Origin of the sequence: Komagataeibacter diospyri, from assembly GCF_043995075.1 — a bacterium.
Lineage (GTDB): Bacteria > Pseudomonadota > Alphaproteobacteria > Acetobacterales > Acetobacteraceae > Komagataeibacter > Komagataeibacter diospyri.
This window is the reverse complement of sequence record NZ_CP171836.1, coordinates 2,614,753-2,672,423: the sequence shown is the minus strand read 5'-3', so window position 1 is coordinate 2,672,423 and position 57,671 is coordinate 2,614,753. Positions and strand designations below refer to the sequence as shown.

54 protein-coding genes (2 of these 54 only partly in view) are annotated in these 57,671 nt (G+C 62.4%); 24 read left to right on the top strand and 30 right to left on the bottom strand.

Going from position 1 to position 57,671, the window contains the following annotated elements; genetic code table 11:
• The 3 genes in view from cbiE to cobM are tightly spaced (each overlapping or abutting the next) and all read left to right on the top strand, a layout consistent with a single transcriptional unit that may run on beyond the window.
• Positions 1-899 carry the 3' portion of a precorrin-6y C5,15-methyltransferase (decarboxylating) subunit CbiE gene (gene cbiE / locus ACE2AA_RS12515; RefSeq protein ID WP_395369988.1) on the top strand. The gene continues 349 nt to the left of window position 1, outside the view, so only the last 899 of its 1,248 coding nucleotides appear in the window; its start codon lies off the left edge, out of view; it ends in the stop codon at positions 897-899.
• Positions 896-1,270: a cobalamin biosynthesis protein gene (locus ACE2AA_RS12510; protein ID WP_141261734.1), complete on the top strand. Its 375-nt coding sequence runs from the start codon at positions 896-898 to the stop codon at positions 1,268-1,270. Before cbiE ends, ACE2AA_RS12510 begins: the two co-directional genes overlap by 4 nt.
• A complete protein-coding gene (gene cobM, locus ACE2AA_RS12505; RefSeq protein ID WP_395369986.1) occupies positions 1,267-2,019 on the top strand; it encodes a precorrin-4 C(11)-methyltransferase in 753 nt (250 codons plus the stop codon). The genes ACE2AA_RS12510 and cobM overlap by 4 nt, the downstream gene beginning before the upstream one ends.
• Positions 2,020-2,230: 211 nt before the next feature.
• On the opposite strand, the gene ACE2AA_RS12500 is transcribed toward cobM, so the two are convergent.
• Entirely contained in the window at positions 2,231-3,316 is a 1,086-nt protein-coding gene (locus ACE2AA_RS12500; RefSeq protein ID WP_141301798.1) for a cobalt-precorrin-5B (C(1))-methyltransferase, read from the bottom strand.
• A 71-nt stretch (positions 3,317-3,387) separates the two neighbouring features.
• Between ACE2AA_RS12500 and ACE2AA_RS12495 the strand changes: the two genes are divergently transcribed.
• The 6 genes from ACE2AA_RS12495 to ACE2AA_RS12470 all read left to right on the top strand — a co-directional run bounded on the left by ACE2AA_RS12495 (position 3,388) and on the right by ACE2AA_RS12470 (position 11,513).
• On the top strand, positions 3,388-4,776 hold the full coding sequence (locus ACE2AA_RS12495; protein ID WP_395369984.1) for a cobyrinate a,c-diamide synthase: 1,389 nt from the start codon (positions 3,388-3,390) through the stop codon (positions 4,774-4,776).
• Between the two features lie 69 nt (positions 4,777-4,845).
• Complete coding sequence (locus ACE2AA_RS12490; protein ID WP_141261731.1) at positions 4,846-5,094, top strand: FeoA family protein; 249 nt, start codon at positions 4,846-4,848, stop codon at positions 5,092-5,094.
• A complete protein-coding gene (gene feoB, locus ACE2AA_RS12485; protein WP_395369981.1) occupies positions 5,091-6,926 on the top strand; it encodes a ferrous iron transport protein B in 1,836 nt (611 codons plus the stop codon). Before ACE2AA_RS12490 ends, feoB begins: the two co-directional genes overlap by 4 nt.
• A complete protein-coding gene (locus ACE2AA_RS12480; protein ID WP_141261729.1) occupies positions 6,926-7,186 on the top strand; it encodes a DUF6587 family protein in 261 nt (86 codons plus the stop codon). The genes feoB and ACE2AA_RS12480 overlap by 1 nt, the downstream gene beginning before the upstream one ends.
• 320 nt (positions 7,187-7,506) lie before the next feature.
• Positions 7,507-9,723 carry an EAL domain-containing protein gene (locus ACE2AA_RS12475; RefSeq protein ID WP_141261728.1) on the top strand — a complete coding sequence of 739 codons (2,217 nt, stop codon included), beginning with the start codon at positions 7,507-7,509 and terminating at the stop codon, positions 9,721-9,723.
• A 56-nt stretch (positions 9,724-9,779) separates the two neighbouring features.
• Positions 9,780-11,513 carry a putative bifunctional diguanylate cyclase/phosphodiesterase gene (locus tag ACE2AA_RS12470; RefSeq protein WP_395369980.1) on the top strand — a complete coding sequence of 578 codons (1,734 nt, stop codon included), beginning with the start codon at positions 9,780-9,782 and terminating at the stop codon, positions 11,511-11,513.
• A 329-nt stretch (positions 11,514-11,842) separates the two neighbouring features.
• On the opposite strand, the gene lpdA is transcribed toward ACE2AA_RS12470, so the two are convergent.
• From lpdA to zapE, 4 genes are all read right to left on the bottom strand, one after another.
• Positions 11,843-13,573, bottom strand: coding sequence for a dihydrolipoyl dehydrogenase (lpdA, locus tag ACE2AA_RS12465; RefSeq protein ID WP_395369979.1), 1,731 nt, complete (start codon positions 13,571-13,573; stop codon positions 11,843-11,845).
• 67 nt (positions 13,574-13,640) lie between these two features.
• Complete coding sequence (gene odhB / locus ACE2AA_RS12460) at positions 13,641-14,900, bottom strand: 2-oxoglutarate dehydrogenase complex dihydrolipoyllysine-residue succinyltransferase (protein ID WP_141261725.1); 1,260 nt, start codon at positions 14,898-14,900, stop codon at positions 13,641-13,643.
• A gap of 124 nt (positions 14,901-15,024) precedes the next feature.
• The gene (locus ACE2AA_RS12455; RefSeq protein ID WP_141301794.1) at positions 15,025-17,898 is read right to left on the bottom strand and encodes a 2-oxoglutarate dehydrogenase E1 component; all 2,874 of its coding nucleotides are present in this window, start codon (positions 17,896-17,898) and stop codon (positions 15,025-15,027) included.
• Between the two features lie 346 nt (positions 17,899-18,244).
• Positions 18,245-19,447 carry a cell division protein ZapE gene (zapE, locus tag ACE2AA_RS12450; protein WP_141261723.1) on the bottom strand — a complete coding sequence of 401 codons (1,203 nt, stop codon included), beginning with the start codon at positions 19,445-19,447 and terminating at the stop codon, positions 18,245-18,247.
• A 120-nt stretch (positions 19,448-19,567) separates the two neighbouring features.
• On the opposite strand from zapE, the gene ACE2AA_RS12445 reads away from it, so the two are divergent.
• From ACE2AA_RS12445 to ACE2AA_RS12430, 4 genes are all read left to right on the top strand, one after another.
• Positions 19,568-19,906 (top strand): carboxymuconolactone decarboxylase family protein, encoded by a 339-nt coding sequence (locus ACE2AA_RS12445; protein WP_395369977.1) that lies wholly within the window; start codon positions 19,568-19,570, stop codon positions 19,904-19,906.
• Positions 19,907-19,985: 79 nt separating this feature from the next.
• On the top strand, positions 19,986-20,630 hold the full coding sequence (locus ACE2AA_RS12440; protein ID WP_141261721.1) for a 2OG-Fe(II) oxygenase: 645 nt from the start codon (positions 19,986-19,988) through the stop codon (positions 20,628-20,630).
• A gap of 87 nt (positions 20,631-20,717) precedes the next feature.
• Complete coding sequence (locus tag ACE2AA_RS12435) at positions 20,718-21,068, top strand: hypothetical protein (protein WP_141261720.1); 351 nt, start codon at positions 20,718-20,720, stop codon at positions 21,066-21,068.
• 61 nt (positions 21,069-21,129) lie between these two features.
• The gene (locus tag ACE2AA_RS12430; RefSeq protein ID WP_141301792.1) at positions 21,130-21,663 is read left to right on the top strand and encodes a Spy/CpxP family protein refolding chaperone; all 534 of its coding nucleotides are present in this window, start codon (positions 21,130-21,132) and stop codon (positions 21,661-21,663) included.
• 123 nt (positions 21,664-21,786) lie between these two features.
• On the opposite strand, the gene zwf is transcribed toward ACE2AA_RS12430, so the two are convergent.
• Positions 21,787-23,310, bottom strand: a complete 1,524-nt coding sequence (gene zwf, locus ACE2AA_RS12425) for a glucose-6-phosphate dehydrogenase (RefSeq protein WP_141301790.1) — start codon at positions 23,308-23,310, stop codon at positions 21,787-21,789.
• 285 nt (positions 23,311-23,595) lie between these two features.
• Between zwf and ACE2AA_RS12420 the strand changes: the two genes are divergently transcribed.
• The 6 genes from ACE2AA_RS12420 to ACE2AA_RS12395 all read left to right on the top strand — a co-directional run bounded on the left by ACE2AA_RS12420 (position 23,596) and on the right by ACE2AA_RS12395 (position 29,171).
• The gene (locus ACE2AA_RS12420) at positions 23,596-24,615 is read left to right on the top strand and encodes an aspartate-semialdehyde dehydrogenase (RefSeq protein WP_395369975.1); all 1,020 of its coding nucleotides are present in this window, start codon (positions 23,596-23,598) and stop codon (positions 24,613-24,615) included.
• 253 nt (positions 24,616-24,868) lie between these two features.
• Positions 24,869-25,261 (top strand): succinate dehydrogenase, cytochrome b556 subunit, encoded by a 393-nt coding sequence (sdhC, locus tag ACE2AA_RS12415; RefSeq protein WP_010514767.1) that lies wholly within the window; start codon positions 24,869-24,871, stop codon positions 25,259-25,261.
• 2 nt (positions 25,262-25,263) lie between these two features.
• Positions 25,264-25,695, top strand: a complete 432-nt coding sequence (sdhD, locus tag ACE2AA_RS12410; protein WP_141261716.1) for a succinate dehydrogenase, hydrophobic membrane anchor protein — start codon at positions 25,264-25,266, stop codon at positions 25,693-25,695.
• Between the two features lie 97 nt (positions 25,696-25,792).
• A complete protein-coding gene (sdhA, locus tag ACE2AA_RS12405; RefSeq protein ID WP_395369972.1) occupies positions 25,793-27,604 on the top strand; it encodes a succinate dehydrogenase flavoprotein subunit in 1,812 nt (603 codons plus the stop codon).
• A 26-nt stretch (positions 27,605-27,630) separates the two neighbouring features.
• A complete protein-coding gene (locus tag ACE2AA_RS12400; protein WP_010509197.1) occupies positions 27,631-28,413 on the top strand; it encodes a succinate dehydrogenase iron-sulfur subunit in 783 nt (260 codons plus the stop codon).
• 95 nt (positions 28,414-28,508) lie between these two features.
• On the top strand, positions 28,509-29,171 hold the full coding sequence (locus ACE2AA_RS12395; protein WP_141261714.1) for a fused DSP-PTPase phosphatase/NAD kinase-like protein: 663 nt from the start codon (positions 28,509-28,511) through the stop codon (positions 29,169-29,171).
• A gap of 8 nt (positions 29,172-29,179) precedes the next feature.
• Here the strand turns inward: ACE2AA_RS12395 and ACE2AA_RS12390 are convergent, their stop codons facing one another.
• The 5 genes from ACE2AA_RS12390 to ACE2AA_RS12370 all read right to left on the bottom strand — a co-directional run bounded on the left by ACE2AA_RS12390 (position 29,180) and on the right by ACE2AA_RS12370 (position 33,278).
• Positions 29,180-29,629, bottom strand: coding sequence for a helix-turn-helix domain-containing protein (locus ACE2AA_RS12390; protein ID WP_141301788.1), 450 nt, complete (start codon positions 29,627-29,629; stop codon positions 29,180-29,182).
• A 271-nt stretch (positions 29,630-29,900) separates the two neighbouring features.
• A complete protein-coding gene (gene lnt, locus ACE2AA_RS12385; protein ID WP_395369970.1) occupies positions 29,901-31,445 on the bottom strand; it encodes an apolipoprotein N-acyltransferase in 1,545 nt (514 codons plus the stop codon).
• Between the two features lie 36 nt (positions 31,446-31,481).
• Entirely contained in the window at positions 31,482-32,327 is an 846-nt protein-coding gene (locus ACE2AA_RS12380; protein ID WP_141261711.1) for a GNAT family N-acetyltransferase, read from the bottom strand.
• Positions 32,324-32,815 (bottom strand): Fur family transcriptional regulator, encoded by a 492-nt coding sequence (locus tag ACE2AA_RS12375; protein ID WP_019090652.1) that lies wholly within the window; start codon positions 32,813-32,815, stop codon positions 32,324-32,326. Before ACE2AA_RS12375 ends, ACE2AA_RS12380 begins: the two co-directional genes overlap by 4 nt.
• Positions 32,816-32,873: 58 nt before the next feature.
• Positions 32,874-33,278 carry a MucR family transcriptional regulator gene (locus ACE2AA_RS12370; protein ID WP_395369968.1) on the bottom strand — a complete coding sequence of 135 codons (405 nt, stop codon included), beginning with the start codon at positions 33,276-33,278 and terminating at the stop codon, positions 32,874-32,876.
• A gap of 93 nt (positions 33,279-33,371) precedes the next feature.
• On the opposite strand from ACE2AA_RS12370, the gene ACE2AA_RS12365 reads away from it, so the two are divergent.
• Positions 33,372-33,620, top strand: a complete 249-nt coding sequence (locus ACE2AA_RS12365) for a sulfurtransferase TusA family protein (protein WP_141261710.1) — start codon at positions 33,372-33,374, stop codon at positions 33,618-33,620.
• Here the strand turns inward: ACE2AA_RS12365 and rimI are convergent.
• The 13 genes from rimI to hrcA all read right to left on the bottom strand — a co-directional run bounded on the left by rimI (position 33,601) and on the right by hrcA (position 47,224).
• Positions 33,601-34,035, bottom strand: a complete 435-nt coding sequence (rimI, locus tag ACE2AA_RS12360; RefSeq protein ID WP_141261709.1) for a ribosomal protein S18-alanine N-acetyltransferase — start codon at positions 34,033-34,035, stop codon at positions 33,601-33,603. The two genes, ACE2AA_RS12365 and rimI, sit on opposite strands and share 20 nt — an antisense overlap.
• Positions 34,032-34,745, bottom strand: a complete 714-nt coding sequence (gene tsaB / locus ACE2AA_RS12355) for a tRNA (adenosine(37)-N6)-threonylcarbamoyltransferase complex dimerization subunit type 1 TsaB (RefSeq protein WP_141301784.1) — start codon at positions 34,743-34,745, stop codon at positions 34,032-34,034. Before tsaB ends, rimI begins: the two co-directional genes overlap by 4 nt.
• A 3-nt stretch (positions 34,746-34,748) precedes the next feature.
• Complete coding sequence (locus ACE2AA_RS12350; RefSeq protein ID WP_395369965.1) at positions 34,749-35,333, bottom strand: malonic semialdehyde reductase; 585 nt, start codon at positions 35,331-35,333, stop codon at positions 34,749-34,751.
• A 33-nt stretch (positions 35,334-35,366) separates the two neighbouring features.
• Complete coding sequence (locus ACE2AA_RS12345) at positions 35,367-35,930, bottom strand: NifU family protein (RefSeq protein WP_141261706.1); 564 nt, start codon at positions 35,928-35,930, stop codon at positions 35,367-35,369.
• 116 nt (positions 35,931-36,046) lie between these two features.
• Positions 36,047-37,336 carry an ATP-binding protein gene (locus tag ACE2AA_RS12340; protein ID WP_227001078.1) on the bottom strand — a complete coding sequence of 430 codons (1,290 nt, stop codon included), beginning with the start codon at positions 37,334-37,336 and terminating at the stop codon, positions 36,047-36,049.
• Between the two features lie 106 nt (positions 37,337-37,442).
• Positions 37,443-38,216 carry a response regulator gene (locus ACE2AA_RS12335; RefSeq protein WP_395369963.1) on the bottom strand — a complete coding sequence of 258 codons (774 nt, stop codon included), beginning with the start codon at positions 38,214-38,216 and terminating at the stop codon, positions 37,443-37,445.
• 193 nt (positions 38,217-38,409) lie between these two features.
• Entirely contained in the window at positions 38,410-39,807 is a 1,398-nt protein-coding gene (locus ACE2AA_RS12330; RefSeq protein ID WP_141261703.1) for a tetratricopeptide repeat protein, read from the bottom strand.
• A gap of 33 nt (positions 39,808-39,840) precedes the next feature.
• Complete coding sequence (locus ACE2AA_RS12325; protein ID WP_141261702.1) at positions 39,841-40,611, bottom strand: MotA/TolQ/ExbB proton channel family protein; 771 nt, start codon at positions 40,609-40,611, stop codon at positions 39,841-39,843.
• An 88-nt stretch (positions 40,612-40,699) separates the two neighbouring features.
• A complete protein-coding gene (locus ACE2AA_RS12320; protein WP_227001065.1) occupies positions 40,700-41,104 on the bottom strand; it encodes a hypothetical protein in 405 nt (134 codons plus the stop codon).
• Positions 41,105-41,268: 164 nt separating this feature from the next.
• A protein-coding gene (prfB, locus tag ACE2AA_RS12315; protein ID WP_141261701.1) for a peptide chain release factor 2 occupies positions 41,269-42,400 on the bottom strand; the annotation gives its coding sequence in 2 pieces (ribosomal slippage) (positions 41,269-42,330 and positions 42,332-42,400; 1,131 coding nt in all).
• Positions 42,401-42,465: 65 nt separating this feature from the next.
• Complete coding sequence (locus ACE2AA_RS12310; RefSeq protein WP_395369961.1) at positions 42,466-45,030, bottom strand: penicillin-binding protein 1A; 2,565 nt, start codon at positions 45,028-45,030, stop codon at positions 42,466-42,468.
• Positions 45,031-45,140: 110 nt separating this feature from the next.
• Entirely contained in the window at positions 45,141-46,028 is an 888-nt protein-coding gene (locus ACE2AA_RS12305; protein WP_141301776.1) for an aldo/keto reductase, read from the bottom strand.
• A 116-nt stretch (positions 46,029-46,144) separates the two neighbouring features.
• Entirely contained in the window at positions 46,145-47,224 is a 1,080-nt protein-coding gene (gene hrcA, locus ACE2AA_RS12300) for a heat-inducible transcriptional repressor HrcA (RefSeq protein ID WP_141261698.1), read from the bottom strand.
• A gap of 145 nt (positions 47,225-47,369) precedes the next feature.
• Here hrcA and rph point away from each other — a divergent pair, with 145 nt between their 5' ends.
• Positions 47,370-48,098, top strand: coding sequence for a ribonuclease PH (gene rph / locus ACE2AA_RS12295; RefSeq protein WP_141261697.1), 729 nt, complete (start codon positions 47,370-47,372; stop codon positions 48,096-48,098).
• Positions 48,095-48,712: an RdgB/HAM1 family non-canonical purine NTP pyrophosphatase gene (rdgB, locus tag ACE2AA_RS12290; RefSeq protein WP_141301773.1), complete on the top strand. Its 618-nt coding sequence runs from the start codon at positions 48,095-48,097 to the stop codon at positions 48,710-48,712. The genes rph and rdgB overlap by 4 nt, the downstream gene beginning before the upstream one ends.
• 156 nt (positions 48,713-48,868) lie before the next feature.
• On the opposite strand, the gene ACE2AA_RS12285 is transcribed toward rdgB, so the two are convergent.
• From ACE2AA_RS12285 to truB, 4 genes are all read right to left on the bottom strand, one after another.
• Entirely contained in the window at positions 48,869-50,287 is a 1,419-nt protein-coding gene (locus ACE2AA_RS12285; protein WP_141261695.1) for a nitronate monooxygenase family protein, read from the bottom strand.
• Positions 50,288-50,381: 94 nt separating this feature from the next.
• On the bottom strand, positions 50,382-52,517 hold the full coding sequence (gene pnp / locus ACE2AA_RS12280; RefSeq protein WP_141261694.1) for a polyribonucleotide nucleotidyltransferase: 2,136 nt from the start codon (positions 52,515-52,517) through the stop codon (positions 50,382-50,384).
• Between the two features lie 307 nt (positions 52,518-52,824).
• Positions 52,825-53,094: a 30S ribosomal protein S15 gene (rpsO, locus tag ACE2AA_RS12275; RefSeq protein WP_014105875.1), complete on the bottom strand. Its 270-nt coding sequence runs from the start codon at positions 53,092-53,094 to the stop codon at positions 52,825-52,827.
• A 24-nt stretch (positions 53,095-53,118) separates the two neighbouring features.
• The gene (gene truB / locus ACE2AA_RS12270) at positions 53,119-54,039 is read right to left on the bottom strand and encodes a tRNA pseudouridine(55) synthase TruB (RefSeq protein ID WP_141261693.1); all 921 of its coding nucleotides are present in this window, start codon (positions 54,037-54,039) and stop codon (positions 53,119-53,121) included.
• 256 nt (positions 54,040-54,295) lie between these two features.
• On the opposite strand from truB, the gene ACE2AA_RS12265 reads away from it, so the two are divergent.
• Together ACE2AA_RS12265 and ACE2AA_RS12260 are read left to right on the top strand one after the other, a co-directional pair.
• On the top strand, positions 54,296-55,267 hold the full coding sequence (locus tag ACE2AA_RS12265; protein WP_141301767.1) for an MlaD family protein: 972 nt from the start codon (positions 54,296-54,298) through the stop codon (positions 55,265-55,267).
• Between the two features lie 187 nt (positions 55,268-55,454).
• A protein-coding gene (locus ACE2AA_RS12260; protein ID WP_395372138.1) for an IS5 family transposase occupies positions 55,455-56,206 on the top strand; the annotation gives its coding sequence in 2 pieces (ribosomal slippage) (positions 55,455-55,785 and positions 55,785-56,206; 753 coding nt in all).
• A 79-nt stretch (positions 56,207-56,285) separates the two neighbouring features.
• On the opposite strand, the gene rbfA is transcribed toward ACE2AA_RS12260, so the two are convergent.
• Positions 56,286-56,699 (bottom strand): 30S ribosome-binding factor RbfA, encoded by a 414-nt coding sequence (rbfA, locus tag ACE2AA_RS12255; protein WP_010509158.1) that lies wholly within the window; start codon positions 56,697-56,699, stop codon positions 56,286-56,288.
• 23 nt (positions 56,700-56,722) lie between these two features.
• Positions 56,723-57,671, bottom strand: the end of a protein-coding gene (infB, locus tag ACE2AA_RS12250; protein ID WP_141261691.1) for a translation initiation factor IF-2. It continues 1,757 nt past the right edge of the window; only the last 949 of its 2,706 coding nucleotides appear in the window; its start codon lies off the right edge, out of view; its stop codon occupies positions 56,723-56,725.

Here is a 57,671-nt window from a genome sequence, read left to right as displayed (position 1 = left end):
GGGCGGAACAGGACATAAACGTGCTGTCCCTATGCGGTCGCCCGATGGAAACCGTGGCCCCTGCCCTGCAGCCGGGCGCACGGCTGGTGGTGCTGTCAGCGGATGAAGACAGCCCGGTCCGGTTTGCACGCTGGCTGCATGAACGTGGCTTCGGGCCATCCACCCTGCACGTGCTGGGCGCACTTGGCGGGACAGGCCAGACACACCACACCGCAACAGCAGCCGAGATGGCAACAGATGCGCCCCGGTTGCCCCGGCTGAACCTGATGGCGCTGGACATCGTGGCCACGCGTGATGCGCTGGTCATTCCGCTGTCCTGCGGGCTGCCTGATGAACTGTTTTCCCATGACGGGCAGATCACCAAGCGCGAGATCCGTGCCGCGACCCTGTCCGCCCTTGCTCCACGACGGGGCGAGGTCCTGTGGGACATTGGCGGGGGATCGGGGTCCATCAGCATTGAATGGATGCTGCGCCACCCCGCCAACCGGGCCGTCGCCATTGAAAAAGCAGCCGATCGCCGGGCACGTATCGCCCATAACGCCCTGAACCTTGGCGTACCTGCGCTGCATGTCGTGGCGGGGGAAGCGCCTGCTGTCCTGCCCACGCTTGCAACCGGTGGCCTGCCGCCCCCCGATGCCATCTTCATTGGCGGCGGCATAAGCAATCCCGGCATGCTTGATGCCGCATGGCATGCCCTGCGCCCCGGTGGGCGACTGGTCGCCAACGCCGTGACGCTGGAAAGCGAGGCAACCGTCATCGCTGCCCATGCCCGCTGGGGTGGTACGCTGACGCGCATGCAGGTGGAACGGCTGGAGACCATCGGGCGCTTCCACAGCTTCCGTCCCGGCATGACCGTAACCAGCTATGCCGTCACCCGCACGCGGGATACGCCTGCATGATTGTCGCGGGACTTGGCCTGCGCAGCGGATGTGCGGCGGATGTGATCCTTGGGCTGCTGCGCGAAGCCCATGAACGCTGCGGCATGCGGCCCGACCTTGTGGCCGTGCCCGCCTTCCGCTACCGCGAAGCCGGGTTGCGGACAGCACTCGCCCGACTGGGCCTGATGCTGCGCGCGGTGGCACCCGATGAACTGGCCGCTGCCCAGCCGCGCTGCGTCACCCGATCCGCCCGCGCGCTGGCGACGCTGGGGGCCGCTTCAGTGGCGGAAGGCTGCGCGCTGGCGGCGGCGGGGCCACACTCACGACTGATCGTGCCGCGCCTGACCGGCACCCACGCAACATGTGCCATGGCACAGGGAGAGGATGCATGACCGTACACTTCATTGGCGCAGGCCCGGGGGCTGCCGACCTGCTGACCCTGCGCGGGCGCGACCTGCTGGCGAAATGCCCGGTCTGCCTGTACGCAGGCTCCATCGTACCGGTTGAAATGCTGGAACACTGCCCGTCAGATGCACGGCTGGTGGATACGGCCCCCCTGACGCTGGACCTGATCGAAGCGGAATACGTCAGGGCGCATGCGGCAGGACAGGATATTGCCCGCCTGCATTCGGGCGACCTGTCGGTCTACAGCGCCGTGGCCGAGCAGATCCGCCGCCTGGACCGCCACAACATTCCATGGACCATGACGCCAGGCGTGCCCGCTTTTGCCGCCGCCGCCTCAGTGCTGGAGCGTGAACTGACAGTGCCCGAAGTGGCGCAGAGCGTGGTGCTGACCCGCGTCAGCGGTCGGGCATCGGCCATGCCGGAGCGTGAAAAGCTGGCGGCTTTCGGCGCGACAGGGGCGACGCTTGCCATCCATCTGGCCATTCATGTGCTGGACCGGATCGTGGAGCAGTTGACGCCGTTTTATGGCGCGGACTGTCCCGTCGCCATCGTGGCGCGGGCGACATGGCCCGACCAATTGGTACTGCGCGGCACGCTGGGCGATATCTGCCACAAACTGGCGGAAAACCCGATCGAACGCACGGCGCTGGTGCTGGTTGGCCGGGCGCTGGGCACGCATGATTTCCGTGAAAGCGCGCTGTATAACGCCGATTACCACCGCCGTTTCCGGTCCTGAATCGTGCAGGGACTGTCTGCACAATAATAAAAATCCGGTTTGTGACCACGACGAAAGGTGGACGGAAAGACCGGAAGAGTGCGCAGGGAAAAATAAAAACCTGAAAGCGACAAAAGTGTCCGGTGAAGCTTTTTCCAAAAAGCTTCGAAGAACGCCGCCTTTTTGAAAAGGACGGTACCCAAAAACTTTTAATTTTTATCAAGGCATTATTCTAAACCCGACAGGGGCCATGCCGTGCCACAAACTGGCCTGCGCGGTCAAACAGCAGCACATCCAGCATACAGTCGCTGCCTGCCAGAACACCCTGCGCACGTGCCCATGCCTCACGCGCCACCGCCGGACCAAGAGGAAACCCCGCCTGCTGTGCCTGCGCGAAGGCGGCGGCGACGGAATGGGCCTGTGCAATGGCCGCCACCAGCGCGTCGGGGGCGTCCATGTCCCGCGCCAGATCGGCCAGACGGGCCATATCGGCCTGTCCCCGGCGGGAATGCAGGTCCAGAAAGCCCTGCGCCAGCTTGGTCATTTTCGCAACACCACCGCCAATGGTCACACGACCCACGGGATGGCGGCGCAGGTATTTCAGCAGGCCACCGGCAAAGTCCCCCATTTCCAGCATGGCTTCCTCCGGCAGACCGTACAGCGCCCGCGTGGCCCGTTCCGACACGTCACCCGTGCAGCCCGCCACATGGGGCAGGCGCAGCGCGCGCGCCACGTCCACGCCGCGATGGATGCTGTCGATCCATGCGGCACAGGAAAACGGCACGACAATGCCCGTCGTACCCAGAATGGACAGCCCCCCCACGATCCCGAGACGGCCATTGAGCGTATGCCGCGCCATATCCCGCCCCCCGGCAATGGACACCGTGACCACCACATCCGGCTCCCGCCCCGCCGCGTCACGCAGGGCGGTGCGGATCATGCGACGGGGCACGGGATTGATCGCAGGCTCACCCGGCGGGATGGGCAGGCCGGGCAGGGTCACGGTCCCCACGCCATCGCCTGCCTGAAATACTACGCCGCTGCCCGGTGGCCCACGGCGCACATCCACGCGCACATGCGCACCGTGGGTTACGTCCGGGTCGTCGCCCGCGTCCTTCACCACCGCCGCCCATGCGCCATCCCCTTCATGCCCATGGGCGGCCAGCGCGAACGCCACATGCTGCCCACCGGGCAGTGTTATGATCACCGGATCGGGAAATTCGCCCCCACAAAGCCCGTTCCACGCGGCACGGGCGGCGGCGGTGGCGCAACTGCCTGTGGTCCATCCCCGGCGCAGGCTGGTATGGGTACGCTCCATCTGGGTGATCTTCTTTCCCTACGGGGGTAAAAGGTGGCTCCGTTCACCACGGTCTAGCAGGAACGCACACGATGACACGAGGGCTGATGATAGCCGCACCCCGATCAGGCGGCGGCAAGACCACGCTGACGCTGGCCCTGCTGGCCGCCCTGCGCCGCAGGGGCGTTGCGGTACGCGGGGCCAAGACCGGGCCGGACTATATCGACCCCGCCTTTCATGAAGCACTGACCGGACTGTCCAGCCTCAATCTGGATAGCTGGGCCATGCCACCCGAATTGCTGGATGATGTCATGGCACAGGCCTGCTCGGACTGCGAAATACTGGTGACCGAGGCCTCCATGGGGCTGTTTGACGGGCTTATGGCGCCACAGGGCGCACGAGGCGCGCCTGCGGACATCGCCGCGCGTTCTGGACTGCCGGTCGTGCTGGTGCTGGATATTTCGGGACAGGGCCAGTCAGCGGCAGCAACCGCGCTGGGTTTTGCCACGCTGGACCCCACGGTCCGGATCGCAGGTGTCATCCTGAACCGTGTTGGCTCCCCCCGCCATGCCGCGATGGCGACGCAGGCTATTACCGCCACGGGCATACCGGTGCTGGGCGCATTCGGCCGCGATACGCAGCTACAGATGCCCGAGCGCCATCTGGGGCTGGTGCAGGCGCGTGAGCATGGCGGGTTGGACGAACTGGCGGCCCGGCTGGCAACACAGGCGGAACGCGACCTTGACCTGGACGCCATACTGGCCTGCGCCCGGGCGCCGCGCATCGATCCCGTGGCATCCACCGCCATCGCCCTGCCTCCACCGGGGCAGCGGATCGCGGTGGCGAATGATGCGGCCTTTTCCTTCCTGTACGCACATGTGGTGGCGGGCTGGCGCCGGGCGGGGGCCGAAATCCGGTCCTTTTCCCCCCTCCATGACGAAGGCCCGTCTGAAGGCTGCGATGCCTGCTGGCTGCCCGGTGGCTATCCCGAACTGCATGCGGGACGGCTGGCGGCGGCAGGGCATTTCCGCCATGCGCTGGCGCGCTTCGCGCAGACCCGACCGGTGCATGGGGAATGCGGCGGCTTCATGGTGCTGGGGGAAAGCCTGACGGACAAGGCGGGTGTGACGCACCGCATGACCGGCCTGCTGGGGCATGCCACTTCCTTTGCCAGACGCCGCATGAACCTTGGCTACCGCAGCGCCACCCTGCGCCATGACTGCGCCATCGGCCAGGCGGGGACGGTCCTGCGCGGGCATGAATTCCATTACGCCACCGTGACCAGCCCGGGTCATGATACGCCGCTGGCGGACATGCATGACGGATATGGCGAACCACGCGGCACGGCTGGCGGGCAGCGCGGATTGGTATCGGGCACGTTTTTCCATGTGCTGTCCACGCTGCCCGCAATGCAGGCGGGCACTATATGCGCCACAGACATACCCGTACCCGGCACGGCGCAGGTATCGGAACAAACATGATGGACAACATTACCACCAGTATTTAATAATAATTATCACTTACTTCTATTGTCCGGATAATATCGCCTTATGCGACTGAGTGACCTGCCACGCGGAACCGACGCCGTGATTGACAGCGTTGATGACCACGGCAGCATCGACCCCGTAGCCCAGAGACTGCGTGAACTTGGCTTCGTGCCGGGTGAGGCGGTGCGCGTTGTCGCGACCGCCCCCATGGGTGGCGACCCGCTGGCGGTGCGCATCGGCTTCACGCGCTTTGCCCTGCGCCGCACGGAAGCGGACCGCGTGAACGTCCATCCGGCAGGGGCACAGGCATGACCCCCCTCAACATTGCACTGGTCGGCAACCCGAACTGCGGCAAGACGGCGCTGTTCAACCTGCTGACCGGCAGCAGGCAGAAAGTAGCCAACTATGCCGGCGCCACGGTGGAGCGCAAGGAAGGCTGGTTCACCACGCCCGCGGGTCATACCGTGCGGCTGCTGGACCTGCCCGGTGCGTACAGCCTGAACGCCACCAGCCCCGATGAGGCCGTGACCCGCGACGTCTGCGCCGGAACCTACCGGGGGGAGGCCGCACCTGACCTGCTGGTCTGCGTGGCGGATGCGACCAACCTGCGGCTGCACCTGCGTTTCGTGCTGGAAATGCGCAACCTTGGCCGCCCGGTGGTACTGGCGCTGAACATGATTGATGCAGCCCAGCGCGGTGGCATGGAAATCGACCTGCCACGCCTGCAGGCGGAAATCGGTATGCCGGTCGTGCCCACGGTGGGCATCAAACGCGACGGGGCACGCAGCCTGCTGGCGCAGCTTGATGACACGCTGCCGCCAGTGCCCGTCCCCCTGCCCGCGGGCACGGACCTGCATGCGATTGTGCGGCAGATCCTGTCGGACTGCGTTACCCAGTCCACCCCCCTGTCCGACCGGGTGGAAGAACGGCTGGACCGCTGGGTGCTGCACCCGGTGTGGGGGCCGGTCATCCTGATCGTTCTGCTGTTTTTCATGTTCCAGGCGGTGTTTGCGTGGGCGCAGCCATTGATGGACGGTATAGACGCGGGCATGGGCTGGCTGGGACAGCAGGTCGGGCGGTTGCTGCCCGATGGCGTGCTGCGCAGCCTGATCGTGGATGGCGTGATTGCAGGTGCGGGCAGCGTGGTGACATTCCTGCCGCAGATCCTGATCCTGTTCGCATGGATACTGGCGCTGGAGGAATCGGGCTATCTGCCACGCGCGGCGTTCCTGCTGGACCGGCTCATGTCATTCGCGGGCCTGAGCGGGCGTTCCTTCATCCCGCTGCTGTCCAGCTTCGCCTGCGCCGTGCCCGGTGTCATGGCCACACGCACGATCCAGAACCCGCGCGACCGGCTGGTGACCATCCTGATCGCACCGCTCATGACCTGCTCCGCCCGGCTGCCGGTCTATACGCTGCTGATCGGGGCGTTCATTCCCCATCGCAACATCGCCGGGTTCCTGAACCTGCAGGGACTTGTCCTGTTCGGGCTGTACGCGCTGGGCATCATTTCCGCCGTGGTGGTGGCGCGCGTGCTGCGCTGGCGCGACCCCGACCGGCAGGAAGCCACCCTGCTTATGGAACTGCCCGCCTACCGGCTGCCCAACCCGCGTGACCTTGCGCTGGGGCTGTGGGAACGTGCGCGCATATTCCTCATGCGCGTGGGCACGACCATTGTCTCGCTCACGGTGCTGCTATGGGGACTGTCCAGCTTTCCCGCCCCACCGCCGGGCGCACCGGGACCGGCCATTGACTGGAGCCTTGCGGGACGGATCGGCCACCTGATGATGCCGGTCTTCGCGCCGCTGGGCTTCAACTGGCAGATCTGCGTGGCCCTGATCCCCGGCCTTGCCGCGCGTGAAGTCGCGGTGGGCGCGCTGGCCACGGTCTATTCCCTTGGTTCCGGCACGGATACCGATCAGGCCGCAGCCCAGCTTGGGCAGATGCTGCCCACGCACTGGAGCATGGCCACCGCGCTGTCGCTGCTGGCATGGTATGTCTATGCGCCGCAATGCGTCGCGACCCTTGCGGTCATCCGGCGCGAAACCGCGTCTTGGCGGGTGGTGGCGCTGGCGGCGGGATACCTGTTCGCCCTGGCCTATGCAGCGGCGTTCCTGACCTGCCATATCGCACGAATGTTCTGATGCACCCTGCAACACTGCTCCAGACGCTGCTGGCCTGCGGGCTGGTGCTGGCCTGTGCGCTGTACTGGGCGGGACGGCTGTTTCCCGCGCTGGCGCAAAAGGGCTGGCGGCAGGCAGCTACCGTATTGCGGCAGGTCCATGCCCCGACCGCCCTGATCCGTTATGCCACACGGCATGCAACCCCACGCACCGGCCGGGGCTGCGGCGGATGTTCGGGCTGCAGTGGTGATCGCAGCACGCCCGATAAACCGTTCAGGTAAAGACACATATTTTAAATAAATGACGTGATGGATCAGCGCGGCGGGATGCTGTATATAGACCGTCCTGTTTTTGTCATAATTATGTCTAATGGTTCCATTTTATATAAATTCAGAATAAATATTATTCCATATAATATGAAATATATGCTTTTCGGTCATAGGATATCCCGTTGACCGCTGCTACCACCGCCCTGCCTGCCTTGATATGTATGACGGCATGTACGGCAAGCAGCGTGATCAGACTGTTCCATATTGCATGACCCCCGGTCCGCACGGCTTGTAGCGGCGGGCCGTCCTTGTCCTTTTTGCGAGGTAATTCAATGTCCAAGCCCAACCTGAGCGCTGAAGTCCTGATTTCGGCACTGGAACAGGCCATAGACGCAACCGTTATTATTGATGACAAGAACCATGTCATCTTTTTCAATAGCGCTGCGGAAAACCTGTGGGGCCTGGACAAGAAGGACGTGCTTGGCCAGAACGTGAACGTGCTGGTGCCCCTGCTGCACCGCAGTGGTCATGACGCATTTGTGGACCGCAGCCGTACCAGCAGCCAGAACCGTATTGTCGGCACATCGCGTGAGGTGGAGTTCACCCGCAGCGATGGGGAATACATCTGCGGTGAACTGTCGCTGTCGAAGGTCGTGACTGATGACGGGCGCGTCTTCTTCATGGGGGTGATGAAGAACGTCACCAATGAAAGCCAGCAGCGCAAGATCCTGATCCTGCAGAACGACGTGCTGCAGGCGCTGGCCAGCGACATGCTGATACAGGACGTGGCCGACCTGCTGTGCCGCCGGGTGGAAAGCTTCGTGCCCGGTACGGTTGCGGTGCTCATGCTCATCGCGCCTGACGGGCAGTTGCGCGTATTGTCCAGCCCCACCCTGCCGAAGCGGTACCGGGCGTCACTGGAAAGCCTGTACATTTCATCTTCCGAACTGGAAAAGCTGCGGCTGGATTCCAACTACGCCACGCGGCTGGTATGGGACAGCTACCGTTCGCTTGGTATCTCGCTGGGGCTGCAGCAGTGCTTCTGCACACCGGTCTGCACGCGTTCGGGTCAGGTAAAGGGCATCTTCGCCCTGTATGCGCGTGAGAACCAGGGCCGCAACACATGGCCGCAGCGCATTGTCGATTCCTGCATCCCCTTCTGCGCGCTGGCGTTCGAGCAGAATGCGACACAGGAACATATTTCCCACCTTGCCAATTTCGACAGCCTGACCGGGCTGCTCAACCGCTCCTCGGTCCACAAGGTGATCGAAGGCATGATCAACAAGCAGGATGGCAACCGCCAGTTCGCCATCTTCATGCTTGATATCGACCGTTTCCGCGATATCAACGACGCGCTGGGTCATGTCTATGCCGACCAGTTCCTGGTCGAGATCGCGGCCCGCATCCGCTCCATCGCGCTGGACGGGTATGTCGTCAGCCGCTCCGGCGGAGATGAATTCGTGGTGGTGGTACCCAACTGCCCCAGCAAGGACGCCACGGAGTTTGCCGAACGCCTGCTGGCCACCATCGCCAGGCCCATGCAGATCGGGCAGAACACGCTGACGATTTCCTGCTCGATCGGCATCAGTTCCTATCCCGATAACGGGCCGGATAGTGAATCGCTACTCAGCACGGCGGATGTAGCGCTGCGACAGGCCAAGGAAAACGGGCGAGGCACCTTCCGCTTCGCCAACCTGGAAAAGAACCAGGTGGCGCAGGACCGGCTGGTGCTGGGCTCCGCGCTGCGTGATTCGCTGGCCAAGGGCATGCTGAACCTGCACTACCAGCCGCAGGTGCGCACGCATACGCTGGAACTCAGCGGTGTGGAGGCCCTGTCGCGGTGGCACCATCCGACACTGGGCAACATCTATCCCTCCCGCTTCATTGCCGTGGCGGAAGAAACCGGACAGATCGAGGCCATTGGCCGGTGGTCACTGCTGGAAGCCTGCCGCCAGATCGTGAAATGGGACCGCGACGGCATCCATGTCCCCACCGTTGCGGTCAACCTGTCGGCGGTGCATTTCCGTAACCGCGCGCTGCCTGAACACATCGCAACCCTGCTGAAAAACCATGACCTGAAGCCTGCGCGCCTGACGGTGGAAATCACCGAAAGCGTGATGATGGACAACAGCCGCGATACCGAGGAAGTGCTGCAGTCCATCCGCAACCTTGGCTGTGGCCTGTCGATGGATGATTTCGGCACGGGGTATTCGTCCCTGTCGCGGCTGACGCGCCTGCCGCTGACGGAAATCAAGATCGACCGCAGCTTCATCAATGATTTCGAGCATGATACCAATGCCCAGGCCGTAACCATGGCCGTGATCGGCATCGGTTCGCGCCTGGGCATGACCGTGGTGACCGAAGGGGTCGAGACCGAACAGCAGTGGCGCCTGCTGGAAGAACTGAACTGTGACGTGATGCAGGGTTACCTGTTCGCCAAGCCACTGGCCCCCGATGACCTGGAAAAATGGGTCAGGCAGCACAAGACGATCCGTGAGATCATGCCGGCCACGCCTGCCGCCAAAAATGTTTCCGACAAAAAGAAATAACCCTAGACTGCTTACAGGTAATTCCCCGTTTCCTGCTCCGTATCCGAGGTACCAGAATGTCCGCACCCCATGATAACAGGCTTCGTGCCCTAACACATGAAGATGCCGACTTCTGGGCGGACGTGGTTGATAATGTCCTTATTGTCGCCGTGACCGACCGCAAGGGGATCATTACCTATGTCAACGACAAATTCTGCCAGATCAGCCAGTACTCCCGCGAAGAGCTGATGGGCCATACCCATCGCATCCTGAACTCGGGGGAACATAACAAGGCGTTTTTCCGGGACATGTACCGGACCCTGTATTCGGGACAGACATGGTATGGTAACCTGTGCAACCGTGCCAAGGATGGCAGCCATTACTGGGTGGCGACCACCATCATCCCCCACAAGAACGCAAACGGGGAAATAAGCGGGTTTGTCGCGACCCGTTTCGAAATTACCGAGCTTATGAACACCAAGGTGCGGCTGAAAAAGCAGGCCGCGACCGACATGATGACCGGGCTGCTGAACCGTGGGGGGTTCAACGCCAGCCTTGTCACCGCCGTGGAAGCGAGCAGACGCCGCAACGCCGACCCGCAGGTGCTGGTGATGTTCGACCTTGACGGGTTCAAGCCCGTCAATGACATCCACGGCCACCATGCGGGTGATGAGGTACTCAAGACCATTGCGACGCGCCTGATCGAACTGATCGGGTCGCAGGATGCCATCAGCCGCCTGGGCGGAGACGAGTTCGCGGTGATCCTGCATCACAGCCTGAAAATCATGCCGCTGCAGACCATCCTGAACAAGATCCAGAACCTGCTGGAAGAACCGATCATGCTGGACAGCGCCACCGTGCGTATTTCCGGCAGCATCGGCGCAACCCCCATCACTGGCGAGGAATCGCTGGAAGCCCTGCAGAAGAACGCCGATGTCGCGGTCTATGCCGCCAAGCAGGCGGGCGGCAAGCAGGCGCGCATGTTCACGCCCAGCCTGCACAAGACCACGATGGAACGTGCCAAGATCCTGTCCGAAGCCAGGCAGGGTGTCGCGGAAAGACAGTTCGAGGTTTACTACCAGCCCATCCTGAACGCCCGTACCGGCCGGATCGAACAGGCGGAAGCCCTGATGCGCTGGCACCATCCCGAACGCGGGCTGCTTTCCGCCGGTGCGTTCACCGATGTGTTCGCGGATTCGGCGCTGGCCCAGATCATGGAAACGCATCTGGTGCAGTCCTTCCATGACGACATCCAGAAGTGGAAGGAAGCGGGCCTGCCCAGCCTGCGTCTGGCGGTCAACCTGTCACATCTGGACCTGCTGAACCTTGAACAGCAGATTGACCTGTTCAGTGAAATCCGGCAGCTCAACCTCGACCCCAGCACCTTCATGCTGGAAGTTACCGAACAGATGCTGCAGGGACGGCGCGCGGAAAAAAGCCGCCTGCGCCTGCGTGGACTGGCGGAAGACGGGTTCGGGCTGGCCATGGACAATTTCGGGTATGGCACGGTGCGCCTGTCCACGCTGCGGGAACTGCCGCTGCAGTCGCTGAAGCTGGACCGCTGCCTTGTGCGTGACATTGCAACCGATACCAAGGCCCGCAGCCTGCTGGCCTCCCTCATCAAGCTTGGGCATGGCTACAATCTGGCCGTAACGGTAGAAGGCGTGGAAACACAGGAAGAATTCGACACCGTGCGCACGTTGGGCGTGGACTATGTGCAGGGCTTCTTCATCTCGCGCGCGGTTTCCGCCACGGAACTGATCCGCATCACGCGTGAGGATGCGTGGAATCCCGCTTCCACGACAGCCTGAGCCCACATTATACCAGACCGTTCAGGTTATGGCGCATAACGGACCAGTATTCAGACCATTAAACCATTTTTTGTGAAGATTTTTCAAAAATATTCAGGAAAATCTGCCCTTTAAAAAAGAAATAGATCATAAATTTTATTACTTATTCCATATAGATCGACATATCACTCCTGAATATATAAATATAAATCAGTTAATTATATTGGCAGCGCGCTTATCAAAATCAATATCAGCATCATATATTAATTTTCATATGATTATTTTACTTTAAATAAAAACCCCGACCGACAGAAAACCTGTCGGGCGGGGTTTTTATCTAGTACGCTGGTTCAGATATGAATGGCGCGCTTGTCCACATCCAGCGCCGCTTCCTTTACCGCCTCGCTCAGCGTGGGGTGGGCGTGGCAGGTGCGTGCAATGTCTTCCGACGATGCGCCGAATTCGATCGCCATGGTGCATTCGGCAATCAGTTCGCCCGCCATCGGGCCGATGATATGCACACCCAGCACCTGATCGGTGGTGGAATCCGCCAGCACCTTCACAAATCCGTCCGTCATGCCGATGGCGCGTGCGCGGCCATTGGCAGTGAAGGGGAATTTGCCAACCTTGTAGGAAACCCCTTCTTCTTTCAGGTTTTCTTCGGTCTTGCCAACGGTCGCGACCTCCGGCCACGTGTACACTACGGCGGGGATGGCGCCGTAATTGACATGGCCTGCCTGACCGGCCAGCAGTTCAGCCACGGCCACGCCTTCTTCCTCGGCCTTGTGCGCCAGCATCGGGCCTGCAATCACGTCGCCAATGGCATAGATACCTGGCACGCTGGTGGCGTAATGCGCATCGGTCACGATCCGGCCACGCCTGTCCAGTTCAATGCCGGCTTCCTCCAGCCCGAAGCCCTTGCTGGCCGCCGTGCGGCCAATGGCCAGCAGCACCACGTCGGCTTCCAGCGTTTCCGCCGCTCCGCCCTGCGCGGGTTCCACGGTCAGGGTCACGCCCTTGGCAGATTTTTCCGCCCTGGTCACTTTGTGGCCCAGCTTCATCTTCAGGCCCTGTTTGGTCAGGATGCGCTGGAATGTCTTGGCCACTTCGTTATCGGTGCCAGGAACCAGGCGGTCGAGGTATTCGATCACCGTCACATCCGCGCCAAGACGATGCCAGACGCTGCCCAGCTCAAGCCCGATCACGCCGCCACCGATCACCACCATCTTCTTGGGAACAGCGGAAAGTTCGAGCGCGCCGGTGGAGGTGACGATCTGCTTTTCATCAACATCCACACCCGGCAGGCCGGCGCTGTCGCTGCCGCTGGCAATCACGATGTGCCTGGCCGTAACCGGCTTGCCATCAACCGTGATGCGGCCCGTACCCTCAACCTTGCCGGTGCCCTTGAGCCAGGTGATCTTGTTCTTCTTGAACAGGAACTCCACGCCCTTCACGTTGGCTTCGACCACGGACTGCTTGCGCGCCATCATCTTCGCCAGATCCAGCTTTACGCTGTCGATGATAATGCCCATATCGGCATATTCATCCTTGGCGGCATGGAAGTTCTCGGACTGCTGCAGCAGCGCCTTGGACGGGATACAGCCAACATTGAGGCAGGTGCCCCCCAGCGTCGCGCGCTTTTCCACACACGCCACCTTGAAACCAAGCTGGGCCGCGCGGATGGCGCACACGTAACCACCGGGGCCGGCACCGATCACGATCACGTCGTAATCCGTCTCGGCCGGGGCTTCGGCGGCAGGCGCGGGGGCGGCGGCAGGTGCTGCGGCGGCCGGGGCGGACTGGGCCGGTTTGGCAGCTGCCGGGGCCGCCTTCTGGCCACCGGCGCCGGGGGCCAGGGTGGTCAGTACGGTCCCGACCTCAACCTCGTCACCTTCCTTCACCGCATGCGCGCCAAGCACACCTGCCTGCGGGGCGGGGACTTCCACGCTGACCTTGTCGGTTTCCAGTTCAGCGATCGGTTCATCCGCGTTCACGGCGTCACCGGGCTGCTTCAGCCATTTGCTGACCGTAGCCGTGGTCACACTTTCGCCCAGCGTGGGCACCTTGATGTCGATTGTCATGTCTATTCAGTCCTGCTTGCTATGCGGTTGCGCGTAGGGGCCGCGCATGGCACGGCCCCGGCAGGCATCAGACCTGCAGCAGCAGACGGCGCGGGTCTTCCACGTTCTGCTTGACCCGCACAAGGAAGCTGACCGCTTCCTTGCCATCCACGATCCGGTGATCGTAGGTCAGGGCGATATACATCATCGGGCGGATCACCACCTGCCCGTCCACGGCAACCGGGCGATCCTGAATGGCATGCATGCCAAGGATGGCCGACTGCGGCGCGTTGATGATGGGCGTGGACATGAGCGAACCATAGATGCCGCCATTGGTGATCGAGAACGTGCCACCCGACAGTTCATCGATCTTCAGCGTGCCTTCGCGTGCCTTCTTGCCAAAGCCTGCGATTGTCCCTTCGATCTGGGCAAAGCTCATCTTGTCCGCATCACGGATCACCGGCACAACCAGCCCGTTGGGGCCACCCACGGCAATGCCGAGGTTCACGAATTCCCGGTAGATCACGTCATCGCCGTCGATTTCGGCGTTGATGGCCGGGAATTCCTGCAGGGCCGCGATCACCGCACGGCTGAAGATGGACATGAAGCCCAGCTTCACGCCGTTATGCTTCTTGATGAACAGGTCCTTGTATTCGGCACGCATCTGCATCACCGCCGACATGTCCACCTCATTGAAGGTGGTCAGCAGGGCGGCAGTGTTCTGCGCGTCCTTCAGACGACGGGCGATGGTGCGGCGCAGACGCGTCATCTTCACGCGTTCCTCACGCGGGTCGTCCTGACGCGGCGGGCGGGCGGCAGCCGCAGGCTGGGCTGCCCGCGGCTGCGACAGGAACGACTGCACGTCACCCTTTGTTATACGGCCATCCTTGCCGGTACCCGTGCCGACCTGGGCTGCGGACACGCCCTGTTCGGTCATCATCTTGCGCGCGCTCGGGAAAGCCACGGCAGCCGCCCCCTGTGCAGCGACATCAGACGGCGGCGTTGCCGGACGGGCGACGGGGCCCGGGGTCGCAGGCTGGGCCTGCACGCCTGCGGGGGCTGCTTCCTTCTTGGGGGCGGGAGCGGCCGCAGCCTTGGGGGCTGCACCTTTTCCGGCCTCGATGGTGGACAGCACGGTGCCGACCTCGACTTCCTCGCCCTCGGGAACCAGCAGCGGGCCAAGCACGCCAGCCTGCGGAGCGGGAACTTCCACACTGACCTTGTCGGTTTCCAGTTCCACCAACGGATCATCTTCGTTCACGGCATCGCCCGGATGCTTCAGCCATTTTGCAACGGTTGCAGTGGTAACACTTTCGCCCAGTGTCGGTACCTTGATATCGGCAGACATCTTTTGATTCCCAATCCCTTGGCCACCCTGGCACCCCAATCGCGCGCCCGGGCGGCCTTATCGTTATTCAGGGGAACGGCCGGAACGCCGTTCCCGTATCCTTTATGTGTAAAGCCCGTGGCCCTCAGGCGCTGACACCCAGCGCCCTGTTCACCAGCGCCGTCTGCTCGGCGACATGAACCTTCGCAAGACCCGTGGCGGGACTGGCCGCTGCCACGCGCCCGACATAGGTCGGCCGTGTGCTCTTGTGGTTCACGGAAGTCAGCACGCCTTCGATCAGACGATCGACAAAGTTCCACCCACCCATGTTTTCCGGCTCTTCCTGACACCAGATCACCTTGGCCTGCGCGTAGCGGGCCAGTTCTTCCGCCAGCATCTTTTCGGGGAAGGGATAGAACTGTTCCAGCCGGATGATGGCGACGTTATCCAGTTTGCGTTCACGGCGTTCAGCCAGCAGGTCGTAATAGACCTTGCCCGAACAGATCACCACGCGGTCTACCTTGGCGGGGGCCGCGATCTGGTCGATTTCACCAATCACCGGCAGGAAGCGCGTGCCCGGACCGAAATCCTTCAGTTCAGAGACCGCCAGCTTGTGACGCAGCAGGGATTTCGGCGTCATGATGATCAGCGGCTTACGGTAATCAAGGAACAGCTGGCGACGCAGGGCGTGGAAGTAGTTGGCCGGCGTAGTCAGGTTGCAAACGCGCATGTTGTTTTCGGCGCAGAGCTGGAGATAACGCTCCAGACGGGCGGAGGAATGTTCCGGCCCCTGCCCTTCGTACCCGTGTGGCAGCAGCATGACCAGACCGGACATGCGCAGCCACTTGGTCTCACCTGATGCGATGAACTGGTCTATGATGACCTGCGCGCCGTTGGCGAAGTCACCGAACTGCGCTTCCCACAGCACCAGCGCGTTCGGATCGGCCAGCGAGTAGCCGTATTCGAACCCGAGCACACCGAATTCGGACAGCAGCGAGTTGTAGATCTCGATCGCGGCCTGATCCTTGGCGATGTTGTTCAGCGGCACATAGGTATTCTGGTTGATCTGGTCGATCAGCACCGCATGACGCTGGCTGAAGGTGCCGCGCTGGCAGTCCTCACCCGACAGGCGGACATGGTGCTTGTCCAGCAGCAGCGTGCCGAAGCCAAGCGCCTCACCCGTAGCCCAGTCGATGCCCCCGCCCGTCTCGAACATCTTCGCCTTGGCCTTGAGCTGGCGGACGATCTTGGAATTGGCGTTGAAGTCATCGGGCACATGCGCCAGCGCCGCACCCACTTCCTTCAGCCGGTCAATGGCGACACCTGTTTCCGGTGCGGGACGGGTGGCGTCCACCGGCGGCGGCTTCAGCCCCTGCCATGCGCCTTCCAGCCAGTCCGCCTTGTTGGGCTTGTAACCCTGTGCCGCCTGATAGGCTTCTTCCAGCCTGTTGTGGAAACCATCCCATTCGGCCGTGACCTCCGCCTCGGTCACGACACCCTCGCGCACAAGGCGGTCGGAATACAGCGTGCGAATGGTCGGGCGCGCGGCAATGGCCTTGTACATGGTGGGCTGGGTGAATGACGGCTCATCGGACTCGTTATGGCCGTGACGGCGGTAGCCCACGATATCCAGCACCACATCGGATGCGAACTTCTGGCGGAACTCGGCCGCAAGACGCGAACAGTAGATCACCGCTTCCGGCTCGTCGCCGTTTACATGCAGGATCGGGGCCTGCACCGCCTTGGCCACATCCGTGCAGTACAGACCAGAAAAGGAATGAACCGATACGGTGGTGAAGCCGATCTGGTTGTTGACCACGACGTGGATCGTGCCGCCGGTGCGGTAGCCGATCAGCTGCGACATGGCCAGCGTTTCATACACGATGCCCTGACCGGCAAACGCCGCGTCGCCATGCAGCAGCAGGCCCATGTGGCGGCCACGCTGCTGGGGGTCGTCATCATCCTGCGTCGCGCGGACCTTGCCGATCACGACCGGGTCCACCGCCTCAAGGTGCGAGGGGTTGGGCTGAAGCGAGATATGGACCGGGGTCCCGCCAATCTCGACATCGGTGGAGGTGCCGAGATGGTATTTCACATCGCCCGACCCCTGCACGTCATCAGGCTTGAAGGACGCACCGGCGAATTCGCTGAAAATGGCGGTGTAGGGCTTGCGCACGATGTTGACCAGCGTGTTCAGGCGCCCACGATGCGGCATGCCGATGGCGACCGAACGCACGCCGCCAGCTGCCGCCTGATCGATGATCGCATGCAGCGCGGGGATGGTCACGTCCTCGCCCTCAAGACCGAAGCGCTTGGTGCCGACGTAACGCTTCTGGCAGAAGGACTCGAACCCTTCCGCTTCGGTCAGCTGCTGCAGGATGACCTTTTTCTGCTCGGGGCTTGCGCCCTTGCGCCAGTTGTCACCTTCCAGCCGCGCCTGCACCCACATGCGCTGCTCGGGGTCCTGGATGTGCATGAATTCCGCGCCGATCGGCCCGCAATAGACAGCACGCAGGGCGTCAAGCACCTGGTTGATGGTCGCGGTATCGGTCCCGATCAGGCTGGCGACGATGTGACCAAGGTAGATCGGACGATCAAGATCCCTGGGGCCAAAGCCATAGGTGGCCGGGTCAAGGTCGGCATGGGGCTGGGGCACCTGCAGGCCCAGCGGGTCCAGACGGGCCTCAAGGTGGCCACGCACGCGGAACGCACGGATCAGCTGGGTTGCGCGCAGGCTGTCATCAGCCGCGGCCCGCAGCCCTTCGGCCGTAACACCCGCCGCCTTGCCATTCGGCAGGGGTGCGGGTTCGTCACCGGTGATGATATGCGGCCGTGGCGCCCACGACGCCCCTTCCGCATCATGAACGATTTCCGGGCCATCCTCATGCAGTTCCTGGAACAGGGAGGCAAAGGAAGGATCGACGCTGTTGGGATCGGCCACCCAGCGCGCATACAATTCAGCCAGATAGGCTGTATTGGCGCCACTGAATGCGGTCGAAAGAATATCTACGCCCGCCATATTGAAGACATCTCCTCGCTGGCGGCCTTTTTTGGCCGCGCTATTGTCGGGTCCGGCCTGTAACTTTCACCGGCCCGATTTGTATCGCTACCCTAGCCGCACCCATGCCGGGATGCCGCCATCATTCATCAGGATCAGGTCTGCTTGCCGCGCATACTGACATTTTCGTGCCTGTCCCCGGTCGGGGGAAACCTGCATGCAAAACATCCCTATCCGTGGCGTTCGTCCCGGCTGATGCGAACTTGCCCATACCCAAGCAAAGACAGTCCGGCTTGCCTACCGCCTGACCAGTCACACCACCGCCATAACCGTCACGATGGCGTGACCCCGTCACCCATTTCCCCCTTTATGCGTTCAGGTGCGGCAGCTGCATGTAGGCGGCACTCTGCATCTCTTCCAGACGGGACGCCGTGCGCTCGAACGCGGTCGCGCCCTGCCCCTTGGCGTAAATGGCGTCGGGCCTGTCCTCGGCGGAGGCGAACAGCTTGACGTTCTGTTCGTACAGCGTGTCGATCAGGACAATGAAGCGTCGGGCCTCGTCAAAATTGTCTGGCCCCATGCGCGGCACCCCATCAAGGACAAGGTTGGGAAACCGCGTGGCCAGCGCCAGGTAGTCACCCGCGCCAAGCGGCCTGCCGCACAGATCGGCAAAGCTGAAGCGCGCGACGGGGCCTGCCGCCTGTTTCACCTTCAGGCTGCGGCCCATGATGTCCAGCGTGACCGGCACGACCGCCGCGCCGTCGGCCAGCCGGGTAAAGATCGAGTCGAGTTCGCGGCGCGCCGCATCATCAACGGGGATGATCCATGTCTGCATGCCGCGCGCGTTGCCCCGGCGGTAATCACGCGGGGAATCGAGGATGACGGTATCCACTTCCTTGAGCATCGTGGCGATGAACGGCTTGAAGGCATCAGCGCCGGGGCGGTCCTGGAACAGGTCCTCGGGCTTTGTATTGGATGTCGCCACCACCACCACGCCATCGGCGAACAGGTAGTCGAACAGACGGCCAAGGATCATGGCGTCTGCAATGTCATTGACCTGGAATTCGTCAAAGCACAGCAGCCACGCTTCCTGCGCGATCTGGCGTGCCAGCGGGGGGATGGGATCGGTCAGGCCGGGATTCGCCACCTTCATGTCATGCAGGCGCTGGTGCACGTCCTGCATGAAGCGGTGGAAATGGACCCGGCGTTTGTGCTCCACGGGCGCGAGACTGAAGAACAGGTCCATGAGCATGGTCTTGCCACGCCCCACCTGCCCCACCATGTAGACGCCGCGCGGACGCGGGGTTTCAGCCGGGGCATGTCCCGACAGACCCAGCCGCGCCTTCAGCCCGCCCAGCCAGCCCGAGACCGGTGGCGCGTGCTGCTGGACCACCGGATGGTAGTCACGCAGTTCCCGCCACAGGCGGTCGAGCCTGCGGGCGGCCTTTTCCTGTTCCGGGTCACGATCAAGACGGCCCGAGGCCACACGGGCCTCATAGGCGGCGAGGGGGCCGGTACCTGCGGGCAGCGCCGCAGCGGACGGGCGGGCGGGGGCGATATCTGTATCCATGATATTTCGGCGATAGTCCGTAACAAACCCCCCATCAAGGCCGTAAACTCTCCAAACTGTGTCATGACAGGGGTTCTCTCCATCTGGTGAACTGAAACCATCCAAAATGGAGAGTTTGTGATGACTGACTGGAACGCTTACCGCGCCCATCTGGGCGACTCTATCAAAGCCTTTGCCGCGCTGTCGCCCGACACGATCAAGGGACTCCAGACGCTGGACGAGGCCGCCGCGCGCACCGGCCATCTGGACGCCAAGACACGCGAACTGATCGCGCTGGCCGTGGCTGTGACCACGCGGTGCGACGGCTGCATATCCGTCCATTCCACAGCGGCGGTAAAGGCGGGTGCGACAAAAGCGGAAATTGCCGAGGCGCTGGGCGTGGCCGTCGCCCTGAACGCGGGCGCCGCCACGGTCTATTCCAGCCGGGTGCTGGACGCGGTGGACACGGTCAGCGGCTGATCCCCGTACACATGTCTTGCGGGGGGACGTGTCCGGGCTTAATCTGGGGGCCGTTTACTGAACCAGCTTGCAGGATGGCATGATCCAACCCGTCACCCCCGATTATGCGGCGCTGGAAGCGGCAGCGGTGTCCATCGCGCCATTCGCCCATGTGGTGGTGCCGCATTTCATCGGGCCGGATGACCTGCATGCCCTGGCGGCAAGTCTGCCCGATATCCGCTCCGGCGGGTCCTTCCCGCCCCAGGCCCTGACGCTGTCGCCCCTCATGGCGCAGCTGGTGCGGGAGCTGGAGGGGCCACGCCTGCGGAACCTGATCGCACGCAAATTCGCGCTGGATCTGGATACCGCGCCGACCATGCTGACACTGCGCGGACGCACGCGGGCGAAAGACGGGCGCATCCACCGCGATTCCGACAGCAAGCGCGTAACCGTCCTGCTGTACCTGAATGCTGCCGATGACGCGGCATGGTCACGGCACGAAGGTTGCCTGCGGCTGTTGCGCAACGCGCATGACCTTGAGGATTTCGCCGCCGAGATCCCGCCCGTCAACGGCACGTTGCTGGTCTTTCCCAACGGGCCGGACACATGGCATGGGCACCGGCAGTATGTCGGCCCACGCCATACCATCCAGCTGAATTACATGACCAATGATGCCCGCGCACGCAACGAACTGCGTCGTCACCGGTTATCCGCCCTGACAAAACGTCTGCCATGGGTTGCCTGACACATGGCCGGCCATCGTTTCGACACGGACATCGGTCATGATTGTCCCGTTATCCGCCTTCACGACATGTCGAGGTTCTCAAAGTCCATGCATCTGCGCAAACTTACCGCTTCCCTCCTGTCAGCCAGCCTTGCGCTGGGCATACTGGCAACAGCCGTACCGGCCGCGCAGGCCCAGCCATGGCATGGCGGCCCGCGTGGCGGACATCGTGGACCGCCGCCGCCCCCACCGCGCGGCGGTTATTATGGCGGCCACCGTGGTGGCGGCGGGGGTGCGGGGCTGGCCGTAGGCAGCGGCCTTGCCGGGCTTGCGGTTGGCGCCATGCTGGGAAGCACGCTGGCCGAACGTGGCGCAGCGGCCCCTCCGCCAGCCTATTATCCCACGCCCGCGCCGGCTGCCCCGCCGCCGGCCTATTACCCGTATGGTGGCGGTTACTGATAACCGCAGCCCTGACACATCCCACGCACACTGACACACACTGCGAAGGAAAACACACAACATGATGTTCCGTCGGTTCCTACCCGCTGCCGCCCTCCTGATGCTGCCCGCCATGGCCATGGCGGCTGACCAGCAGCCCGCGGCAGCCGCCCAGACAGAGGCAGGCAAGCCCAACCCGACAGCACCGCTGGCCCACACCCCGCGCGACCCTGAGCCGGAACAGGTGGAAGCGCACATCAAGGCGCTGCATGACGAACTGGGCATCACCAAGAAGCAGGAAGCCCTGTGGGCCCCCTTCGCACAGGACATGCGCGACAACGGGCAGCGCCTGCATGACGCGATCGAGGACCGCCGCGGCAAGCTGCCGACCCTGAACGCCGTGGAAAACATGCAGTCCTATGCCGAACTGGTGGTCGAGCGCGCCCATGACATGCAGACGCTGAACACCGCGTTCGCGTCGCTGTATGACAGCTTCTCCAAGAAGCAGCGCAAGCACGCCGATACCCTGTTCCGCGAGGGCGACAGCGAACACACCGCCGCACAGCAGGCCAAGGCCGCTGAAGCGCAGGGCAGCACGGCCACACCCGCGCAGTAACCCGCATCCCGTTACAGGGCAGGATCTGATTTCTGCCCCCTCCCGCCCGCAACTTCTGCGGGCGGCGTCTGGATACCGCGTCACGACAGGATCGTGACCGTATCCAGGCCCCGCCTGAAACCGTCAGGCGCGATCGAGCGGGTACCACGCCCGCCCGTCACGATGCAGCAGTTCATCCGCCCCACGGGGGCCTGTCGTGCCAGCTTCGTATAATTCCGGCCCCGCCGTATCCTTCGCCCATGCCTGCAGCACGGGATCCACGGCCTTCCATGCCGCCTCGATATTATCGGCGCGCTGGAACAGGGTTTCATCACCCATCAGGCAGTCATACAGCAGGGTTTCGTACCCGACATTAGGGGATTTGGCGAACACGTCCTCATACCGGAAGCGGGCCTGCACATCGGTCAGGTCCATTTCCGGTCCCGGCTTTTTCGCCCCCAGTTCCACCGTCAGCCCCTGGGCTGGCTGGATGTTGAGGATGATGCGGTTGGGGGGCAGTTCCTCCGTTTCGGTTTCACGGAACATAAGCATCGGCGGCTTGCGGAACTGCACCACGACCTCGGTCCGCCGTCCCCCCAGCCCCTTGCCGGTACGCAGGTAGAACGGCACCCCGGCCCAGCGCCAGTTATCCACATGCAGCTTCAGCGCCACATAGGTTTCGGTGTTGCTGTGCGGGGCGACGCCGGGGCTTTCACGATAGCCGACCATGGGTTTGCCCTCCACCGTGCCAGCTGCGTACTGCCCGCGCACGGCGTCTTTCGGGTCGATCGGGGTCACGGCCTCGAACAGCTGTTCCTTGGCGTTGCGCACGCTTTCGGCGTCGAACGTGTTGGGCGGTTCCATCGCCACCATGGCGAACAGCTGGAACAGGTGGTTGGGCACCATGTCACGCAGCGCGCCGGTCGGTTCGTAAAACGCACCGCGCTGTTCCACGCCGATGGTCTCGGCGGCGGTAATCTCGACATGATCGACATATTCGTTGCGCCACAACGGTTCGAATATCAGGTTGCCGAATCGCATGGCGAGAATGTTCTGCACCGTTTCCTTGCCCAGGAAGTGATCAATGCGGAAGACCTGCGACTCCTCCAGCACCGACAGCACCCGGCGGTTGAGTTCCTGCGCGGAAGCAAGGTCGGAGCCAAAGGGCTTTTCAATCACCACGCGGCGGAAGACACCTTCCTTCTGCGTCACCACCCCGGCCGTGCCCAGTGTTTCCACCACCGTGGCGAAAAACCGCGAGGGGATGGCAAGGTAGAAGATGGCGTTACCCGGCAGTTTCGCACCAAGCTGGCGCAGGGCGTCCGCATCACTGAAATCGGCCTGCACGTATTCCAGGCGCTGCGCCAGCCAGTCCCACTGCTGCGCGTTGATGCTGGCAGGATGGAATTCGGCGTTGGGATCACGGGTGAAGGACTGCATCATGTCGGCCAGCCCGTCGCGCCACTGCGCGGTCGTGCTGTCCACGCGGTCTACGCCGATGATGCGGAAGCCGTCATCCAGCAGCCCGTTGCCCACCAGATTGTACAGCGCAGGCATGAGCAGCCGCTTGGTCAGATCCCCATGCGCCCCGAAAATGACCAAGGTGCATGGTGGCGCCCTGCGCGCGCCGGGGGGCATGGTTTTGGAAGTATCGGATGATAAGGCCATGATCTCTCTAACCGTTCTTGCCTGCGCCCTGTACCGGGACGGGTGGCCGCTGGGGCCTGCCCGGTATGGCGCGATGGGCCAAGCGTGCACCCGGCACGCGGAAACGGACAAGACCTATCACCGCATGGGACATGCCACCTTGACCTTACCCCCGATTCGATTCCCGGTTCCGCATGGTCCGTGCTGCTTGCGCCTTTGGCATACAGGCTCTACGTGTCGTTACAGTTACGGCTAACGGCCCGTCCGCCCGGACGGGACCGGCATGACAGGACAGGATGGAAGATTATGGGTTACCGCGTTGCGGTGGTGGGCGCCACCGGCGCTGTGGGGCGCGAGATCCTCAAGACTCTGGCCGAGCGTCAGTTCCCTGTGGATGAAATCGTGGCCCTTGCGTCCGCCCGTTCGGCGGGCAAGGAAGTCTCCTTTGGCGACAAGAAGGTACTGAAGGTCCAGAACCTTGAAACCTTCGACTTTACCGGCTGGGATGTCGCCCTTTTCTCCCCCGGTGGGGCGGTTTCGGCCGTACATGCGCCGCGGGCCGCGAAAGCGGGCTGCATCGTGATTGACAACACCTCCCACTTCCGCATGGAGCCGGACGTGCCGCTGGTGGTGCCCGAGGTCAATCCCAACGATGTGAAGAAGGCGAAGCGCGGCATCATCGCCAACCCCAACTGCTCGACCATCCAGATGGTGGTGGCCCTCAAGCCGCTGCATGACCTGTTCACAATCAAGCGCGTTGTGGTCGCTACCTACCAGGCCGTGGCCGGTGCGGGCAAAAGCGGCATGGACGAACTGTTCAACCAGTCGCGTGGCAGCCTGGTGGGCGACCCGCTGAAGGCCGAGCAGTTCACCAAGCAGATCGCGTTCAACTGCATTCCCCATATCGACCGTTTCATGGATGACGGCGCGACCAAGGAAGAGTGGAAGATGACGGTCGAGACCCGCAAGATCCTCGACCCCGACATCGCGGTCTTCGCCACCTGTGTGCGTGTTCCCGTGTTTATTGGCCATGCCGAGGCCATCAGCGTGGAATTCGAGGAACCCGTTGATATCAAACGCGCCCGCGAAGCCCTGCGTGAAGCGCCGGGCGTGGTGTTGCATGACAGGCGCGAGGATGGCGGCTACGCCACCCCGCTTGAAGTCGTGGGTGAGGACGCGACCTACGTCTCGCGCCTGCGCATCGACCCGACCGTGCCCAATGGACTCGGCTTCTGGTGCGTTGCCGACAACCTGCGCAAGGGGGCGGCGCTGAACGCGGTCCAGATCGCGGAAACGATGGTCGCACTCGACCTGCTCGGGCACTGACCGGCTGGCCACAGGGCAGGCATGAATGGCGGTGTAGCGGGGCTGTACCGCCATGTAGCAGAGATCAGGTCTCTCAACCTCGTGTTCCGGGCGTGCGTTGACCCCGCCTTCCGTGCGGCGTAGGACCGAATTCAGACAAGGCGACGGAACAAACCGAAGCCATAACAGGGAAATTGACGAGACGACCATGCAGGATGTCCGTGATGCGCTCTATGTAGGGCAGCGAAGCGACGGAACTCTGACCAGGCGGCCTATGTCCCCACACCTCCAGGTCTACCGCTTCCGTCTTTCCATGTTCCTTTCAATCGCGAACCGCGCTGCCGGTGTCGCCGCTGCTGGCGGTTCGGCACTTGGCCTGTGCTGGATCAGCGCGGCGGCAAAGGGACCAAAATCTTTCAGCAAGGTCCAGAAGGTGACCGGCAACCCGCTGGGGCAGATGCTGCTCGCGGGGTGGGCGCTGGCGCTGGTCTATCACTTCGTGGCGGGGATACGCCACCTGGTGTGGGATAGCGGCTATCGCTTCTCCAAAAAGGAAATCAACGAGGATGGCCCCGTGGCCGTGGGCGTGACAGTGGGCACCACGCTGGCGCTGGTGGCCGGTATCCTTGGTGTCGCGATCTGTCGTTCCCGCAAGAAGGCGTCCTGACCATGAGCAATCCAAAGAAGCCGCATGTCACGGTCATGCGCTCGCAGCTGTCGCGCGCGCGGGGCCTGGGTTCGGGGCAGGCCGGTGTTGGCCACTGGTGGGCGGAACGCGCATCGGCGGTGGCCCTTGTGCCGCTGTCGGGCTGGTTCGTGATCCAGGTGTTCCGCCTGGCTGGCGCATCGCAGCCGGAAGTGGCGAAGTGGGGCGCACGCCCGCTGAACACCACCATGATGCTGTCGCTGGTGATCCTGACCTTCTACCACACCCAGCTTGGGCTGCAGGTCATCATTGATGACTACGTGCATGGCAAGGCGCACCTGCCTGCGGGCCTGCTGATGAAGGGGATCGTCTTCCTTCTGGGTCTGTTCGGCACGGTTTCCGTACTGAAGCTGGCGCTGGCCGGTAGCAGCCGGGGCAGGATTGCCGCGGGCTGAGGCCCACGCAATCGCCTGAGCAGAACATGACATTCGCGGACCGGCGGGCCGCAATACTGGCCGGCCGTCCGAACGAGCATCGGGACACGTCCAAGAAATGAACGCGACCACTTCACCACTCACCGGCTCCTACAGGATCGTTGACCACGCATATGACGTGGTTGTCGTAGGCGCTGGTGGCTCCGGCCTCCGGGCCACGCTGGGCATGGGGGCTGCCGGCCTCAAGACCGCCTGCGTGACCAAGGTTTTCCCCACACGCAGCCATACCGTCGCCGCACAGGGCGGCATTGGCGCATCGCTTGGCAACATGGCCGAGGATAACTGGCGCTGGCACATGTACGATACCGTCAAGGGATCGGACTGGCTGGGCGATCAGGACGCCATCGAATACATGTGCCGCGAAGCCGTGCCCGCCGTGCAGGAACTCGAGCACATGGGTGTGCCCTTTTCCCGCACGGAAGACGGCAAGATCTACCAGCGCCCCTTTGGCGGACACATGCGCAACTATGGCGAGGCCCCGGTGCCCCGCGCCTGCGCCGCCGCCGACCGCACGGGCCATGCCATCCTGCACACGCTGTACCAGCAGTGCCTGAAGCATAACGTCGAATTCTTTGTCGAATATTTCGCCATCGACCTGATCATGGATGACGATGGCGCATGCCGTGGCGTCATGGCATGGTGCCTGGAAGACGGCACGCTGCACCGTTTCCGCGCGCAGAAAGTCGTGCTGGCGACCGGCGGTTATGGCCGCGCCTACCATTCGTGCACCTCGGCGCATACCTGCACGGGTGATGGCGGTGGCATGGCGATCCGCGCGGGCATCCCGATGCAGGACATGGAATTCGTGCAGTTCCACCCCACCGGTATCTTCCCCGCGGGCTGCCTGCTGACGGAAGGCTGCCGTGGCGAAGGTGGCTACCTGACCAATTCCGAAGGCGAGCGCTTCATGGAACGCTACGCCCCCACGGCCAAGGACCTGGCGTCGCGCGACGTGGTCTCGCGCGCCATGACCATCGAAATCAACGAAGGTCGCGGCTGTGGTCCGGAAAAGAACTACATCATGCTCCACCTCGAGCATCTTGGCCCCGAGATCCTGCATGAACGCCTGCCCGGCATTTCGGAAACGGCGCGCATCTTTGCCGGTATCGACGTGACCAAGGAGCCGGTGCCGGTGCTGCCGACGGTGCATTACAACATGGGCGGCATTCCCACCAATTACCATGGCGAGGTCATCCGCCCCACGGCCGATGATGTCGATGCGGTGGTACCCGGCCTTATGGCTGTGGGTGAAGCGGCCTGCGTATCCGTGCATGGCGCAAACCGCCTTGGCACCAACTCGCTGCTTGACCTTGTGGTGTTTGGCCGCGCCGCCGCCCAGCGTGCCGCCGCCACCATCAAGAGCGAGGAAGTGATCCCGCCGCTGCCCGAAGGGGCGGGTGACGCCGCGATCGCACGCTTCGACCGCCTGCGTTACGCCAAGGGCAAGACCCATGTGGCCGACATGCGCAGCAAGCTGCAGCGCACCATGCAGAAGCACGCCGCCGTGTTCCGCAACACCGAAAGCCTTGCGCAGGGTGTGGAAAAGATCAGAGAAATCTGGTCGGAAATTCCCGATATTTCGATCAACGACCGTTCGCTGATCTGGAACAGCGACCTTATGGAAGCGCTGGAGTTCGAGAACCTGCTGGCCAATGCCACCGTCACCATGGCGGGTGCAGACGCCCGTCACGAAAGCCGCGGCGCCCAGGCGCATGACGACTATCCCGACCGTGACGACAAGAACTGGATGAAGCACACCGTCGCCCACATGACCGACACGGGCGATGTCACGCTAAGCTACCGCCCCGTGCACATGAAAACGCTGACCAACGATGTGCAGGTCTTCCCCCCCAAGAAGCGCGTCTACTGACGTAACGGCGGAAAAGGAACGAGACGATGGTCGAATTCAGGCTGCCAAAGAACAGCACGGTGGGCAAGGGCCGCATTTTCACCGCCGCCCCCGGCGCCACCAATGTCAAGAACTTCCGGATCTATCGCTGGAGCCCGGACGATGACAAGAACCCCGTGGTCGATACCTACGAGATTGATCTGGACAAAATCGGGCCGATGGTGCTCGACGCGCTTATCCATATCAAGAACGATGTCGACTCCACCCTGACCTTCCGGCGTTCGTGCCGTGAAGGAATCTGCGGGTCGTGCGCGATGAACATCGCAGGCGAAAACACGCTGGCGTGCCTCAAGCCCATTCGGGACATTGAGGGTGACATCGCAATCTACCCGCTGCCGCACATGCCGGTCATCAAGGATCTGGTGCCCGATCTGGACGGTGCGTACGCGCAGCTGCGCTCGATTGATCCGTGGCTGAAATCCGACACGCTGCCGCCGCCGGATTCCGAACGCCGCCAGAGCATTGAGGAACGTGCCGAGCTGGATGGCATGTGGGAGTGCATCCTGTGCTTCTGCTGCTCCACTTCGTGCCCGTCCTACTGGTGGAATGGCGACCGCTACCTTGGGCCGGCAACGCTGCTGGCGGCCTATCGCTGGATTGCCGACAGCCGTGACGAACATGCGGGCGACCGTCTGGACGCGCTGGAAGATCCGCTCAAGCTGTATGCCTGCCGCACGATCATGAACTGTACCCAGACCTGCCCCAAGGGCCTGAACCCCGCCAAGGCGATTGGCCGGATCAAGGAACTGCAGCTGGAACGCAAGGCGTAACGGACAGTCACCTCATTCGTGATTGACGCGAAAGGCGCTGGATGTGAAAAATCCAGCGCCTTTTTCATATCCACCCGTTTGAAAGGACATGGCTGGTGTTTGAGGGAAACCTGTCCACCCCTGCCGGCCGGAGCCGTGCGTGGATCGACAGCCTGTTCGTGGACCATGCGATCCTGCGGCAGACATGGACCAATTTCCGCGTGGTCATTCCCGGCCGTGTCTATCGCTGCAACCACCCCACGCCATGGCGGCTGCGGCTTGCCACCCGCCGCTACGGATTGAAAACACTGGTCAACCTGCGCGGGCACCGCCAGTGCGGGTCGGATGCCCTGTCGCGTGAAGCCGCCCATAAGATCGGGCTGATCCATATCGACATGGCGTTCGAAAGCCGCAATGCCCCGCACAAGGATCGTATTGAACGATTTGCGCGGCTGTACCGCGACATCCGCTTTCCCATGCTCATGCACTGCAAATCGGGTGCCGATCGCACGGGACTAGCAGCGGGACTTGTTATCCTGTTCGAAGGGGGGACGGCGCAACAGGCGCTGCGCCAGCTTTCATGGAAAAACGGCCATTTCAACAGTTCACGCACCGGGGTTCTGGATGCCTTCTTCCTGCGTTACGCAGCGGAGGCCGAAGGACGACTGCCCTTCATGGACTGGGTCCGCACGGAATATGATGAAGACCGCCTGCGCACGGATTTCCGTGCCGGAAAAATCGCATCCTTCATGACCGATCAGGTGCTCAGGCGGGAATAACCAGCCGTTCAGGACGCGCCCATGGACCGGACAAGATCAAGGACGCGACGGCGGGTGCCACTGTCCTCGATCCCGTAATAGGCCCGGACCAGTTCAATGGTTTCGCGACGTGCCAGCAGGGCCAGGTCATCCTGCGCCACCGTAGGCAATGCAGGCGACAGCAGGCTGGCGGTGGGTTCGGCCATGCCCTGCGCATTGCCTGTATCGGGCTGGTCTGCGTCACTGGCCTGCGTGGGCAGATCCGCGAAAAAAAATCCTACCGGAACATCCAGGACGCATGCCAGGTCGTACAGACGTGATGCCCCCACCCGGTTACGCCCGCGTTCATACTTCTGCACCTGCTGGAATGTCAGCCCCAGGGCATTACCCAATCGTTCCTGTGACATACCCAGCAATGTGCGACGCAGGCGGATACGGTTGCCGACATGCACATCTACAGGATTGGACGTAGCGGACATTTTCCCCGTCACAATAATGGTCTTACCTTCCCTGCCTGATATTCCCAGACCAACTGGAAATTAAGATACCTCAACCACCCACATGTGAACGTTAAGGTTTTTTAAATCAAGAATGGCTACAATAAATCCGCTATTTATACGAATTTCCAGAGGACGGCGCACAGGCATTACATAAAATAACCTTTGTCATGCATTTGACGGGGATTTAGGAAAATATTCATGTATTTAAAATGCATGAATTAAGATGATCAGATGGGCAGGCCTGTTTTCCCTAGACGACCCTGTCCCGCATAACCCCGCGCCACAGGCCGCCCAGCCCCAGCACGCACGCCAGCAGCAGCGGAACCAGACGCCCATAACGCCCAAAGAACGTACAGGGCAAAGCATCGGGAACGGCATGGACCAGCACGCCCTGCCTGTCCCAGCCCAGCCGTGCCAGTTCATGCCCGCGCCCGTCAAACACGGCCGAAATACCGGTATTGGCGGCACGCGCAACGGGCAGTCCTTCTTCCACTGCGCGCAGACGCACGGCGGCAAGATGCTGCCGGGGGCCGGCGCTGTTACCGTACCAGGCATCATTGGTACTGTTCATAAGCCAGTCCGGCCGGTCGTGGAGATCGGCTACCTGTCCTGAAAAAATCACTTCGTAACAGATCAGCGGCCCCACCGGGGCGATCCCGGGCAGGTGCCATGTCCGCACGCCGGGGCCGGGGGTCATTCCTTCACCCGGCACGACATGGAAGGGCAGGAAGGCCGGCTGATATTCCCCAAAGGGCACCAGATGCGCCTTGTCATACACCATGGTGCCCGCGCCATCGGGCGGCATCAGGGCCACCATGCTGTTGCGCCAGTGGTGGTCGTCCTCCAACCAGCGCACGCTGCCAATAATGCCCGCTGCAGCCCCCTGCCCGGCCCGCATGATCATGGGACGTGCAATATCATCTTCCAGCAGCAGCCCCGGAAACGCCGATTCCGGCCATGCGAACACAACAGACCGCTTATCGCCTGCCTGCCTCAGCCCCTGTTCCACCCCCTGATGGGTCAGGCCAAGGTAACGGCGAAAAATCGCCACGTCCGAATTGCCCGCGATCTTGTCAGTTTCAGGCACATTACCCTGCACCAGCACAATTTCAGGGTTATGGAGATAGGTGTCATGGATGCTGCCGAAGCGTGCCGCACCACAACCAACCCAGACTACCACAAGTGCAAGACACGCCCATCGGCCCACGCGACCATAAAGCGGGACCAGCGCCACGATACAGGTCAGCAGCGTCAGGCCATCCACCCCGATCCATGCGGCAGGCTGGATCATGATATCCCCTGCCAGGCCGGGAAATTCCCAGACACTGCCCGGCGGGTTCCATGGAAAGCCGCTGAACACGTACACGCGCGCCATGTCGGTCAACGTCCACAGTGCCGAAAGCACCATAAGCCGTCCCGTGCCCCGCGGCACCAGTCGACTCAGCCCGGCGGACAGGGCACTTAAGGGGGCAAGGATCAGCGCACAGCCCGGTGACGCCAGCGGCACCAGCCACCAGAAATCATCCGCGCGCAGCAGGATGGCATACATGAGCCAGTACAGGCCCACTGTATAAAGCCCCATTGCAAACATGAAGCCACGCCGCGCGGCCCCACGCCAGCCAGCCGCATTGTCAATCGACAGAGCCAGCAGACAGAAAGCAACCGGCAGCACCAAAACCGCATGCAGCGGCGGAAACGCAAGGGCATATACCCCGCCCGCCAGCAGCATGGCCAGATCCGCCCGCCATCCGTGCAGGCGCGCAAGCTTCATATACAGAGTGTGCAGGGACATCATGGAGCGCCGCAATCCGCTCCCCCGGGCAATGCGGGGCTAGTCCAGTGCGTCACGCAGGCGACGTTCGTAGTGGCGGTAATACTTGTCAGCCAGCAGTTCGCTTTTGACCAGTACCGCGACATCGGTGGTGTTGAACTGTTCATCGATCACGGCGCCATCACCCACATAACCGCCCAGCCGCAGATAACCCTTTATCAGGGGAGGCAGGCGTGCAAGCGAACGCCGGTGGTCCAGCACCTGCGGGTCCGTACGCAGCATCTCCACCCGCCGTTCAGGCAGGGCGCGCACGCGCAGTGCAGGCGGGGCAAGGTGGTTGTGGTACAGATAGGTCAGTTCATCCGACAGCGCATCAGGATTGGTGCCCGGCAGGCTGGCGCAACCAAACAGAACATCAATGCGGTGCAGGAAAATGTAGGACGCAATGCCACGCCACAACAGCTGCATGGCCGCGCGCCCGCGATAGTTCAGGTCCACGCATGACCGCCCTACCTCCAGCAGCCTGCCGGGAAATTCGGTCAGGGGGGAAATGTCATATTCGCTGGACGTATAGAATTTGCCCAGTCGACTGGCCGCATCACCCTGCATCAGGCGATAGGTGCCGACCACGCCCTTGGCGCCAGATGAAATGGCATGGTCAATCACCAGAAGGTGATCGGCATATTCATCGAATTCATCAATGTCACGCTTCAGGCGGGCGGTACGGGAATCGGGCTTCGCCCCCATTTCCTCATAAAACACACGGTAGCGCAGTGCCTGGGCTGCATCGCGTTCCTCATCCGTCGTGGCGATCCGGACACCAAGGTTGCCCCCACGCAATTCAGGAAAGCCGTTGCGTTCAAGGTCCAGAGTAGAAAGGGACTGTATGGTTTTCTCGATACTCAAGGCCGTGACCTGCCTTTCTGCTGCGTTTGCGCCATCTGGCCCGTCTGTTCTTCTGGCACGTCGGGCAGCCTGCGTGCAAACAGTTCCAGCCGATGTGATACCAGTTCGAACCCGAGTTCGGCCGTGATCCTGCGCAGCAGTTCGGCATGATCTGCATGGGTGAATTCCACCACCTGACCGCTTTCCACATCAATCAGATGGTAGTGGTCGCCTTCTTCCGTCGCTTCGTACCGGGCACGACCACCGCCGAAATCCCGCCGTTCCAGAATGCCGTTTTCTTCCAGCAGACGCACGGTACGGTACACCGTGGCAACCGAAATACGCCCGTCCAGCTGGGATGCGCGGCGGTACAGTTCCTCCACATCCGGATGGTCGTGGGCTTCAGACAGGACACGCGCGATCACCCGCCGCTGGCCTGTCATTTTCAGGCCGCGTTCGGTGCACATGCGTTCGATGCGGGTTTGTAGTCCGTTACTGTCTGGTGCCATGTTTACGGGCGTAGCCGATCATGCAGATACCTGTCCACACTACCACACCGTGTGTGGTTCAGTCCTCACGTTTGGTGCCAAGCCCGATCTTGCGCGCAAGCGATGAACGGTGGCTGGCATAATTGGGGGCCACCATGGGATAATCATGGGGCAGGCCCCAGCGTTCCCGATATTCATCGGGCGTCATGTTATAGGCGGTCTTGAGGTGGCGCTTGAGCATCTTGAGCTTCTTCCCGTCCTCAAGGCAGACGATGTAATCGGGAAAAACCGATTTTTTCAGCGGAACGGCCGGCACCGGCTTTTCCGGCACGGGCTCCGCGCGGCCAAGCGAGGCCACGGCTTCGTAAACCCGGTGAATCAGATCGGGAAGGGTTTCCGCATCCAGCTCATTACGGGATACGTATGCCGAAACGATTTCGGCAGCCAGTTCCCGCACTTCAACTTCTGCCGCTGCATCAGCCATTAATCTGATCCTGTCACTCTGGAATAATGATATATCCTATATAAATAATTCCCGACGGACCGCAACAGGTAACAACAAAGGTTTCATGGTAATATGTCTGATATTGATATGGCAGAAATAGATATCACCCATGAAGTATGCCCCATGACTTTCGTACGCACGCGGTTGGCACTTGACAGACTTTCCGCCGGGGAAAAACTGCTTGTCCGGCTGCGTGGCGCAACTCCACTGGACAATGTTTCACGCAGTCTGAAGCTGCTTGGTCATGTTGTGGAAGAAATACAGACAGAAACAGATGGCATGACATATCGGCTGACTGTTCTTAAATGTCCCGCCGCATGACACAGGCATCCATCCCGTCAGGGTAATAGTTACGCCGCACGCCCGCCTGCACAAATCCATTCGTGCGGTACAATGCCATGGCGGGAGCATTATCCATCGCCACTTCCAGAAACAGGGTCCGTGCGCCAGCTTTCCCGGCCTGCCGCATGCCACGCGCCAGCAGGTCACGCCCGATGCCACGCCTCTGCCATGCCGTATCCACGGCAAAAGTCAGGATTTCGGCTTCATCAAACAGGGTGCGGATCATGATGAAGCCGGGCGCATCCCCTGCCGCCATCACAACGGATACACCCGGCATGTCCAGCAGCGCCTGCATGGCCTGCGCATCCCACCTGTGGGTGGCGGGAAATGCCTGTGCATGGATATGGGCCAGCAACGTGGCCTGCGCACCGGCAGGCCGGGGGGGCGGGGTCATGGCGTATTGATGGGGGCCGGTCGCAGGCCAGCCGCGGGCAGTCTGGCCTCCGGCGCATCGACATAGAGTGGCTGGGCTGCGCGGGGCGGCAGGTGGCCACAAAAACGGCGCAGGGCCACCGTGGCGATGTCCACGGGGGCGGGCTGCGTCAATGCGCATATCCGCACGTCTCCACGCGCTGGCATGGCCTGCGCCACATCATCCGCCGCATTCCCTGCCAGCAACACGGGACCCGGCGGCAGTTCAAGTGTCTCAAGCATATGGGCGGACACGCTGCCCGCATCCTTCCCGTCCGCCAGCGTTTCGACAAATACCCGTCCCCGCCGCGCGGTGGTACAGCACAGCGGACGGGCCGCCAGTGGGCGGGCCACGTCATGCAGGGCGTCGGCCATGGCTTCCCCCCCCGTCATGCCCATGACGGCACAACCGCTGCCCGCCGCAAGGCCATGGGCAAACGCCAGCGAAGCCCGCAGTCCCGTAAACGATCCCGGCCCGACCACCACGCCCACCAGTTCGGGCATGGCATGGGTCCAGCCACATTGCGCAAAGAGTTCGGTCGCCAGCAGGGGAAACTGTTCAGCTGCCCCCCGCCCCGTGGCGAACCGGGTCGCCAGAACGGACAACACGCCGTCATCATCCGACACAAGGCAGGCAATCACGGCCCGCGCCTGTGTTCCGGTGGCGCTGCCGTCCATCACCAGAATCCGCATGACCTATACAATCACGCAGGCGTCATCAAAATCGGGCCGCGACGCACGCGGGGTGGGTGGTGGCCCATCCGTATAGCCAAGGCAGACAAGGAAATTGGCCTGCCAGCCTTTCTGCGCCAGGAAGCAGTCTTCCACCATCGCGCCATCGAACCCCGACAGCGGCAGCACGGACAGGCCCAGCGCACGCGCGGCCATGATCAGGTAAGCGCCCTGCAACGTGCCATTACGAAAGGCCGTTTCCTCCGCCAGCCCCACATCAGCCGCGAACCACTGGCGTACGTCCGGGGCTGGGTTGAGTGAATCCATCCGGTCAAAGAACAGTGGGTCATGCGCCACGATCACGGTGACCGGGGCGGTCATCACGCGCTGCACGTTCCCTGCCGACAGGGCCGGGCGCAGGCGTTCACGGCAGCTTTCGGTAGTGATGAACACGAAACGCGCCGGGCAGCAGTTACCCGATGTCGGGCCCAGGCGGACCAGATCATATAACTGCCGCAGCGTATCCTGCCCTACCGGCCGGTCATTCCACGCCACCGGCGTGCGTGCGTTGCGAAACAGAAGATCAAGCCCAGCGTCATCAAGCGCCATGAAACATTCCCAGACTACCCGCAGGCCTGCCGATCAGGCCTCTACCTGCTCTACCGATACCACTTCCGGCACATAATGGCGCAGCATGTTCTCCACCCCGTGCTTGAGCGTCGCGCGCGATGACGGGCAACCCGAACACGCACCCTGCATGGTCAGCCGCACCACACCGTCACGATAGCCCCGGAATACAATGTCCCCGCCATCACCCGCAACGGCGGGGCGCACGCGGGTATCCAGCAGTTCCTTGATCTGCTGCACGATTTCCTCATCCCCCGGCGCGATCAGGTCTTCGACCACCTGCGCATCGCTTTCGACCACGGGCTGTTCCGTCGCCAGGTAATCCGCCAGTACGGCCAGCACCTGCGGACGCAGGTCGTCCCACTGCGTCGTGTCACTGCGGGTCACGGCCACGAAGTCATTGCCGAAAAAGACGCGCGCCACACCGTCCAGATCAAACAGAAGTTCCGCAAGGCGCGAACGCCCGGCCACGGAATCGGGGCTGATGAAATCAGCCGTGGCCCCATTGGCCATGATCTCGCGCCCCGGCAGGAACTTCAGCGTTGCGGGATTTGGGGTATCTTCTGTTTCGATGAACATTGCTCGGTCTTCCAGACATGACGGGAAAGCGGGACATGCAAACGTACTTCCCAAGTCCTGTTATATGATCGACCCGCGTGTAAATCCAACCCCACGCAGGGAAACCTGACCCGCTTTTAACCGGCCGGACGTATCACAGCATTGCGTGGCAGGACAATTTCCGCGCACAGGCCGCCATGCGCCCGGTTGTACAGGTGGAAACGGCCGCCATCGCGCTCCACCTCCCGACTGACAATCGCAAGCCCCAGACCCAGCCCCCCCGTGCTGCGCGAACGCGACCCTTCCACCCGGTAGAAGGGTGTCGTCACGCGTCCGATCTCGGCCTCGGGCAGGCCGGGGCCATCGTCTTCCACCCGTATGCACAGGACTTCAGGCCCCACCGTCAGGCTGACATGGGCGTTGCCACCGTAATTCACCGCATTGTCGATCAGGTTGCCCAGCACGCGCTTGAGCGCCAGCGGGCGCACCACGGCCTGCGCCTGATCCGGTCCGTCATAGGTCACATCGCGGCCCTGGTCGGCGTCATCATCCACCCGCGTTGCAAGGATCGAGGCCACATTGGCCGACCGCGCGGGTTCGGGGTCCTTTTCCCCCGACAGATAGGCCAGCACGCCGGCAATCATCGCCTCCATTTCCGTGACATCGGCCTCGATTTCCTTCTGCGCGTTCGCGTCATCCAGAAATCCCGCCCTCAGCCGCAGGCGGGCCAGCGGCGTGCGCAGGTCATGGGACACGGCGGCCAGCGCCTCGGTCCGGTCGGCGATCAGGCGGTCGATGCGTTCCTGCATCTCATTGATGGCGCGGGCAAGGTATCGGACTTCCCGCGGGCCTTTGTTTTCCAGCGGTACCCACCGGCCCGACCCAACCGTATCGGCCACATCCGCCAGGGCGCGCAGCGGCATGCTCAGCGCACGCACCAGCATGCCTGCCGCCAGCAGCACCGCCCCCGCCAGGATCGCCGCCGAAACAATGCCCCGCCGCATGTGATGGGGCTGCAGGATGGCGGGGGCAAGGAAGCCCATGTAACTGCCATCGGGCAGGCGCAGCGTACCGCGCACGTCCTCCGTCGCCGCGATCGTGCCCGACAGGTTCAGTGCGTCCCCCCGCAGTGCCGTCAGTGATCCCGCCATACGGTCATGCAGCTTGCGCAGTGAGGGGGGTTCCACCTTCATCACCCCCATCTGTGCCGGGGTGCGCCAGTCCACCGTCAGGTCATTGGTGGACAGCATGGCCGCCAGCACCATGCGCTGCGACGTGGGTGTCGCGGCCAGCACGCGGGCGTCGATCACCAGCCGCTCGCCCACCTGTTCCAACTGGGCATCGTCTATGGTGTAGGTCTCGGCTTCTTCATAAAAAACGGAACTGCCGACAAAGACGAGCGCGACCGCAGCCAGCAGCACGAACATGACGCGCCCCACCAGCCCACGTGGCCACAGCGTGATCCGCCGGGGCGCTGGCTCCTGCTCTCGCGGGGGCTGTACGGTCCGGATCGTACTCACTCCCCCGTTCCCGTCAGACCCGCTCCACTTCCGACGTAAAGATGTAACCCATGCCGCGTACGGTGCGGATCAACCCGTCCGAATCCGGTCCCAGCTTGCGCCGCAGGCGGCTGACCAGCACATCCACGCTACGGTCCGACACATCACCCAGCCGCGTGCGCGACAGTTCCAGCAGGCGGTCGCGGCCAATGACACGCTGCGGGTTGTCAAGGAAGCTGGTCAGCAGGTCATGCTCCGCCCCCGAAATCTCGACCGCCGCACCGGACGGGTCCGTCAGTTCACGGCGGCGAAGGTCCAGCGTCCAGCCGGCGAAACGCACGGTTTCCTTGCGCTGGCGACCAGCGCTCGGGGTCGTGACCCCACCGCCCCGACGGCGCAGCACCGCGCGCACGCGGGCAAGCAGTTCCTTCTGGCCAAAGGGCTTGGGCACATAGTCGTCCGCACCCAGTTCCAGCCCCTGCACACGGTCCAGTTCCTCGCCGCGGGCGGATACGATAATGACCGGCACTTCCGTCAACGGCGCCTCGCCCGGCGCCACCGGATCACCCTGTGCGCGCAGGCCACGACACAGGTCCAGTCCGTTGGTGCCCGGCAGCATGACATCCAGAATAATCAGGTCAGCCGCCTGCGCACGCAGCGCGTCCCACATTTCAGGGCCATCCTGCACACCGCGCACGCGGTAGCCATCGCCCTGCAGGGCGCGGACGATCAGGGTGCGCATGCCAGGGTCATCTTCCACCACGAGGATACGGGCGGGCAGATCATCAGTGGCAGGTATCTGTGTCATTCTCTCGGCCATGTTTCGGTTCAGGGACAGTCATGATGCCATTCATGCGACGGCCTCCAGCATATCCAACGCACCGGGCCGGGATAAGACCATCGTTCATATCATAAAATGTCAGTCATGACCGGATACGAAACAAAAACGGGGCACCGGACGAATCCGGCACCCCGTATGACACCCGACCTGCCGGATGAGGTCAGTGCGCGGCGGCGGCAGCTGAATTCAGCTTCAGCACCCAGAACTGGGCAATGTCACGTGCGCCATTGGTGCCTTCCACGCTGTTGAGGGTGGCGATGGCGGCATCTTTCTGCCCTGCTGCGGCCTGCGCCAGGCCAAGGTGCAGGCGCGCGATGTTCACGTCCGACGGTCCCCTGGCAATGCCCTGCTTCATGAGGGCGATGCCCTTGTCGCCCTGGCCGAACAGCACGTAGTTGTAGCCTGCCGTGAGCATGGCGTTGCCGGTGGTGGCCTGTGCTGCCGCCGTATCCAGCCCGGCCTTGCGGTCAGTGACGCTCTGCGTCACCAGCGCCTTCAGCTTTTCCTCACGCGGGGCGCTGGCGTCATGGCCCAGCACGCCGGTGCTGTAACCCTGGTTGATGACATCAAGCGCAAGCTGCGGCAGCCCCGCCTGCATGGCCAGTTCGGTAATGTCCATATATTCGGCCGGAGTCTTGACCAGACCGGATTCCAGACGCACGCGGTCGATATCCAGACGCAGGCCCGGAGCCATGTTCGGGTTGCTCAGGACCGAATGCACCACCTGCGCCCAGTAATCCGGCTTGGGGTAATAGGTGGCCAGCAGCACATAAGTTTTTGTCAGCGCCGCATTGTCCTTCAGCTGCGCCTGACAGGCGGCCAGAAGCTGAAGCTGGTTTTCCGTAGGCTTGCCGCCCGACTTGATGGTGGCGTCGATCTGCGCCTGCTGCACGCGGGCGGCATTGGCGTAATCATGCTGCAGATAATACGCCTGAATCAGGATCGTCAGCATCTGCGGGTTCTTGCCACCCGCCTTGATGTATTTTTCCGTGACCGTGATCGCCGTAGGATAATCCTTGGCGGTGAAGGCCATGCTGCCTTCGGCCAGCGCCATCTGTTCCCTGGTCGCGGCCGGTGTGCGCGGGGATGCGATCAGTGTGTCATAGGCCGAAATCGCGGCGGACACATTACCCGACTGGGCGGCCACGGCGGCACGCATCTGCGCGATGGTGTAGGATTCGTAATCGGACTTGCCCGTCACGGCATCCGCCGCGTCCACATCGGCCATGGCCTGCGGGTATTTCTTGGCGGCAAGGTCGGTCTGGGCCTTCTGCAGCGCCGTGCCGACCTTTTCCCCCAGCTGGTCCGCCGCACTGGCGGCATGGACGGGCAGTACGCCCGCCACCGGCAGCGCCATCATGACCCCGGCCAGCAGGCGCCCGCGCAGCTGGAACAGCGATTTGGATGTGATGTTTTTCAACTGGATGTCCTTCCATGAACGGGTCATGGCCCGATTGATCGGCCAGGGCATCACGATGGACCCACGCGGCCCATCATTCAATCCGCCCCTGACCGATGGCGGCACGGCAGGCCGCATGAAATGCGCCTGCCGTGTCACGACGTGAAATCAGATCATGCGCGGGTAGCGGGCTTATTCAGCGACGTCGTGCGTTTCATGGCGATAGCCGCCCATCAGGATCGACTGCACGTCAGCAGCGAAGTTGCGGACCTCATCCAGCGCGCCCTTGTTGCGACGGACCAGCATGTTGTAGCCCAGAACCGCAGGCACGGCGGTGCCCAGGCCGATGGCTGTCATGATAAGCGATTCACCAACCGGGCCGGCAACCTTGTCGATCGATGCCTGACCTGCAATGCCGATGGCCGTCAGCGCGTGATAGATACCCCAGACGGTCCCGAACAGACCCACGAACGGCGAGGTCGAACCCACGGTGCCGAGGAAGGCCAGGCCACCCTGCAGACGGTTCTGGATGAAATCCACCGAACGCTGGATGGACATGGTGGTCCAGGAATGCAGATCGATGGTTTCCTGCATCGTGCCTTCGTGGTGTTCGGCGGCCTTGATGCCGGTATCGGCAATGTAGCGGAAGGGCGATGCGGTATCGAGCAGTGCCGCGCCCTCCTTGATATCATGGGCAGGCCAGAATTTCGCCTTCACTTCCTTGGCGTCCTTCAGGATGCGCGCCTGCTCAAGGAACTTGGTGATCATGATGTACCATGTCCCGACAGACATCACGACCATGATGATCAGCACGGTACGGGCAATGAAGTCACCATTCGACCACAGCGCGCCCAGGCCATACGGGTTGGAATCGGCAGCCGCCGCAGGGGTGGCGTAGGCAAGGGCGGGCAATGCAGTCAGCAGCGCGGCCGCGATGACTTGATTACGATGCTGTCGGGTCATTTACCTGAAATCCTCTGACGAATAGGGCCATGGGTCTGGCCTGCAACACATTTCATGACTGTTATCTGACCAGTCCGGGAGATGAAAATCAATCCACCTGTATCGATTTCGGAACAATTTCCGGCATGTGGACCCGTCGGTCACGCCCGATGACGGGTGCGGGAATGACGGGAACCACCGGCTGGACCATGACCGGGCGCACAGGCGGGGGCGCAGGTGGTGCGGGCGGCATCGGTTCGGGAATGATCCGCAGCGTCACCGGCGGCAACGGGCGATAGGGTTCGGGAAACATGGGTTTGGCCTTGGGCCGCAACCCATAGGCCAGCATCGACAGGACAACGACATGGACCGCAATGATGACACCCACCACGCGCACGTACGGCGTACGCCGTCGCTGCCTGGCTGCATAATCCAATCCCATGACTTCGTCAGACCACATGCCATTCCCGTCCAGACGCCACCAGCCAGCGCCCTTGCCGGGCCTGCGCGCCATTAATTGCCAGACCATGATTGGGCGTGGTCGGGACGTATGTGTCAAGCACGATATGCAACAGGTGCGGAACAAATTTCCTGTTGTGGAACAATGGTTCCCACCCAGGCATGAAAAACCCCACGACCGGAAGTCGTGGGGCCTGTTCATAAGCGGGCCGTACCGGGTTACTGCGCCTGCGCGCTGGCTTCCGACCGGGTCGCCCCCACGCGGGCGGCAAGGGCGGCGGCCATGAAGTCATCAAGATCACCATCCAGAATGGCGTCCGGATTGGTTTTTTCCACGTTGGTACGCAGGTCCTTCACCAGCTGGTACGGAGCCAGCACGTAGGAACGGATCTGGTGCCCCCAGCCAATATCGGTCTTGTTCGCCTCGGTCTGGGCGGCGGCAGCTTCGCGTTTCTGCAGTTCCTGCTCGTACATGCGCGCCTTCAGCATGGTCATGGCCGTGGCGCGGTTGCGGTGCTGGGAACGGTCGGTCTGGCAGGCCACCACGATCCCGGTGGGGATGTGGGTGATGCGGATGGCCGATTCCGTCTTGTTGACGTGCTGGCCGCCCGCACCCGATGCACGGAACGTATCCACGCGCAGGTCGGCTTCGTTGATCTCGATCTCGATCGAATCATCGACCACCGGATAGACCCACACGGATGCAAACGACGTCTGCCGCCGTGCCGCCGCATCAAACGGCGAGATACGGACAAGGCGATGCACCCCCGCCTCGGTCTTCAGCCAGCCATAGGCATTCGGACCGCTGACCTGGATGGTGGCGGACTTGATCCCGGCCTGTTCGCCTTCCGAGCTTTCCATCATGGTCACCTTGTAACCATGCTGTTCAGCCCAGCGGGTGTACATGCGCAGCAGCATTTCGGCCCAGTCCTGCGCTTCCGTCCCGCCTGCGCCGGCGTTGACTTCAAGGTAGCAGTCATTGCTGTCCGCCTCCCCCGAAAGCAGGCTTTCCGTCTCTCGCCGTTTGGCTTCTTCCGCAAGGGCGCGCAGGCTGGCCAGCGCTTCGGCCACGACAGCCGAATCGCCTTCCATTTCCGCCAGTTCCGCCAGTTCGATCGTATCGTTTACATCAGCTTCAAGCTTCTGCACGCCCTCGATCTGGTTGGCCAGCAGCGTACGCTCGCGCATGAGCTTCTGGGCGGCTTCGGAATCATTCCACAACTCGGGGTCTTCGGCCCGGTTGTTCAGCTCCGCCAGGCGGTCGATTGCGACATCCCAGTCAAAGATGCCTCCTCAGCAGTGCCACCGACTGCTTGATCTGGTCGTTCAGGGCCTCTGTCTCGGCAGACATGGGCTTGCTCCTCGCTCAACGGTAAACAATGCAGGCATGCACGCGGGCACCCGGCATAACGGGCGTCAATACAGGCCGCCCATGCCAATGTCACCCCCGGAAGGCTGCGATGCGGCGGGACCGGACGGCGCCACGGGATGACCTGCGGATGTGCTGCCATCCCCCGCCACTGCCGGATTACCGGGCATGGTGGCCATATCGGTTTCGGAATCAGGCATGTTTTCAGCACCGGTATCCGCTGCTGTCAGCGCCATGCCCGAACCCGCGCCAAGATCAACACTGACGCCCGGTACCTGTCCGGGCTTGAAGGCGTCAATCGCCATGCCCATCCCTGTATCGTAACGGGCCAGCTGCACCCCATCGGGCACGCGGAAATCAAGGCGCGGGCGGGTGGCGAGCGCCGCCTTCATCACCTGGTTCCAGATCGGGCCGGCGATCACGCCCCCGGTCTCGTTCCTGCCCAGCGACTGCGGGGTGTCGAACCCGATCCACACCACCGTCACCAGATCGGGGGAAAAGCCCGCGAACCATGCGTCATTGAAGTCCTGGCTGGTGCCGGTCTTGCCCGCGATGGGCCGGTCAATGCCCGCCCTCGCGCGCACGCCGGTGCCGCGGCGCACCACATCCTGCATCATCGCCACGATCTGGCTGGCGGATGTGGCCGATACCACCTGTGGGCGGGTATCCTCCATCTGCGGGCCATCGGCGGCCATGCTGCCAGCCTTCCACGTCATGCCATCGGGGCGCCATACGACGTTGCCGTTGCGGTCCTTGATATCGTCAATCAGGGTAGGCGTGACCAGCCTGCCGCCATTGGCGATGGTGGCATAGGCGGCGGCTTCGCGCATGACGGTGGTTTCCACCGCACCCAGCGCCGCGGGCAACACCAGCGGCATGGAATGGACAAGGCCAAGTTTCTGGGCAAGGTCCGCCACCGGCTTCATGCCGATCTGGGCGGCAAGGCGGATGGTAACAAGGTTGCGCGATTCCCGCAGCGCGTCATGCAGCGTGGTCGGCCCCCAGAAATCCTTTTCATAATTGTTGGGATGCCATTCGCCATAGCTGACGGGGGAATCATCGAATTTCTGCGAAGGGGAAATCCCCTGCTCCATCGCCGCCAGATAGACGAAGGGCTTGAACGACGATCCCGGCTGCCGCGCCGCCTGCGTTGCGCGGTTGAACTGCGATTCCCTGAACGACCAGCCGCCCACCATGGCCATGACGCGCCCGGTATGCACATCCACCGTGGCCAGCGCCCCTTCCACGCGCGGCACCTGCCGCACGGCAACGCCGCCGCCATCGGCCTGTTGTTCGATCAGGATCACGTCACCCACCTGCAATCCCTTGCCGGTGCGCATCCATGTCCGGTCGCGCGCCAGCAGTTCACCGGTATGGGGAATGACGGGATCACGTCCTTCCAGCCAGCCCACGCGCCCGGTGGCGGGCGACAGCACGACCGCGACCCGCCACTGTTCCAGCATGGCGGCAGGTGCCGTGACATGGGCCAGCGCATTGGCCCAGTCCCCGCCTGCGTCGGCTGCATCGATATGCGTGAACGCGCCACGCCAGCCGCCATGCGCGCGGTCATAGCGCAGCAGCCCGTCGCGCAGCGCGGTGGTGGCCATCTGCTGCAGATGGGAATCAAGCGAGGTATGGACCGACAGCCCACCTTCCATGGTGGTGCCGATGCCGTAGCGTTCGATCAGTTCACGACGCACCTCCTCGGCAAACCATTCGGAACCGGGAACGGGGCCGGGGCGGGTGAAGTTGGCGGGCACCAGCGGCTCCTGCTGGGCCGCGCGCGCTTCTTCCGGCGTTATGACCTTCAGGTCCGCCATGCGGTCCAGCACCCAGTTGCGCCGGTTGGTCGCCGCCTGTACGAAACGGTGGGGGTTGTAGTTGGTGGGCGATTTGGGCAGCGCGCCAAGGAAGGCGGCCTCGGCATTGTCCAGCTGGTCCAGCGGCTTGTTGAAATAGGTCTGGGCGGCGGCCCCGATACCGTAAGCCCCTTCGCCAAGATAGATTTCGTTCAGATAGATCTCAAGGATCTGTTCCTTGCTAAGCGTCTGCTCCAGCCGCATGGCCAGCAGCGCTTCCTTGATCTTGCGGTCGATGGAGACCGCATTCGACCCCAGCAGCATGATGCGTGCGACCTGCTGCGTGATGGTGGATGCCCCGATGGGACGGTGCTTCGTCCCGTGCATCATCATGTCGGTCAGGCCCGCGCGCAGGATGGCCATCGGATCGACACCGCCATGGGTGAAGAATTTCTGGTCTTCCGCCGCAAGGAAGGCATCGCGTACGCGTTCGGGTATGGCGCTGTAGGGCACGAATATGCGCCGTTCCGCCGCCAGTTCCGCCATGACCTGATCATCGCCCGAATACAGGCGGCTCATGACCGGAGGCTGATAGGTGCGCAGGCCGTCAACCGTGGGCAGGCCCTCGCTCAGACGTTCATATTCCCCCCATGCCAGAAGGGCCGCCCCACCGCCACCAAGCAGCAGGACGGCAAGCGTGATGCCTGCAAGCCAGCGCACCATACGGTAACGTGGGCGGCGCGGGCCGCCGGCATCGGGGCGTGTGGGTCCATCAATCCGGCCATCGCGGCCTGATCCGTCAGCAAGCGTCATCCGGTATCCAATAAGGAAAGAAAGGGGCCGTTCTGTGTCGAGGCCCCTGTCTAGCATTGTCCGCCGCCGCCGTCGCCCCCGATCCGCCAGACCGGGGGCCTGCCGATCCCTTATGCGCTGTTACGGCTGGCCCATTCCGCGCGTCCGTCATTATCAAGCTGCTGGAATTCCTCATGGCTCAGTTCAATGGCGGCGGCCGCCGCATTATCGGCCAGATGGTCGGGGCTGCTGGTGCCGGGAATGGGCAGCATGACCGGCGCACGGCGCAGCAGCCAGGCCAGCGCGACCTGTCCGGGCTGCACGCCTTTTTCACTGGCCAGACGGGTCAGCAGCGTGTCCCCTTTCGTCAGGCTGCCCGCCGCCAGCGGCGCCCATGGGATGAAGCCTATATTTTCCTTTGTGCAGTAATCCAGCACGTCTTCCGAATAGCGGTTGACGAGGTTGAAGCGGTTCTGGACGGTGGCGACGGGAAAATACAGCCGTGCGCGCTCGATCATCTCCACCGTCACTTCCGACAGACCGACATGGCGGATCAGCCCCTGCGCGCGCATGGCCGCAATCGCCTCGAACTGCCGTTCGGGCGTGCAGTCCGGCCCCACGCGGTGCAGCTGCCACAGGTCAATGCGTTCGACCCCCAGCCTGCGCATGCTCATCAACACGCACTGGCGCAGGTAATCGGGATTGCCCACCGGCTTCCATATGTCGGGACCATGGCGCGTATGCCCGCCCTTGGTGGCGATAATGGTGTCCGTGTAGGGATGCAGCGCCTCGCGGATCAGGTCTTCGCTGACAAACGGGCCATAAGCATCCGCCGTATCGACGAAGTTTATGCCCAGTTCCGGCAGACGGCGCAGCGTGGCGAGTGCCGCAGCCCGATCGGCGGGTTCTCCCCATATGCCCTTGCCCGTAATGCGCATGGCCCCGAAGCCAAGCCGTGTGACCTCCAGGTCACCACCAATCATGAATGATCCGGACTGCCTTGCATCGGGTGTAAACATGCCATTTTCCTTACGCTGTGCGGGCACGCCGTGATCACTGTGGTCAGGACGTGCGGTTGCTGTCTGCCAGGCATAAGGCCACCCGCGCGAGTCCGGTTGCATGAAACCCCCGCAGTTCAGCCCAGCATGCGCCCGATCACCCGCGCCGTGTAATCCACCACGGGAATGATGCGGGCGTAATTGATGCGCGTCGGCCCGATCACGCCAATCGCGCCCACGATGCGGTTGGAATCCGTGCGGGCCGGGGCGACGACCACCGACATTCCCGCCATGCCGAACAACCCGCTTTCGGCACCGATGAAAATCCGCACCCCTTCGGATTCGCGTGCAAGGTCCAGCAGGCGCAGCATGGTTTCCTGTGTCTCCAGCCGCTCGAACAGCATCTGGATGGTGGTCAGGCGCTCGATTTCCGTTACATCGGCCAGCAGACGCCCCTGCCCGCGTATGAACAGGGTACCGCCGCGTTCATCGGCATCACTCCATGTCGCCAGCCCGCTTTCCACCACTTCAGCCGTCAGATGGTCCAGTTCGTTGCGGTTGGCGGTCATGTCGGTGCTGACCGTCTCACGCAGGCGATCCAGCGTCTGGCCCGACAGATGGGCGTTGAGGTAATTTCCTGCCTCCACCAGCGCCGAGGGCGGCAGGCCGGGCGGCGTCTCGATCACACGGTTTTCCACCTGCCCGTCCGCACTGACCAGAATAACCAGCGCGCGCCCCGGACCAAGGGCCACGAATTCAATATGCTTGATGGTGGTGCCATCGCTCTTGGGCGCCATGACCAGACCTGCCGCGGATGACAGGCCCGACAGCATGGACGACGCCTTGGCCAGCATGTCCTCAAGCGAACGACCCTTGACGTCCAGCATCCCCTCGATGCTTTCACGTTCTTCCTCGCTCAGGCTGCCAAACTGCAGCAGCCCATCGACAAACAGCCGCACGCCCTTTTCCGTAGGCAGCCGTCCTGCCGAGGCATGCGGCGAAAACAGCAGCCCGGCATCGGTCAGGTCCGCCATCACATTGCGAATCGTGGCAGGCGACAGCGACAGCGGCAGGCGCTGCGACAGGGTGCGCGACCCCATCGGCTCACCCGTTTCGACATACTGCTCCACGATTTCGCGCAGGATCGCGGCAGAACGCGCATCAAGCCCGGACAGCAGGGCTGGCTGCGATACCTGTGGTCGGTTTTCCATCGCCATGCCTCCTGTGTTGCACGTATCCATTCCATGCGGACCATCCGCATCCCCATCCTAGCAGATCCTGCCATGTCCTGCCCACGCGGGACTGGAAATAGGAACGGGTTGCAGGCTATGCCGCCCCATCACCTTGCGGAGTTTTACGCCCATGCGCCCATCCGGCCGTGCCATAGACGCCCTGCGTCCCGTCTTCATCCAGCCCGGCTTCGCCCACCATGCCGAAGGGTCCGCCCTGATCCGCATGGGCGGGACCGAAGTCCTGTGCGCCGCCACGATCGAAACCCGCGTGCCTTCCTTCCTGCGCGGCAAGGGACAGGGGTGGGTCACGGCGGAATACGGCATGCTGCCGCGCGCCACCCACAACCGGGGCCAGCGCGAAGCCGCAAAAGGCAAGCAGACCGGTCGCACACAGGAAATCCAGCGCCTGATCGCCCGCGCCCTGCGCGCGGTGGTGGACCTAAAGGCGCTGGGCGAAATCTCGGTCACTGTGGATTGCGACGTGCTGAACGCCGATGGCGGCACGCGCTGCGCCGCCATTACCGGGGCGTGGGTCGCACTGCGCCTGGCACTGGAAAAACTGGTGCGCAACGGCACTTTGCCCGCCCTGCCGATCAAGGGACAGGTCGCGGCCATATCCTGCGGGCTGACGGATGACGGCCCGGTTCTGGACCTGGACTACAGGGAAGACAGCACGGCCAGCGCCGACGCCAATTTCGTCCTGACCGCCGATGGCGGGATTGTGGAAATTCAGGGCACGGCGGAAAAGGATCCCTTTACCGAAGCCCAGTTCAACACCCTCATGCGGCTGGCCCGTACCGGCACGGCTGAACTGTTCCGTATCCAGACCGCTATTGTGGAAGAGGCACTAAAGGCATGAATACAACCCCTACCCGCCTGAACCGTGGCGACACGCTGGTACTGGCGACGCATAACCGGGGCAAGATCGCGGAATTCGCGGCACTGCTGGCAGGATACGGCATCCGTGTCGTCTCGGCTGGTGATCTGTCGCTGCCTGAACCGGAGGAAACCGCCGACAGTTTTACCGGCAATGCCGCCATCAAGGCCATAGCTGCGGCAGAAGCCGCCAACCTGCCCGCGCTGGCCGATGATTCGGGTTTCTGTGTTGCGGCTCTGGATGGCGCGCCGGGCGTCTTTTCCGCCCGCTGGGCTGGTCCGGAAAAGAATTACCCCGACGCCATGCGCCGCATCCATGACCAGATGGGCGATACCCCCGACCGCAGCGCGTGGTTCATTTCCGTCCTGTGTCTTGCATGGCCTGACGGGCGGACCGAAACCTTTGAAGGGCGCATTGACGGGCATGTCATCTGGCCGCCGCATGGCGAAAACGGTCACGGCTATGATCCCATCTTCGCCCCCGGCAGCGGCACCCGCAGCTTTGCGGACATGAGCGATGTGGAAAAGAACACCATCAGTCACCGCGCACTGGCTTTCGCGCTATTCCGTGACACCTGCCTGCCCGCGACAGCATAAGAGAAAAAGTTTTTGGTGAAGCTTTTTCAAAAAGCTTTGAAAACGCCGCATTTTTGAAAAAACGGCGGCACCTAGAAACTTCTGTTATTTTTATAATGAAAAAAGGCCGGTCCCCTTACGGGATCCGGCCTTTTTCACATGGTACAGACCACCGGCCTAACGCCCGGTCATGATCCGTTCCAGCAGTTGCGCCACGGTGGGCACGAAGCCATTGGCATAGAACGGGTCGGTCGCGAAACGCCATGCGTTGGTGCCACCGAACATGAGGTTGTGGTCAATGACTTCCGCCTGATCCGGCCCATGGGCATGGGCCGCCGTTTGCAGCGTTTTCTGGATGCAGTAGGAACGCGGGTCCGCCTTGTGCCCGTTGGAATAGGCGGGCGGCTTCTGTGACCAGTTGGAAAAGCGGCATTCCGACAGGCAACCCATGCATGCCCCCTGATCGGCCAGGATTTCCCGCGCCCGTTCCGGGGCCACGAACACCAGCGTATTATCCGGCGTGCGCATGGCCTCGGTATGGCCTTCTTCCGTCCACAGCCGCGCACGCTGCGCATCAGCCGGGGTGACAAAAACCTGCCGTCCACGTGCGCCGATGGCCAGTGCCGCCGTGTGTTCACCCAGTAATTCAGGGGAGAACGGAATCTGGCGTTCCGACCGCCCCCGCAATTCGCGCAGGAACGAATTGTTCACCGCCGACGAATAGAAGCCGGTGGGCGAGAAACGGTTAAGGAACACATCCCCCTTCTTCAACGTCAGCAGGCGCTGTTTCCACGCATCGGGAATCGGGCTTTCACGCGTCAGCAGTGGACGGGTGCCAAACTGGAAGACGATCGGCCCGAGTTCGGGGTTATCGATCCAGTCCTGCCATTCCTCCAGCCACCATACGCCACCGGCCATGATGATGGGGGTGTCATCCAGACCGAAGGCCCGCATCTGCTTGCGCAGCGCCAGCACGCGGGGAAACGGGTCTTCCGGCGCCAGCGGGTTTTCGGTGTTGGACAGGCCATTATGACCACCCGCACGCCACGGATCTTCATATACCACCGCACCCAGCAGCTCACCCGTCTTGTGGTACGAACGTCGCCACAGGGCGTTGAACGCACGGGCGGACGATACGATGGGATAATAATGAATGCCGAATCGCGCCGCGATTTCCGACAGGCGGTACGGCATGCCCGCACCACAGGTCAGACCCTGGATCATCCCCGGCGCACCTTCCAGCACGCCGTTTATGACACGTTCCGCACCACCCATTTCCCACAGGATATTGGCATGGATACGTCCCTTGCCGCCTGCGATTTCATGCGCGATGCGGGCCTGCGCGATCCCGCCACGAATGGCGTAATCGATCAGTTCCTCGTGCCGCTCGCGCCGTGTTTTACCATGATAGACCTGAGGGACGACGTTGCCATCTTTATCATAGGAATCGGCATTCACGATCGAGACCGTGCCAGCCCCCCCGGCTGCCGCCCAGTGCCCGGCGGATATGCCGGTTGAGATCGAGACGCCCTTCCCCCCTTCGACCAGGGGCAGAATATCCGTCCCGCCCATACGGATCGCATTGATCGGCTTCATCACCATTCCATCGTCATGTGTCTGCCCGCGCAGCGGGGTATGCCCATACCAGGCACACCCCGCCGCCGGGTGTCATACAGGTCGGCGCCGCGTCTTAGCGCGCGGGCGCACGACCGGGCTTCGCGCCCACTGTCTCGGTGATATCGGCACCGGTTTCCTGATCGACCACGCGCATGGACAGCTTGACCTTGCCGCGATCGTCAAAGCCCAGCACCTTCACCTTCACCTCGTCTCCCTGCTTGACGACATCGGTCGTCTTGGAGACACGGCCCTGCGCCAGTTCGGAAATGTGAACCAGCCCGTCACGGGGGCCCAGGAAGTTGACGAACGCACCGAAATCGGCGGTCTTGACGACCTTGCCGTTATAGATGTGACCCACTTCGGGTTCCGCCACGATGCCACGGATCCGTTCGATGGCCTTTTCGGCCTGATCGTCGGACGACGCGGCGATCATGATCGTGCCGTCATCGTTGATGTCGATCTTCGCACCCGAATATTCAACGATCTCACGGATAACTTTACCACCCTGACCGATCACGTCGCGGATCTTTTCCTTCGGAACCGAGATCGTGGTGATCTTCGGTGCGGAGGACGAGACATCCGTGCGGCCTTCAGTCAGCGCCTTGGCCATTTCACCAAGGATGTGCAGACGACCCTGACGGGCCTGCCCCAGCGCGATCTTCATGATTTCCGGCGTGATGGACGTGATCTTGATGTCCATCTGCAGCGCGGTCACACCCTGCTCGGTGCCCGCCACCTTGAAGTCCATGTCGCCCAGGTGATCTTCATCACCAAGGATGTCGGACAGGACGGCGAAATCCTCGTCTTCCTTGATCAGACCCATGGCAATACCCGCGACCGGGCGCTTCAGCGGCACACCGGCATCCATCAGCGCAAGCGAGGTACCGCAGACGGTCGCCATGGAGGACGAACCGTTGCTTTCCGTGATCTCGGACACGACACGCATGGTGTACGGGAAGGTATCCTTGCCCGGCAGCAGCGGGTGGATCGCACGCCATGCCAGCTTGCCATGACCGATTTCACGACGGCCGGGAGAACCCATACGCCCGCACTCACCGACCGAGAAGGGCGGGAAGTTGTAATGCAGCATGAAGTTGTTGCGGTATTCGCCTTCCAGCGCATCCACGATCTGTTCGTCCTGACCGGTACCAAGGGTCGCGACCACAAGGGCCTGCGTCTCGCCACGGGTGAACAGGGCGGAACCGTGCGCGCGCGGCAGGATACCGACTTCGGACACGATCGGGCGGATCGTTTCCAGATCACGGCCATCGATACGGAAACCGGTATCCAGCACTTCGGTGCGGACCACGTCAGCTTCCAGATCCTTGATCATGGGCCTGGCGGCGTCAGCATCGGCCTCACCGATCTTGGCGAGGATGGCTTCACGGGCTGCGGCAACCTTCTTGTAACGCACCTGCTTGGTACGTTCCTTGTAGGCATCGGCAATCAGGGCGCGACCGACCTTGTCCACCTTCTTGCGCAGCTTGATTTCCTCAGCCGTCGGCTCGGCCAGATCCCACGGGGCCTTGGCGGCACTTTCGGCCAGGTCGATGATCGCATCGATCACCGGCTGGAAGGCTTCGTGACCGAACGTCACCGCACCCAGCATCACGTCCTCGGACAGTTCCACTGCCTCGGACTCGACCATCAGCACACCTTCGGACGTGCCGGCCACGACCAGATCCAACTCGCTTTCCTTGAGCTGGGAAATGGTCGGGTTCAGTACGTATTCGCCATTGGCATACCCCACGCGGGCCGCGCCCACAGGGCCGAAAAACGGAATGCCCGACAGCGTCAGCGCAGCCGAACAGCCGATCAGCGCCACGACGGCGGGGTCGTTTTCCATGTCGTGGCTCAGCACGGTGGCGACGACCTGCACTTCATTGCGGAAGTTTTCGGGGAACAGCGGCCGGATCGGACGGTCGATCAGGCGGGAGTTCAGGACTTCGGCCTCGCTCGGGCGGCCTTCGCGCTTGAAGAAGCCACCGGGGATCTTGCCCGCGGCGTAAGCCTTTTCCTGATAGTTGACCGTCAGCGGGAAGAAATCCTGCCCCGGCTTCACGCTCTTGGCGCCAACGGCCGTGCACAGCACCACCGTATCACCATAGGTTACGACAACCGCGCCGTCGGCCTGGCGGGCGATCTTGCCCGTTTCCAGCACCAGCGGGCGGCCGCCCCATTCGATTTCCTTGCGAAAATAATTAAACATCCAGACAACCCTGTCCGTTGACTGCCGCAATGCAGGCGGGCCGGACATTGGAACGTTGATGGCAGCGCCTCGGACGGCATGGAGTGATGACGGCACATACCGCCAGAACACCATGTGGCCTGAAACGCTGCGATCCGGTCCGGACATCTCCGCCGTGGCGTCGGCAGCGTGTTGATGGCACCCGTTTGGTCACGGACACCGGAAAATAGCCAACCCGACCGGACACGGGCATGCAGGTGCATACGCCGTGTCCGTGCGGGTCGTGCGGGAGGAACGCATTATGACCACGTTCCCCCCATGTCGCAAATCAGCGACGCAGGCCGAGGCGCTTGATGAGCGTTTCGTAACGGGCCTGGTCCTTGCGCTTGACATAGTCCAGCAGGCGGCGGCGGCGACCGACCAGCATCAGCAGACCACGGCGCGAATGGAAATCCTTCGCATGGGTCTTCAGGTGATCGGTCAGGTTCACGATCCGCTCGGTCAGCAGGGCGACCTGTACTTCCGGCGAACCGGTGTCCGTCTCGGCGTTGCGGTATTCGCCAATAAGCGCCGTGCGGCGTTCAGCAGTAATCGACATCGTCATCTCCATTGATAATTCGGTTCACAGCATGCGTACCGATCGCAGCAGCCCGCCTTCGGGGCGGCACAGCCCGACCACACGCGCCCCATCCATCGCACGCACGACACCCGAACGGGGGTCAACGTGATCCGGCATCCGGTCCGCCAGCTGGTTCAGGTCTATTGCCTGGCCAAATGACAGGGCATCCGCTTCCTCACGGGTCAGGGCCAGCGCCGGGATGTCGGCCAGCGCGGTCGCGACCGGAAGCAACAGATCCGGTGGAGCAGGCGCGTTGTCGGCGCTTGCGACAATTTTGTCCAGTGGAATCGCATGGGATTCATCAAAAGGCCCGACGTTCAGCCGTCTCAGCGCCGCCACATGTCCCACCGTGCCACAGGCCAGCGCGATATCGCGGGCCAGCGCCCGCATGTACACGCCCTTGCCCGATTCCACCTCGAACACCGCCGTGTCTGCATCGGGGCGCGCAATCAGTTCAAAACGGTCAATCCGCGCCGGACGGGGGACCAGTTCCGGCGCATTGCCCGCGCGCGCCATATCATAAGACCGCTTCCCCCCGACCTTCAGCGCCGAAAAGACCGGCGGCACCTGCATGATGTCGCCACGGAAGGCGGCAAGGGCCGCCTCAAACGCGGCATTGTCGGGTCGCACGTCGGATACGGCGGTCACGCTGCCTTCCGCATCATCACTATCGCGCGCTTCCCCGATACGCAGGGTGAAATGATAGCGCTTGGTGCCATCCATTATATAAGGCACGGTCTTGGTTGCCCTGCCAAAGGCCACGGGCAGCAGTCCCGTCGCCAGCGGGTCCAGCGTACCGCCATGTCCCGCCTTGGCCGCGTCAAACAGGTAACGCACCCGGCCCACCACCTGGGTGGATGTCATTCCCAATGGCTTGTCCACTATCAGCCAGCCATCGAGCGGGCGTCCACGTTTGCGTCCCATTGCAGGCACCTTGATCAATGAGGGGGGAGGAATGCCGTGCGTTTAGACGAGGCACGCATGCACGGCAATGCCCCATTCCGTCACCGGGGCTGGCCGCCTGCGCCACACGTGGTAAAAGGCGAAGCGGGCACATGCCTGCCATCCCCGCAGCCCGCTTTGCCAGTCGTGGATGTAATGTCATCTTGCAGCAAACGGACACATGGCCAAATGTGTCCGCAATCGTTTTTTATTCTGCGTCTAGGGAGACCTGAACACCATGGCTGAACGGCAGACCACGGTCGGTGCATTTGTGTTGGGTGGAGCCCTGCTTGGTGTGACGGCCATAGCGCTGTTCGGACAGTTTCATCCCTTTTCCCCCACCAGTCGGGCCGTGGTGGTGTTCGACAGCCCCATCAATGGGCTGGGCGTAGGCGCCCCCGTCACCTTCGACGGGGTGCAGGTCGGCCACGTGGACCATATTGCCGTCCAGTTTGATCCCCAGACGCATCAGGCCTTCATTCCCGTCACCCTGGAACTGCAGGCCAATGGCGCGCACATGGCGGGCAGCCATGGCAAGGTGCTGGACAGCCGCGAACTTCCGAAACTGGTGGAAAACGGGCTACGCGCCGAACTGCATATGCAGAGCTTTGTCACGGGACAGGAAGAAATCGACCTGACCTTTGACCCCAGCGTGCCCGCGCACCTGCATCCCGGCATCAGCCCGCTGCCGGAAATCCCGGCACGTGAATCGGAAATGCAGAAGCTGACCGACGCGCTGACGGCGCTGCCGCTGAAAAACATCGCCAACAATGCCGATGCCATGCTGGTCAGCATCCGTACGCTGGCAGACAAGCTGGACAAGGACCTGCCCCCGCTGGTGGACAGCGTGCGCGCCACGTCCGACCATACGCGGGTGACGGTGGACACCGCGACCGATGCGATCCGTGACCTTGACCACCAGATGGATACGACACTGGCATCCATCAACCATCTGGCCGATACCGGCACGGCGCAGCTGGATGCGCGTGGCAACGAACTACATACCCTGCTGGTCAATTCCAATGAAACGGTAACCGAGGCCAAGGGCGCGCTGGCTGGCCTGCATGACATTACCGCCCCCAGCACGGCCGATCGTTCCAATATCGATTCGTCGCTACGTGACCTTGCTGCTGCCGCGTCCGCGCTGCGTGGATTTGCCACCGATGTGGAACGTAACCCGCAGCTACTGCTGATGGGGCGGCGTAACTGACCCCTTTCCCATATCGGGACCATGAAAAAAGGCCGGTCATGGCATAATGCCAGTCCGGCCTTATTTTATAGGAATAATAAAAAGTTCTTGGGTGCCATCTTTTAAAAAGCCGACGTTCTTCTGAAGCTTTTTGGGGGCTGTTGGGAATTGAGTTTTCTAAAGGGCCATGATGTGTTTCAAAGACCATATGGATCGCTTCATACTGACGGATGCCCAATGGGCGAAAATGGAACCGCTGTGCCTTGGCAAGAAGACGGATCAGGGACGCAGCGGGAAGGATAACCGCCTCTTCATCGAGGCGGTCCTGTGGATCGCCCGGACCGGTAGTCCGTGGCGGGACCTGCCGACGTATTTCGGACATTGGAACTCGGTTTATTCGCGCTACAGTGACTGGATGAAAGCCGGTGTTTTCAAACGGCTTTTTGACGCTGTCTCTGACGATGCCGATATGGAATACGCGATGATTGACGGTACGGTGGTCCGGGTTCACCGCCACGGCCAAGGCGCAAAAGGGGGACCCGAAGCCAGGCGATAGGGCGGAGTGTAACGGGGTGGTCAACGAAGATCATCGCCATGACCGACGCCTTGGGTAATCTGGTCCGCTTCACGCTTATCCCCGGCCAGCATTACGATACGGTCGGCGTTGCGCCTCTTCTCGAACCAGCTGATTTTAAAGGAATTCTTGCTGACAAGGCTTTCGATGTCCACTGGATCGTGGACGCCATACGCGCGCAAGGGGCCTGCGTGGCCATCCCCCAGCGCAAAAACCGCCTCGACAGACGCCCGTTCGATGGGGCCCTGTTCAAAGCACGCCATCTCATTGAGAACTTCTTCTGCAAGCTCAAGGAGTTCAAGCGCATCGCCATGCGCAGCGAAAAAACAGACAGATCATTCGAAGCCATGATCTATCTCGTTGGCGCAATCATTAATTCAAGATAATTCCCAACAGGCCCTGAAAAAGCTTCACCAAAAATTTTTATTCAGTAGAGAGTTGATTCTGCCGCAGGGCCGGGAAGATTCAGTCTTCGAGATCGCGCCTGACTTCCGGCTGACGCAACATGTTATCGACTTCCATTGCGTAATCCAGTGCCGTATCGGGCTGGAAATGCAGATCGGGCACGCCCCGCAGCCTGAGCGCATGGGACAGACGCGTGCGCAGGAAAGGCGTCACACGCTTGAGCGCGGGCAGCAGTTCCGCCACATCACTGCGACCCAGACGCGCCACGAATACGGTGGCATGCTTGAGATCGGGTGAGATACGCACTTCGGTCACCGTAATGCGCACATCCGCCAGATCCGGGTCACGGAATTCCGTGCGGGCAAATATTTCCGCCAGCACGCGGCGGACTTCTTCCGCCACGCGCAACTGGCGCTGTGAGGGACCAGACGCGGAATGGCCGGCAAGTTTCCCTGCCGGCCCGCTCTCGCTCATCCCTTTTCTGGATGAATTACGGCTCATGCCGGGACGAGTTCCATTTCATAACATTCGACCACATCACCTTCGCGCAGGTCATTATACCCGGCAAAGGACAGGCCGCACTCGTAACCGCGCGCCACTTCCTTGACATCATCCTTGAAGCGCTTGAGCTGGCTCAGCTCACCTTCATGGATCACGACGTTGTCACGCAGCAGACGCACGCCACAGCCACGCTTGACCACGCCTTCGGTAACGTAACAACCAGCGACCTTGCCCACCTTGGTAATTTCGAAAACCTTGCGGATTTCGGCGTAACCAAGGAACTTTTCGCGATGCTTGGGCGCAATCTTGCCACGGACCAGCTGTTCCACATCATCAGCAACCTGATAGATGATGGAATAGTAGCGGATATCCACACCTTCACGCTGCGCCAGTTCACGCGCCTGCGCCGTGGCGCGGACGTTAAAGGCAATGATGACGGCGCCGGACGCCTTGGCCAACTGCACATCACTTTCAGTGATCTGGCCGACCGTGGCGTTCAGCACGCGGATCTTGACTTCCTCATGCTCCAGCTTCTGCACCGTGGCTTCAAGCGCCTCGGCCGAACCCTGCACGTCCGCCTTGATCAGGACGGCAACTTCCTTCTGCGCACCGGCCTGAATACGGGCCAGCATCTGGTCCAGCGTGCCGCGTGCAGCAGTCTGGCCGGCTGCCGTGCGATCCTTGATCACGCGCTGACGGAATTCCGAGATTTCGCGTGCGCGATTCTCGTTTTCGACCACCACGAACGGCTCACCTGCACCCGGCACGCCGGTAATACCCAGGATTTCAACCGGCATCGACGGACCGGCTTCACCCAGCTGGCGATTACGGTCGTCGATCATGGCGCGAACGCGGCCCCATTCGGCCCCGGCCACTACAATATCGGTGCGGCGCAGCGTGCCTTTCTGGACCAGCACGGTCGCAACCGGGCCACGACCACGGTCA

Coding starts and splice junctions, on each gene's coding strand:
- ACE2AA_RS12265 (WP_141301767.1), top strand. CDS start 54,296: ATGGCTGAACGGCAGACCACGGTCGGTGCATTTGTGTTGGGTGGAGCC.
- rimI (WP_141261709.1), bottom strand. CDS start 34,035: ATGACCCCGCCCCCCCGGCCTGCCGGTGCGCAGGCCACGTTGCTGGCC.
- ACE2AA_RS12285 (WP_141261695.1), bottom strand. CDS start 50,287: ATGAAGCCGATCAATGCGATCCGTATGGGCGGGACGGATATTCTGCCC.
- zapE (WP_141261723.1), bottom strand. CDS start 19,447: ATGGATACAGATATCGCCCCCGCCCGCCCGTCCGCTGCGGCGCTGCCC.
- ACE2AA_RS12470 (WP_395369980.1), top strand. CDS start 9,780: ATGTCCGCACCCCATGATAACAGGCTTCGTGCCCTAACACATGAAGAT.
- ACE2AA_RS12310 (WP_395369961.1), bottom strand. CDS start 45,030: ATGACGCTTGCTGACGGATCAGGCCGCGATGGCCGGATTGATGGACCC.
- hrcA (WP_141261698.1), bottom strand. CDS start 47,224: ATGGCGATGGAAAACCGACCACAGGTATCGCAGCCAGCCCTGCTGTCC.
- ACE2AA_RS12510 (WP_141261734.1), top strand. CDS start 896: ATGATTGTCGCGGGACTTGGCCTGCGCAGCGGATGTGCGGCGGATGTG.
- ACE2AA_RS12495 (WP_395369984.1), top strand. CDS start 3,388: ATGACACGAGGGCTGATGATAGCCGCACCCCGATCAGGCGGCGGCAAG.
- ACE2AA_RS12365 (WP_141261710.1), top strand. CDS start 33,372: ATGTCTGATATTGATATGGCAGAAATAGATATCACCCATGAAGTATGC.
- ACE2AA_RS12350 (WP_395369965.1), bottom strand. CDS start 35,333: ATGGCGCTTGATGACGCTGGGCTTGATCTTCTGTTTCGCAACGCACGC.
- ACE2AA_RS12335 (WP_395369963.1), bottom strand. CDS start 38,216: ATGACACAGATACCTGCCACTGATGATCTGCCCGCCCGTATCCTCGTG.
- ACE2AA_RS12305 (WP_141301776.1), bottom strand. CDS start 46,028: ATGTTTACACCCGATGCAAGGCAGTCCGGATCATTCATGATTGGTGGT.
- sdhA (WP_395369972.1), top strand. CDS start 25,793: ATGAACGCGACCACTTCACCACTCACCGGCTCCTACAGGATCGTTGAC.
- rbfA (WP_010509158.1), bottom strand. CDS start 56,699: ATGAGCGAGAGCGGGCCGGCAGGGAAACTTGCCGGCCATTCCGCGTCT.
- rdgB (WP_141301773.1), top strand. CDS start 48,095: ATGAATACAACCCCTACCCGCCTGAACCGTGGCGACACGCTGGTACTG.
- lnt (WP_395369970.1), bottom strand. CDS start 31,445: ATGATGTCCCTGCACACTCTGTATATGAAGCTTGCGCGCCTGCACGGA.
- ACE2AA_RS12445 (WP_395369977.1), top strand. CDS start 19,568: ATGACTGACTGGAACGCTTACCGCGCCCATCTGGGCGACTCTATCAAA.
- ACE2AA_RS12455 (WP_141301794.1), bottom strand. CDS start 17,898: ATGGCGGGCGTAGATATTCTTTCGACCGCATTCAGTGGCGCCAATACA.
- truB (WP_141261693.1), bottom strand. CDS start 54,039: ATGGGACGCAAACGTGGACGCCCGCTCGATGGCTGGCTGATAGTGGAC.
- ACE2AA_RS12320 (WP_227001065.1), bottom strand. CDS start 41,104: ATGGCGCGCAGGCCCGGCAAGGGCGCTGGCTGGTGGCGTCTGGACGGG.
- lpdA (WP_395369979.1), bottom strand. CDS start 13,573: ATGACAATCGACATCAAGGTGCCCACGCTGGGCGAAAGTGTGACCACG.
- ACE2AA_RS12345 (WP_141261706.1), bottom strand. CDS start 35,930: ATGTTCATCGAAACAGAAGATACCCCAAATCCCGCAACGCTGAAGTTC.
- ACE2AA_RS12340 (WP_227001078.1), bottom strand. CDS start 37,336: ATGTTCGTGCTGCTGGCTGCGGTCGCGCTCGTCTTTGTCGGCAGTTCC.
- sdhC (WP_010514767.1), top strand. CDS start 24,869: ATGTCCCCACACCTCCAGGTCTACCGCTTCCGTCTTTCCATGTTCCTT.
- rpsO (WP_014105875.1), bottom strand. CDS start 53,094: ATGTCGATTACTGCTGAACGCCGCACGGCGCTTATTGGCGAATACCGC.
- ACE2AA_RS12435 (WP_141261720.1), top strand. CDS start 20,718: ATGCATCTGCGCAAACTTACCGCTTCCCTCCTGTCAGCCAGCCTTGCG.
- ACE2AA_RS12390 (WP_141301788.1), bottom strand. CDS start 29,629: ATGTCCGCTACGTCCAATCCTGTAGATGTGCATGTCGGCAACCGTATC.
- ACE2AA_RS12325 (WP_141261702.1), bottom strand. CDS start 40,611: ATGACCCGACAGCATCGTAATCAAGTCATCGCGGCCGCGCTGCTGACT.
- ACE2AA_RS12440 (WP_141261721.1), top strand. CDS start 19,986: ATGATCCAACCCGTCACCCCCGATTATGCGGCGCTGGAAGCGGCAGCG.
- sdhD (WP_141261716.1), top strand. CDS start 25,264: ATGAGCAATCCAAAGAAGCCGCATGTCACGGTCATGCGCTCGCAGCTG.
- cobM (WP_395369986.1), top strand. CDS start 1,267: ATGACCGTACACTTCATTGGCGCAGGCCCGGGGGCTGCCGACCTGCTG.
- ACE2AA_RS12490 (WP_141261731.1), top strand. CDS start 4,846: ATGCGACTGAGTGACCTGCCACGCGGAACCGACGCCGTGATTGACAGC.
- rph (WP_141261697.1), top strand. CDS start 47,370: ATGCGCCCATCCGGCCGTGCCATAGACGCCCTGCGTCCCGTCTTCATC.
- feoB (WP_395369981.1), top strand. CDS start 5,091: ATGACCCCCCTCAACATTGCACTGGTCGGCAACCCGAACTGCGGCAAG.
- ACE2AA_RS12370 (WP_395369968.1), bottom strand. CDS start 33,278: ATGGCTGATGCAGCGGCAGAAGTTGAAGTGCGGGAACTGGCTGCCGAA.
- zwf (WP_141301790.1), bottom strand. CDS start 23,310: ATGGCCTTATCATCCGATACTTCCAAAACCATGCCCCCCGGCGCGCGC.
- ACE2AA_RS12480 (WP_141261729.1), top strand. CDS start 6,926: ATGCACCCTGCAACACTGCTCCAGACGCTGCTGGCCTGCGGGCTGGTG.
- ACE2AA_RS12400 (WP_010509197.1), top strand. CDS start 27,631: ATGGTCGAATTCAGGCTGCCAAAGAACAGCACGGTGGGCAAGGGCCGC.
- ACE2AA_RS12430 (WP_141301792.1), top strand. CDS start 21,130: ATGATGTTCCGTCGGTTCCTACCCGCTGCCGCCCTCCTGATGCTGCCC.
- ACE2AA_RS12420 (WP_395369975.1), top strand. CDS start 23,596: ATGGGTTACCGCGTTGCGGTGGTGGGCGCCACCGGCGCTGTGGGGCGC.
- odhB (WP_141261725.1), bottom strand. CDS start 14,900: ATGTCTGCCGATATCAAGGTACCGACACTGGGCGAAAGTGTTACCACT.
- ACE2AA_RS12500 (WP_141301798.1), bottom strand. CDS start 3,316: ATGGAGCGTACCCATACCAGCCTGCGCCGGGGATGGACCACAGGCAGT.
- ACE2AA_RS12475 (WP_141261728.1), top strand. CDS start 7,507: ATGTCCAAGCCCAACCTGAGCGCTGAAGTCCTGATTTCGGCACTGGAA.
- ACE2AA_RS12375 (WP_019090652.1), bottom strand. CDS start 32,815: ATGGCACCAGACAGTAACGGACTACAAACCCGCATCGAACGCATGTGC.
- pnp (WP_141261694.1), bottom strand. CDS start 52,517: ATGTTTAATTATTTTCGCAAGGAAATCGAATGGGGCGGCCGCCCGCTG.
- tsaB (WP_141301784.1), bottom strand. CDS start 34,745: ATGCGGATTCTGGTGATGGACGGCAGCGCCACCGGAACACAGGCGCGG.